The sequence below is a fragment of the Weissella diestrammenae genome, from assembly GCF_014397255.1.
In the GTDB taxonomy this organism is placed as follows: domain Bacteria; phylum Bacillota; class Bacilli; order Lactobacillales; family Lactobacillaceae; genus Weissella; species Weissella diestrammenae.
Genome location: NZ_CP060724.1, coordinates 922,744 through 980,414, shown reverse-complemented (window position 1 = coordinate 980,414; position 57,671 = coordinate 922,744). Strand labels below are relative to the sequence as shown.

The 57,671-nt window shown below is 38.2% G+C and carries 57 protein-coding genes and 1 pseudogene (2 of these 58 only partly in view); 2 read left to right on the top strand and 56 right to left on the bottom strand.

Annotated features, from left to right (window positions below):
- The 3 genes from H9L19_RS04820 to H9L19_RS04810 form a co-directional block, all read right to left on the bottom strand.
- A protein-coding gene (locus H9L19_RS04820; protein ID WP_187528581.1) for a hypothetical protein crosses the window boundary here: on the bottom strand, positions 1 to 576 show its 5' portion. It extends 141 nt beyond the left edge of the window; only the first 576 of its 717 coding nucleotides appear in the window; its start codon is at positions 574 to 576; its stop codon lies beyond the left edge, outside the window.
- Between the two features lie 118 nt (positions 577 to 694).
- On the bottom strand, positions 695 to 1,855 hold the full coding sequence (locus tag H9L19_RS04815; protein ID WP_187528580.1) for an IS30 family transposase: 1,161 nt from the start codon (positions 1,853 to 1,855) through the stop codon (positions 695 to 697).
- A gap of 65 nt (positions 1,856 to 1,920) precedes the next feature.
- Complete coding sequence (locus H9L19_RS04810; protein ID WP_187528579.1) at positions 1,921 to 3,672, bottom strand: replication initiation factor domain-containing protein; 1,752 nt, start codon at positions 3,670 to 3,672, stop codon at positions 1,921 to 1,923.
- A 731-nt stretch (positions 3,673 to 4,403) separates the two neighbouring features.
- On the opposite strand from H9L19_RS04810, the gene H9L19_RS04805 reads away from it, so the two are divergent.
- The gene (locus tag H9L19_RS04805; protein ID WP_187528578.1) at positions 4,404 to 4,559 is read left to right on the top strand and encodes a hypothetical protein; all 156 of its coding nucleotides are present in this window, start codon (positions 4,404 to 4,406) and stop codon (positions 4,557 to 4,559) included.
- Between the two features lie 174 nt (positions 4,560 to 4,733).
- Here the strand turns inward: H9L19_RS04805 and H9L19_RS04800 are convergent, their stop codons facing one another.
- The 26 genes from H9L19_RS04800 to H9L19_RS04675 form a co-directional block, all read right to left on the bottom strand.
- Complete coding sequence (locus H9L19_RS04800) at positions 4,734 to 4,952, bottom strand: hypothetical protein (protein WP_187528577.1); 219 nt, start codon at positions 4,950 to 4,952, stop codon at positions 4,734 to 4,736.
- Between the two features lie 19 nt (positions 4,953 to 4,971).
- Complete coding sequence (locus tag H9L19_RS04795) at positions 4,972 to 5,112, bottom strand: hypothetical protein (RefSeq protein ID WP_187528576.1); 141 nt, start codon at positions 5,110 to 5,112, stop codon at positions 4,972 to 4,974.
- Positions 5,097 to 6,857 (bottom strand): thioester domain-containing protein, encoded by a 1,761-nt coding sequence (locus H9L19_RS04790; RefSeq protein ID WP_187528575.1) that lies wholly within the window; start codon positions 6,855 to 6,857, stop codon positions 5,097 to 5,099. The genes H9L19_RS04795 and H9L19_RS04790 overlap by 16 nt, the downstream gene beginning before the upstream one ends.
- A 729-nt stretch (positions 6,858 to 7,586) precedes the next feature.
- Positions 7,587 to 7,877, bottom strand: coding sequence for a hypothetical protein (locus H9L19_RS04785; RefSeq protein WP_243198124.1), 291 nt, complete (start codon positions 7,875 to 7,877; stop codon positions 7,587 to 7,589).
- A gap of 153 nt (positions 7,878 to 8,030) precedes the next feature.
- Positions 8,031 to 8,423, bottom strand: coding sequence for a hypothetical protein (locus H9L19_RS04780; RefSeq protein ID WP_187528574.1), 393 nt, complete (start codon positions 8,421 to 8,423; stop codon positions 8,031 to 8,033).
- A 20-nt stretch (positions 8,424 to 8,443) separates the two neighbouring features.
- Complete coding sequence (locus H9L19_RS04775; RefSeq protein ID WP_187528573.1) at positions 8,444 to 8,677, bottom strand: hypothetical protein; 234 nt, start codon at positions 8,675 to 8,677, stop codon at positions 8,444 to 8,446.
- Between the two features lie 15 nt (positions 8,678 to 8,692).
- Positions 8,693 to 9,202: an antirestriction protein ArdA gene (locus tag H9L19_RS04770; RefSeq protein ID WP_187528572.1), complete on the bottom strand. Its 510-nt coding sequence runs from the start codon at positions 9,200 to 9,202 to the stop codon at positions 8,693 to 8,695.
- 11 nt (positions 9,203 to 9,213) lie between these two features.
- The gene (locus H9L19_RS04765) at positions 9,214 to 9,558 is read right to left on the bottom strand and encodes an antirestriction protein ArdA (protein ID WP_187528571.1); all 345 of its coding nucleotides are present in this window, start codon (positions 9,556 to 9,558) and stop codon (positions 9,214 to 9,216) included.
- Positions 9,559 to 9,564: 6 nt separating this feature from the next.
- Positions 9,565 to 9,816, bottom strand: coding sequence for a hypothetical protein (locus tag H9L19_RS04760; protein WP_187528570.1), 252 nt, complete (start codon positions 9,814 to 9,816; stop codon positions 9,565 to 9,567).
- Positions 9,817 to 9,820: 4 nt separating this feature from the next.
- The gene (locus tag H9L19_RS04755; RefSeq protein WP_187528569.1) at positions 9,821 to 11,194 is read right to left on the bottom strand and encodes a cell division protein FtsK; all 1,374 of its coding nucleotides are present in this window, start codon (positions 11,192 to 11,194) and stop codon (positions 9,821 to 9,823) included.
- 11 nt (positions 11,195 to 11,205) lie between these two features.
- Positions 11,206 to 12,621 carry an AbiH family protein gene (locus H9L19_RS04750; RefSeq protein WP_187528568.1) on the bottom strand — a complete coding sequence of 472 codons (1,416 nt, stop codon included), beginning with the start codon at positions 12,619 to 12,621 and terminating at the stop codon, positions 11,206 to 11,208.
- 59 nt (positions 12,622 to 12,680) lie between these two features.
- Entirely contained in the window at positions 12,681 to 15,179 is a 2,499-nt protein-coding gene (locus tag H9L19_RS04745) for an ATP-binding protein (protein WP_187528567.1), read from the bottom strand.
- Between the two features lies 1 nt (position 15,180).
- On the bottom strand, positions 15,181 to 15,636 hold the full coding sequence (locus H9L19_RS04740; RefSeq protein WP_187528566.1) for a thiol-disulfide isomerase: 456 nt from the start codon (positions 15,634 to 15,636) through the stop codon (positions 15,181 to 15,183).
- A 9-nt stretch (positions 15,637 to 15,645) separates the two neighbouring features.
- Positions 15,646 to 16,239: a hypothetical protein gene (locus H9L19_RS04735; RefSeq protein ID WP_187528565.1), complete on the bottom strand. Its 594-nt coding sequence runs from the start codon at positions 16,237 to 16,239 to the stop codon at positions 15,646 to 15,648.
- On the bottom strand, positions 16,236 to 16,784 hold the full coding sequence (locus H9L19_RS04730; RefSeq protein WP_187528564.1) for a hypothetical protein: 549 nt from the start codon (positions 16,782 to 16,784) through the stop codon (positions 16,236 to 16,238). The genes H9L19_RS04735 and H9L19_RS04730 overlap by 4 nt, the downstream gene beginning before the upstream one ends.
- 17 nt (positions 16,785 to 16,801) lie before the next feature.
- Positions 16,802 to 17,950: a phage tail tip lysozyme gene (locus H9L19_RS04725; protein ID WP_187528563.1), complete on the bottom strand. Its 1,149-nt coding sequence runs from the start codon at positions 17,948 to 17,950 to the stop codon at positions 16,802 to 16,804.
- Positions 17,951 to 17,962: 12 nt separating this feature from the next.
- Entirely contained in the window at positions 17,963 to 19,729 is a 1,767-nt protein-coding gene (locus H9L19_RS04720; protein ID WP_187528562.1) for a CD3337/EF1877 family mobilome membrane protein, read from the bottom strand.
- A 56-nt stretch (positions 19,730 to 19,785) separates the two neighbouring features.
- Positions 19,786 to 20,301, bottom strand: coding sequence for a hypothetical protein (locus H9L19_RS04715; protein WP_187528561.1), 516 nt, complete (start codon positions 20,299 to 20,301; stop codon positions 19,786 to 19,788).
- Between the two features lie 147 nt (positions 20,302 to 20,448).
- On the bottom strand, positions 20,449 to 20,808 hold the full coding sequence (locus tag H9L19_RS04710) for a HepT-like ribonuclease domain-containing protein (protein WP_187528560.1): 360 nt from the start codon (positions 20,806 to 20,808) through the stop codon (positions 20,449 to 20,451).
- Entirely contained in the window at positions 20,795 to 21,157 is a 363-nt protein-coding gene (locus tag H9L19_RS04705) for a nucleotidyltransferase family protein (RefSeq protein WP_187528559.1), read from the bottom strand. Before H9L19_RS04705 ends, H9L19_RS04710 begins: the two co-directional genes overlap by 14 nt.
- A 302-nt stretch (positions 21,158 to 21,459) precedes the next feature.
- Entirely contained in the window at positions 21,460 to 21,828 is a 369-nt protein-coding gene (locus H9L19_RS04700; protein WP_187528558.1) for an MFS transporter permease, read from the bottom strand.
- Between the two features lie 5 nt (positions 21,829 to 21,833).
- Positions 21,834 to 22,061 carry a TcpD family membrane protein gene (locus H9L19_RS04695; RefSeq protein WP_187528557.1) on the bottom strand — a complete coding sequence of 76 codons (228 nt, stop codon included), beginning with the start codon at positions 22,059 to 22,061 and terminating at the stop codon, positions 21,834 to 21,836.
- Positions 22,062 to 22,074: 13 nt separating this feature from the next.
- Positions 22,075 to 23,013, bottom strand: coding sequence for a conjugal transfer protein (locus H9L19_RS04690; protein WP_187528556.1), 939 nt, complete (start codon positions 23,011 to 23,013; stop codon positions 22,075 to 22,077).
- 21 nt (positions 23,014 to 23,034) lie between these two features.
- Complete coding sequence (locus tag H9L19_RS04685) at positions 23,035 to 23,724, bottom strand: hypothetical protein (protein WP_187528555.1); 690 nt, start codon at positions 23,722 to 23,724, stop codon at positions 23,035 to 23,037.
- Positions 23,725 to 23,780: 56 nt separating this feature from the next.
- On the bottom strand, positions 23,781 to 24,581 hold the full coding sequence (locus H9L19_RS04680; RefSeq protein WP_187528554.1) for a hypothetical protein: 801 nt from the start codon (positions 24,579 to 24,581) through the stop codon (positions 23,781 to 23,783).
- A gap of 489 nt (positions 24,582 to 25,070) precedes the next feature.
- Positions 25,071 to 25,445 (bottom strand): DUF488 domain-containing protein, encoded by a 375-nt coding sequence (locus tag H9L19_RS04675; RefSeq protein WP_187528553.1) that lies wholly within the window; start codon positions 25,443 to 25,445, stop codon positions 25,071 to 25,073.
- A 94-nt stretch (positions 25,446 to 25,539) separates the two neighbouring features.
- On the opposite strand from H9L19_RS04675, the gene H9L19_RS04670 reads away from it, so the two are divergent.
- Positions 25,540 to 25,902, top strand: coding sequence for a DUF1304 domain-containing protein (locus H9L19_RS04670; RefSeq protein WP_187528552.1), 363 nt, complete (start codon positions 25,540 to 25,542; stop codon positions 25,900 to 25,902).
- Positions 25,903 to 25,971: 69 nt separating this feature from the next.
- Here the strand turns inward: H9L19_RS04670 and H9L19_RS04665 are convergent, their stop codons facing one another.
- From H9L19_RS04665 to H9L19_RS04535, 27 genes and pseudogenes are all read right to left on the bottom strand, one after another.
- Positions 25,972 to 27,759: an ABC transporter substrate-binding protein gene (locus H9L19_RS04665; protein ID WP_187528551.1), complete on the bottom strand. Its 1,788-nt coding sequence runs from the start codon at positions 27,757 to 27,759 to the stop codon at positions 25,972 to 25,974.
- A 93-nt stretch (positions 27,760 to 27,852) separates the two neighbouring features.
- A complete protein-coding gene (locus tag H9L19_RS04660) occupies positions 27,853 to 28,815 on the bottom strand; it encodes an ABC transporter permease (RefSeq protein WP_243198123.1) in 963 nt (320 codons plus the stop codon).
- A 9-nt stretch (positions 28,816 to 28,824) separates the two neighbouring features.
- Complete coding sequence (locus H9L19_RS04655) at positions 28,825 to 29,784, bottom strand: ABC transporter permease (protein ID WP_187528550.1); 960 nt, start codon at positions 29,782 to 29,784, stop codon at positions 28,825 to 28,827.
- Positions 29,785 to 29,787: 3 nt separating this feature from the next.
- Positions 29,788 to 30,740: pseudogene (locus H9L19_RS04650) on the bottom strand (ATP-binding cassette domain-containing protein).
- An 11-nt stretch (positions 30,741 to 30,751) separates the two neighbouring features.
- The gene (locus H9L19_RS04645; protein ID WP_187528549.1) at positions 30,752 to 31,756 is read right to left on the bottom strand and encodes an ABC transporter ATP-binding protein; all 1,005 of its coding nucleotides are present in this window, start codon (positions 31,754 to 31,756) and stop codon (positions 30,752 to 30,754) included.
- 301 nt (positions 31,757 to 32,057) lie between these two features.
- Positions 32,058 to 32,648 (bottom strand): ATP-dependent Clp protease proteolytic subunit, encoded by a 591-nt coding sequence (locus tag H9L19_RS04640; RefSeq protein WP_187528548.1) that lies wholly within the window; start codon positions 32,646 to 32,648, stop codon positions 32,058 to 32,060.
- Positions 32,649 to 32,728: 80 nt separating this feature from the next.
- Positions 32,729 to 33,682 carry a DNA-binding protein WhiA gene (gene whiA, locus H9L19_RS04635; RefSeq protein WP_187528547.1) on the bottom strand — a complete coding sequence of 318 codons (954 nt, stop codon included), beginning with the start codon at positions 33,680 to 33,682 and terminating at the stop codon, positions 32,729 to 32,731.
- A gap of 21 nt (positions 33,683 to 33,703) precedes the next feature.
- Complete coding sequence (locus H9L19_RS04630; protein WP_187528546.1) at positions 33,704 to 34,717, bottom strand: gluconeogenesis factor YvcK family protein; 1,014 nt, start codon at positions 34,715 to 34,717, stop codon at positions 33,704 to 33,706.
- Complete coding sequence (rapZ, locus tag H9L19_RS04625) at positions 34,714 to 35,610, bottom strand: RNase adapter RapZ (protein ID WP_187528545.1); 897 nt, start codon at positions 35,608 to 35,610, stop codon at positions 34,714 to 34,716. Before rapZ ends, H9L19_RS04630 begins: the two co-directional genes overlap by 4 nt.
- Positions 35,611 to 35,738: 128 nt before the next feature.
- The gene (locus tag H9L19_RS04620) at positions 35,739 to 36,212 is read right to left on the bottom strand and encodes a universal stress protein (RefSeq protein WP_187528544.1); all 474 of its coding nucleotides are present in this window, start codon (positions 36,210 to 36,212) and stop codon (positions 35,739 to 35,741) included.
- An 18-nt stretch (positions 36,213 to 36,230) separates the two neighbouring features.
- Positions 36,231 to 37,628 (bottom strand): Nramp family divalent metal transporter, encoded by a 1,398-nt coding sequence (locus tag H9L19_RS04615; protein WP_187528543.1) that lies wholly within the window; start codon positions 37,626 to 37,628, stop codon positions 36,231 to 36,233.
- Positions 37,629 to 38,114: 486 nt separating this feature from the next.
- A complete protein-coding gene (pnuC, locus tag H9L19_RS04610; protein WP_187528542.1) occupies positions 38,115 to 38,822 on the bottom strand; it encodes a nicotinamide riboside transporter PnuC in 708 nt (235 codons plus the stop codon).
- A 92-nt stretch (positions 38,823 to 38,914) separates the two neighbouring features.
- Complete coding sequence (locus H9L19_RS04605) at positions 38,915 to 40,606, bottom strand: glycoside hydrolase family 43 protein (protein WP_187528541.1); 1,692 nt, start codon at positions 40,604 to 40,606, stop codon at positions 38,915 to 38,917.
- Between the two features lie 274 nt (positions 40,607 to 40,880).
- Positions 40,881 to 42,029 carry a D-alanine--D-alanine ligase family protein gene (locus H9L19_RS04600; protein ID WP_187528540.1) on the bottom strand — a complete coding sequence of 383 codons (1,149 nt, stop codon included), beginning with the start codon at positions 42,027 to 42,029 and terminating at the stop codon, positions 40,881 to 40,883.
- Positions 42,030 to 42,126: 97 nt separating this feature from the next.
- A complete protein-coding gene (locus H9L19_RS04595) occupies positions 42,127 to 43,110 on the bottom strand; it encodes a DUF2785 domain-containing protein (protein ID WP_187528539.1) in 984 nt (327 codons plus the stop codon).
- Positions 43,111 to 43,259: 149 nt separating this feature from the next.
- Positions 43,260 to 45,092: an APC family permease gene (locus tag H9L19_RS04590; RefSeq protein ID WP_187528538.1), complete on the bottom strand. Its 1,833-nt coding sequence runs from the start codon at positions 45,090 to 45,092 to the stop codon at positions 43,260 to 43,262.
- A gap of 210 nt (positions 45,093 to 45,302) precedes the next feature.
- Positions 45,303 to 45,425 (bottom strand): putative metal homeostasis protein, encoded by a 123-nt coding sequence (locus tag H9L19_RS04585; protein WP_187528537.1) that lies wholly within the window; start codon positions 45,423 to 45,425, stop codon positions 45,303 to 45,305.
- 158 nt (positions 45,426 to 45,583) lie between these two features.
- Positions 45,584 to 48,442 (bottom strand): excinuclease ABC subunit UvrA, encoded by a 2,859-nt coding sequence (uvrA, locus tag H9L19_RS04580; RefSeq protein ID WP_187529918.1) that lies wholly within the window; start codon positions 48,440 to 48,442, stop codon positions 45,584 to 45,586.
- A 124-nt stretch (positions 48,443 to 48,566) separates the two neighbouring features.
- The gene (locus H9L19_RS04575; RefSeq protein WP_243198122.1) at positions 48,567 to 48,908 is read right to left on the bottom strand and encodes a hypothetical protein; all 342 of its coding nucleotides are present in this window, start codon (positions 48,906 to 48,908) and stop codon (positions 48,567 to 48,569) included.
- A 25-nt stretch (positions 48,909 to 48,933) separates the two neighbouring features.
- Entirely contained in the window at positions 48,934 to 49,338 is a 405-nt protein-coding gene (locus tag H9L19_RS04570) for a hypothetical protein (RefSeq protein ID WP_243198121.1), read from the bottom strand.
- A gap of 63 nt (positions 49,339 to 49,401) precedes the next feature.
- Positions 49,402 to 49,905: an ECF transporter S component gene (locus H9L19_RS04565; protein ID WP_187528536.1), complete on the bottom strand. Its 504-nt coding sequence runs from the start codon at positions 49,903 to 49,905 to the stop codon at positions 49,402 to 49,404.
- Positions 49,906 to 49,946: 41 nt separating this feature from the next.
- Positions 49,947 to 50,924, bottom strand: a complete 978-nt coding sequence (locus H9L19_RS04560; protein ID WP_187528535.1) for a Ppx/GppA family phosphatase — start codon at positions 50,922 to 50,924, stop codon at positions 49,947 to 49,949.
- A 52-nt stretch (positions 50,925 to 50,976) separates the two neighbouring features.
- A complete protein-coding gene (locus H9L19_RS04555; protein WP_187528534.1) occupies positions 50,977 to 51,585 on the bottom strand; it encodes a hypothetical protein in 609 nt (202 codons plus the stop codon).
- A gap of 136 nt (positions 51,586 to 51,721) precedes the next feature.
- Positions 51,722 to 53,833 (bottom strand): RNA degradosome polyphosphate kinase, encoded by a 2,112-nt coding sequence (locus H9L19_RS04550; RefSeq protein WP_187528533.1) that lies wholly within the window; start codon positions 53,831 to 53,833, stop codon positions 51,722 to 51,724.
- The gene (locus tag H9L19_RS04545) at positions 53,833 to 55,323 is read right to left on the bottom strand and encodes a Ppx/GppA phosphatase family protein (RefSeq protein WP_187528532.1); all 1,491 of its coding nucleotides are present in this window, start codon (positions 55,321 to 55,323) and stop codon (positions 53,833 to 53,835) included. Before H9L19_RS04545 ends, H9L19_RS04550 begins: the two co-directional genes overlap by 1 nt.
- A 207-nt stretch (positions 55,324 to 55,530) precedes the next feature.
- Positions 55,531 to 56,700 (bottom strand): glycoside hydrolase family 5 protein, encoded by a 1,170-nt coding sequence (locus H9L19_RS04540; RefSeq protein ID WP_243198120.1) that lies wholly within the window; start codon positions 56,698 to 56,700, stop codon positions 55,531 to 55,533.
- Between the two features lie 10 nt (positions 56,701 to 56,710).
- Positions 56,711 to 57,671 carry the 3' portion of an MFS transporter gene (locus tag H9L19_RS04535; RefSeq protein ID WP_187528530.1) on the bottom strand. The gene runs 281 nt beyond the window's last position, so 961 of the gene's 1,242 nt are visible here — the last part of the coding sequence; its start codon lies beyond the right edge, outside the window — the gene reads right to left on this strand; its stop codon occupies positions 56,711 to 56,713.

Sequence of the window (57,671 nt, the reverse complement as noted above, 5' to 3'; positions counted from 1 at the left end):
ATTAGGCGTTGATGTATGGTTGCCCTCCCAATAGAAGCCACCGTTACCGTCCCAAATGGCAATATGACCATAGTTCACACCGTCATCATTTCCTGTTAAATTCCAGAATACTGGCACCATTTTACCTGCTGGAAAATTAGCATCGTTGTGCATAGCGCCTATTGCTGATGCTTTATCAACCGCTGACCTTGCTGAATAACTAAGTGAACCACCACGACCAGCCACACCGAATGCTGAATCAACATAGCCTAAACAAAGCCCAGGTGCACCATAAACATAAACGTTCGGTGTCACTAATTGTGTACCACTTGCGACTGTTTGTTGTGTAGCTGGTGCAGCTGCTGCAGAAGCTTGTGTTTTTGGTTGTACAGTTGCCGAACTTGCGACTACAGATGATTGAACTTCACTAGAGATTGAACTTTCTGATGAACTAGAACTTGAAGAGCTTTCTTTTTTAGCGAATTTCTTGGTCACTTTATGTGTCTTGTGTGTTTGCTTAGCAACGTGAGTTGCATGACTATGTTGAGCAACGGCAACGCTAGTACCAGTAGCAACGCCTAATAAAGCAATGACCATGAGAGACCCAATGACCATTCTTTTATTTTTAATCCTATTAAAATTCATAATACATACCTTTGTCCTTTAATACGTACATATTATCAGAAATAATTGTTTAGTGAAATACTTAACATATTTATTCTGATGACTTTTTCTGTTTTCTTTTCGCATATGCACGTCGATTACGTGCGAGTTTAGTGTATTCTATTTCAAATACATCTGCAGGTACTTTACCGTTTAATGCTTGTAGCATCGGCTTCATATTAATCTTATCTGATAACGCATCTAATTTTGGCTGGTTAATATTTCTAAACGTATTACCTTTAGGCAGGTACTTACGCAATTCACGATTTTTTCGTTCATTACTCCCCCGCTCATGCGGTGAACTGGGCGTTGCATAATAGATTTTGACACCTAACTCACGTTGCACATGTTCCAGGAAAGTCCAGGACACAAATTCAATACCATTATCTGCAGTGATCGATCGACACATGCTACCGTATCTTTTGTAGAACAAGTCAAAGCCTTTGATGACACTATCTGCACGTTTATTTTCAATTTTAATAAGTGTATAAAATCGTGATTTTCTCTCAACAAACGTCATAATTGCCGTATTATCGAACTGAACTTCATCTTTTGTCTTAGCTGGCAATACCAAATCGATTTCCCAGTGACCAAATTGTGTGCGTTTCTCAATCGTTTTTGGTCTATCGAATATCGAATGCTTTACCAAATCACCTGATTCAACCAATTTCTGCCTTAATCGGGCCAACTCTTGCTGTTTTTCTCTTAACGTTTTATCACGTTCCTTATCTACCTTACTACCATTTCTCCGTGTACCTACATTAATATGTATCTGCCCACGTCGTGCCCATTGTCTAATGGTAGATGCGGATACTTCAACATCTGGTACGTTTCCAGCGATTTGCTCAGGCGTCCATTTTTCAACGTTTATCCAATGCTCGATTAACTCCTGCAATTCTGGTGTCAATTTTGTATTCTGTCCATATCTGAATGATCGTTTCTTACTAATATATTCAGCTCTAAATGCAGAATACTTAATACGTGCATGTATTGGTAGGTTTAATAGTTCTTTTCGACTAAATTGACCAAAATCTACAGTATTTCCTTTCTGTAGCTCTCGAGAGATAATACCCTGGTCACGGTTCATACGTCGTGCTATCTCTGATTGAGAAAACTGATCAACATTCCACATGTGTTCAATCAACAAACGTTCACTTTGATTAAGTTTAGGTCGTCTTGTTTTAATAATTTTACGTTCATCATCACTTTTCATATATGCATTTCTCCTTTATAATGTTAGTTAATCTGAACGTAAAATTATTGCTAAATTAACTCTGCTTACATATTCAGCAGCTCTTTCATACCTGGAATTTGAATAGTACGAATATCTACTGCAGACTCTGACATTTGTTTAGTATTTGTTGCTTGCACCAACTCTTGTTGTTCAAGTGATAGTTCAGCTTCATTAATGGACTCCAGCAACGAGTTCCAACCGCCCGTCTGTTGAACAATTTTCAGAGACGGACATACATAATTTCTAAGCCAATTCTCAATACGCTCAATGCTTTGTGCACGTGGTTGCGTAATAAATTTCATCTTCTGACCAAGGGCTGTAAACAGTGCCCATGATGCATTGGGTTTTAATGTATCAATATACTCTTCTCGAACACGAAAGCCTTTCATTTGACTCTCATCTACATTTTCATTCAAAAACACCACATAAGTATACAAAATATCGAATGCAGAACCAACTAAATTGTCACTTCCAAGCCATTCTTCAATTATTTGTGTCGCCTTATCCCCATGTAATTCAAGTTCAACACGTGTTGATATATTAGTAAAATTTCCTTTGGCTGCCTGTTCTTTTTGTTTATCATATATGCGCACGACAAATGGTGACTTGCCAAAATCAATAGTCCAACCACCGTCACTTGATCCATGAATATTGTAGACTTTCTTTTTTGACCAGAATTTCTTTTCTTGTACCGCATCGACAAGTTCGTCCATATCATTAATAGCCAAATCGACACGTGTAGCATGTCCTTTATAAGCATACATACGATTAAAGAACCCACGCCAATCGATGCCTTGCTCAATCATAGCTTTTTCAAACAGACGACAACCCATACCAGTTAGGAACAACGTTGCACCTGGCTTCTGGAAGTTATCATTATCTAAATCAGGTGCGAAGTCTTGTACATATATGCTTTTCTCACCACCGTAGGCGTATTCACGTGTATAGAAGTTTTGTGACGTGGCACGATTGATGAACAAGTCACGCTTCAAATTCAACACGTTTTTTATCACATCTTCTCCATTCATATCAGGGAAATTAAATGCTACCCAGTCAAACTGCAGAGTAATTAAGTCCTTAAACTTTGGATATGCGGCAATCAACTTATCAATATTTTTCTGCTTGATCACTTTATTTTCTTGCTCAATCGCACGAATATTACCCACAGACATATCAATTGCTGCAGCAACATCTTTCTGTGTCAATTTATACTTTTCCCGCAATAACTTTAAGCTATCTCCTGTAAATTCAGCATATGCAATATCGTCCATATCATCACTCCTTTTCATTATTTGGTATAAACCAACATCTTTCATCTTTGATAGCGCTTCAAATTGTGCAATAAAATCACTCACAGGATAATGAGCATCACTATCAAGGAATTCACCAGTATAACCAATCAATTCATTACCTTTAATTGAGACAATATCAATCTTTGAACCTATATTTGGTAGTGCTTCGATTTTTGATATATCAATTTCAATCTCATACGTCTCGACCATTTCATCATTTTGCATCAAACCAACTCTGATCGTTGGTTGCAAACTAAATCTCAAACTATGCTGCACTGTTCCCAAGAATACTGCATCAGCTAATTTAAACTCACCATTAACATCAATCACTTTCTGACCCCCAATCAACCAGCGATATACGAGCAAAGCAATAATACCAACCACCTCCATAATAATGAAAGCAAAATAATCATCTGAAATATAAATAAATACTAGATTATAAATTGCAATTATTATAAGAAAAAATGATATTAGTAAAAAACTATCAATATAGACAGTCAACATAATTACACACTCCTTTTTTCATTTTTTTATCCTTCAAAATACTGAATATTATCATTGATCACCCTCAATCAAGGTCACGAACCTTGCAAAGTCTTTTGCTCATTGAGAACAAATACATAATAAATATGCAATTTAAATAAATTCTGATATAATATTTCTATCAAAGGGGAAAATATCAGTTTTTCAAATAAATATTTCATCATTTTTTATGTCAATTTTAATAATGTTCATTAATGTTTCGTTCCCCCTTTGATACAGAAAGACACTAGTCGCTCCCATAGTTTACTAGTGTCTTTTTCTTTGCAATTACTGGCGACTCTCAACCAAGGTCACGAACCTTGCAAAGTCTTTTGCTTATTGAGAATAAACCCCTAATAAATATACAATTTCAATAAATTCTGATATGATATTCCTATCAAGGGGGAGAATATCGATTCTTTTGAATAAATATTTCAGTAATCATTTGTTTTAACTAATATAATAATGTCCATTAATGTTTCACACCTCCCTTGATGCAGAAAGGCACTAGTCGCTCCCAAAGTTTACTAGTGCCTTTTTTTTGCCATTATTGACAATTCTCAACCAAGGTCACGAACCTTGCGAAGTCTAGAACTTATTGAGAACAAACCAAACCAAATAAGTTTGATATAATGAAACAGTCGAGAGGTAGGCGCCCCCTACACAATTTCACAACAATTAGTTATAGAGAATTGTGAAAAGGAGGTGATAATATGCTTGAAAAGTTAACCGATACTATTGAAATATTTTTCCGTATTATCTTTGCGTTAGTCAAAGTCATATTCAATTTAGTTGTAACATTTCCAAAAACAACATTGTTTATTGTTGCAATGATTATGTTGCAAAACTTCATTAGCCATATGATCTAAATTGTTACTCTCTCGATAAAAGGCACCAGCTATCAGTCTGATGCCTTTTTCTTTGCCATTACTGGCAATTCTCAATCAAGGTCACGAACCTTGCGAAGTCTTTAACTTATTGAGAACTAATTATTATCAATCAGTGGGAAAGATAAATATTGTTTACCCTATGCTTTATAATTTTTAAAATTTAATATCATTAAACATTGCCAAATCATCATATAACTTACGCAAATCAGTATTAAATCTATTAATTATGTCAGTACATTGATCCAACGCCTGTTGATTCTCAACGCCAGACAACAAAATAGGCAACGTTTGAATAGCAGAATCAACTGAACCTAATTGTGTTTCTATAAATTTAATACGTTTCTTGTAATCTAAATAATTGATATACGCCATAATGTTAACCTTTTCTTCTTTATGCCCGACGCCTCTTATAAAGATAAACTGTCATACCGGCTAATCCAGCAATACCAGCTAATCCAGCAATACCAGCTAATCCAGCTGTTACGAATGATACTGGGTGTTTTGCAGCAGTCTCCGCTAATTCAGCCCCCATGAAAACTTACTTTGAGCATCTGCTTTACGTACAGCAGTAGCGTCGACCTGAATATTCAAGTCTTTCTTGTCTGAATAATCTGCATCAACATTCTTAGTCTTATTCACTTCAACTGGCACATTGCCTGATACTTCATCAGTCTTATCAACCGCATTCATATTCATGACAAACACTCCCGTATCCTGATTAGCGGGATTTGGTGACTTTCCCACACTGACAACACCAACTTCAGCATCGGTGTGGTATGGGAAACTAATTGTCGAATCAACAGTATCCTTTGCAGATGCCTTAATCTCTTCAGTACCAGACAAGTCAGTCTTTGCTGACGCCTTAAAATCAGCCAAAGTTAATGCCGTATTACCCACAATCGTGTAACTTAACTTTTCCGTATCTGATGACGCATTGCCTGGAATATGAATCTCAAATTCTGCATCATTTTTGATAATGAACGTCCCGTTATTTTGTTCATTAATCTTCTGGTCTCCTTGCATCACATATGATCCCGTTGGTAACTGATGATCCAATTTAATAGCTATCGTATTGACCTTGTCGCCTAATTCATTCAAACCAGCTCCAGCAGTTGATGAGATTACCTTTCCAGTTGCACTAGTGTTCATCTCACCAGCATAATTTTTCTTTGTATCCAACTTCGTTGTCTTATTTGGAATCAACGTACTTGCATCATCATTTCCCAAATTAAGTGACGGCATAGTCGCAATCGGCTTAAATGTAAACGCACGTGAATTGTCGCTTTTGTCCATGAACATGTATTGAGAACTGTTTAGTGTTGCAATCGGCTTATGATTAGCACCCAAAAGCATGTTCACCTTATCAGCCAACACGTCCTGACCTAGTTTAGTGTAAGTTGATTGCACAGTGTTCAGCGCTTTATCTGATACATCTTGCATGTATTTTGTCATACTCTTTGTTTCTGTTTGGGTTTGATTATCCAAATCTGAATCGACTGTCTTATTTAATTCATCTGTTTTAGCTGATGCAGCTGCCGTTAAATCAGCAGTTAATTGACTTTCTGCCTTTGCTTTTTCTTCATCATGAGTATCACGAGTTAAATATGAAATTCCACCCTTTGACATAATATCTAGTGCTCGATTATATAAATCGTTTGCACGTTGAATTACACCCGCTCCATCAGACAATGAGTTCAAACTTGCCATAGAACCATTGTCAGTTTTGATTTGCCCATCTTGTTCAGCAGCCCAAATCGCATATTGCGTCGACATATAATCACGAATAGCCGAGTTATTGCCACTCGATAATGACGTATTTGGATATCCTAATGCCATGACTACCGTCATTGTCTCATTAGCATAATCTGATAAATTAGAGTCCCACGACGTTCCAGGTGTTCCTGCAGGGTTTCCTTTGTGATTCTGCAAACAATATACAAATTGTCCATTACCAAACATCACAGCACTTTTACTTACGTTACCGTAACTGATTACTGTATTTGGTGTTGTTACACCATTAGAAATATTTGCCTGATCATCGCCAGTGGCAGCGTACACACCAATAGAACTACCATTTGGATAGTAAATTTGTCCTAATCCATTGTGATCATTGTTTAAGGCACGACTTGCCAACAAGGCAGATACTGTAGTCGGTGCCACAGAATTAGCACTTGCAACAATCGGCATAACAAAACCACCCGATAATGATACCGCCATTGTAGCAACCGTCATATACCGCTTTAGCTTACGCATTTGTTTATTTGAAATTGTAGTCATTTTAAGAACTCCCTTTTTTGATATTATTCACAACATTTGCAATAAAAAAACCGACTTAATCTAAAAAGCCGGATAAAACCATAATTTGCAGGTGTTTTAACCTGATAAATATTGAAAAATCAAACACCCCCTTTAATTCAAGACATATAAGATGCCAATTTTAGTCGAAATTCTTTCAAAAATTAGCATTTTTGCTTTTTGAGTACCAATTTTTGCAAGAGCCATACAAATGCCGATATATCAGCAATTCAGCACCCGTTTTGGCTTGTGCGCCGATAGCGCTTCTTGCAATCTAACCCCCTGTTAGTGTACGGGGGTTATACATCATTTAGTTGCCCCATTATCACGCAAGGTGTCAGTTACGGGCTCACGCTTTGCGTTCACTTTCCGTAACCAAGACACCCATGGCTCTCAACGCTCCGCTAGAGCCACGGATATTGCCACTGCCGTTCCCTTTGGTCACTGACACGTTCAATGGTGCAACATATAAAACCCACCATAATTCAAGTGGTTGGTTAGCCAAATACATCGATGCGAACTAAGCATGTGAAAAAGACACTACCGCCCTACACGATGTTCCGGTTGGTGGACACTGAACGTAAAAATCGCTTAACCAAACCCAGGTTAAGCAATTTTTACGTTCAGTGTATGAGAAAAGACCAGACAATAGCCTAGCCTTGATTGATGAAAGATTATCATTGATTATTTAATTATTTTGATCAGACTAAATTACTTAGCTGCTTTAGACAATTGCGCCATTAACTCTTGCAATTCTCCAGTACGATTTTCAGCATGTGTATGCACACTATTATAAGTACCCAATAAGAAACCAACGTTCTTAACAATACTTGCGACATACGTTGTCAAAAGTGGGTTCATAGCTTCCAATTCCCCACTAGCATTAAGCTTTTTTAATTCAATCGACAATTGTTGCGTAGCTGGTAACTCACCCAACTTTTTTAATGTATCTAATTCTACTAATGAATTTTCAATTAACGATATAACTTGCTTATCAACCATGATATAGACCTCTTATTTTCTTTTTTATATAAGATAATCTTTCACCAATCAAGACTAGGCTAGATGCCTAATCGACTAAATTAATGTTCAGAAATATTCTTGCTCAAAAGTAAACAAAGTATAATAAAGCAAGAAAGGAGAACATCTCACATGTCATATAACATATACTGCTATTGCTATAATTGTGGTGGCGCAATGTACGTCACGCAAAATAATTGGGTAACTTGTAGCAATCGATATTGCAAACGACGATTTAAACTTCCATATCGCAATAGATAAAATAAAAAGACAATTAATCATCCAACGATTCATTGTCCTTTTTTTCGGATCCAACAAAAATTCCAATTTATAGTAATCTTGAAAAATCTCAAAATCAATATTTTCTGCTGCATTTATACCAGCAACTCCCTGAATTTTTTCTGTAACGTATACAAACTCAAGTGATGCGGCCTTTAAGAGCTCCATTACATTTTTTAGTTTGGTTTTACCTTCAGCTGACAAACGAATATTCTCTTCATCAGTTCTAACGCCTAAAAACATTTTCAATTAACCTTTCTTAATTAAGACTAATCAGTTTCCTTCAAAGAACTTAATAAATTTTGCATTTTATAATAATCTTGAAGCATGTCAAAACTGACGATATCTACTGTTTCAATACCGGCCGGGCCTTCTAACTCATCTCTAACATTCTTTAATTCATTAGAAGCATCTTTCAATAGTTCCATACTATGTTTAAGTTTAGAAATGCCTTCTCGCGATAAACGAACCTCTAAATTTTCTTCATTAATTCCTAAAAACATTATTTTCCCACCTTTCTAATTATTCCCAATATAAACACCTTTACCTAGATCAGAATAATCACCAGACATCAACAAATCACGACCATAAGCGTCATAATCAAAATAACTTTCTATCTTGTCAGCAGGCAATTCACCAACACCGCCAATACTTTCTAATACTTCATAAGCCAAATCTGACTGGTTATCCGCTTGAATTATTTCCAAACCAGATACTTCATCATTATTAAACTTTTGAATATCTGAAAAATGGCTAGAAAAAAGAAGTTTGATCACATCATCAGCTACTTCAGTCCGAGATAATTCATCAGCTACTTGATTTAAAAGATTAATCGACGTATGTGCATCGATTTTAAACGGTGCTTCATAATCTGTAATCATGTACTCTTCATTGTGACTTGTACCACCAATCGCCCCGATGCGCTCTAATTCAGCTTCAATTGTTCTCACTGGCGTTGGTAGTGTAAACCACTTACCATTAGCAGGCTGCAACATTGCACCAACAAAAATTTTTACTTCTACTGTCATATCTTTTCTCCTTAATTTAACGTACGAAAGTACTGTTTATAATCAAAAACACTTAAATCAACACCTGCAGCTTTCAAGTCACCAGATACCATGGCATCAAAAAACACGTCAGAACTTTTTATTGCTCTCAACGTGTCAATTAATATATTCAATTCTCTAATCGATGCATAAGCATCAACTGCAAACGGTGCTTCATAGTCACTGATAATTATTGGTTCGTTCCAGGACAGCCCAAATAACTTACCAGTATTCTGCAATCTCGTACGTATCGTATTTTCATTCAACGGTAAATCAAACCAAAGACCATTGGCCGGGAAAATAGCAGGTGCTACAAATACACGCACTTCTAGTTCCATAATTTATCACTTCTTTCCTGACAAAATTTTATTCAATACATCGTCACTAACAACGTCTCGCTCTTCTTCAGATAACAACTTAAAGTCTACAAATTCAAAATCATCGACAATAGTAAAACTATACTCAAAATATTGACGATTAAAATAAAAACTAACAACGCCTTTTGTTCCCGAATAACGCACATTCCATCGTTTGGGCACTTTATTATCACACACACTTCTTAAGAAACTATTCAATGATACTGAATTTTCTAACATAACCCTATTTCTTATCCTTTCTTTGACTGTTCATCATTTCTATCCACTCATGCAAATTAAAGCCTTTCGGCATCTCTGGTGCAAAAAATGATCGTACCTGGTCATTACCTGACTGCAGAAAGCCCCAACCTTTCAAATCTTGAGACAATGCCCGCAAATCTTTTTGATTATCAGGAAACAACATCTTACTAATTTCTGGTGTTGGTACACCCATAACCATTTTAAAGTTTAACTGGTTACGTATTGCCATAGGCAAACTATCAGCAGAAGGACGTTGCATGCCCACGATAATATAGAAACCAAGTTCACGACCAAGCATCGCAATCTCTAATAAGTTAGACATTGCTGTCTGATAACCGTCATACTCCGGACTACCAAACTTCAATGCATCGTTACGTTCACGCCATGCACCAAATTCATCAAAAAACATAAAATGTGGTGCAAAATTAAAGTCCATATAAGCACCTAATTTTCCACTCTTTTTGATGTTTTCCATTTTCTCCGCACGTTGCATCATCTCTTCATAAAAAACATGCACTTGCTCATTAATTTCTGTATTATCACTAAATACTTTACCCTCAAGTGCTTTCGTATACTTCAAACTGGCTAAGTCTGACTTTTTCGGGTCAAACACAGTCACAAACTTCGTAACCACTAGCAACTGCCCTAAAATTGAGAATAACGTATAAGACTTACCAGTACCAACATTTCCAGCAATCAACATATTGTAGAATTTATCGTATTTCCAATCGATACCACGCATCACATTTAACGTCCCTTTTTTCGGTGCCAGGTCAGCTAACTGCAGTCTAAATTTTATTGGATCGAATGCAAACGTACTCACGATTTTCCCTTTTGATGATGCCGTATTTTGTAAATCGGCTAATAACGACGTCTCAATCAACTTGTCATACTGCCCACTAGCAAAAAAGTCCATTGATTTCTCAGCATCGATTGGTTCTTCTACCACCAATTGACCAGTTGCGTGTAGCAATTTGAATTTAATCTTTGGATAATACGTAATGTATTCTCCCTTGTCATCACTATTAGTCTCATATGCACCTTTCGATGACACTAACTTCGATAAAATCTGCTGTACTTCAACCGTTGCAATATAATGAGACAACCAATTATCGTGCGTTTTAGGATATTCAGTATATAACCTTTGCAGAAAGTGAGATGCAAACGATAAAACAACCGCAAACTCAATCAACATCACAATTGACACCATAACAATACTTAGATTAATGCGCATACTTAACAACAAAAACAACATAAACGTATTAATCAGCAACAAACTAAACGAAATAAAAAGCAAGGATCGAATAAACAATGTCCTTGCAAAATACTGATCACCATATTTAATTTTTCTATACATTAGATACCTTTCTACTTAATTTCTCTAATTAACAAACGATTATCTAAAATTAATCGTTCAATAATACGTTTACTGAATCTTTCATCTTGTTTTGCAGAAACATAACTCTGCAACAGATGTGTTATTCTATGATTTTCTTCAATTTCTCGCACTTCTTTTGTTTTATCACCATAAGTTGAATAATAAAAAATAAGCTTAACATCCGAATTCCAAATATCAATCTTATCGAAAATTTGATAGAAATATCCAAAATCGGTATCACCCAAAGAATGACCATAAAACTTAACCACAGAAATATCATCGGTCAAAATGTTAGAATGTAGCGATTTTTCAATCGATGCCGAATTCATTATTCTAAATGATTTTGTAAAGGCAACCTCTAAACTATCTGATTGAATTTCATCATTACCAATTCCAAAGATAACTCTACCAATTTTAGATTTATTTTCATCTTTTGAAACACTACCGTGAATATTTCTAACAGCATCAATTTGATCCAAATTAAACTTAGTCTTAATCGATTCATCTAGAGTGTAATTAAAATTCAAGATATTTGTACGTATAGTCACCTGATCATCAATACAAAAATCAGTAATTAGTTGCAGTAATAACCCTTCTGATTTTTCTAAGTAATCACTTTCTTCAGAAATTTTAGCTATATACCTTGAAAACATCTTTTCAAACACCAATAACTCAGAAATAAGAAACTCATTTATCTTGTCAACTTCACCTGAAGACACTGAAAAGTCATCTCTTTGTTCAAGAATGGCTATTAACCCAATTAGAAAGTCTGGATAATCTCCAATACTAGGTGAACGATTAATTATTAAACTGATTGCAAAAGCTAGTCCTTTATTAGCCCTAAGTAAATTAGGGTCTCCCTTTTTTAACTTATCAATTTGAACCTCAGAAAGATTTCTAATGAGCAAATCACCCATTTTGTTCTCAAAATCAAACCATGACAAATTTTCATTTTGAAGAATCATAAACAATATCCATATATTTTTTAATGGTGTTATTGTTTCTGAATTCCAAATAATATCATTTACCAATTTGAAAAAAGATTCTATTGTCTCTGTCAAAATATCAGCATCAGATTGAAGCTTTGCTTCAGCCGAATCTTCAGATTTAATAAAATGATCAAGAGCAAGACGATAGTTATACTGAACATCTTGCCCATTTTTCATATACGAATTCACTTTTCGTTCTTGCTCAGCTCTTGCAGTTTGTGCTGAATTAAATTGTTGTTGCGAATGCTCCCTTGTGCGATATAATCTGACGATTTCAGTAAATTGCTTAGATACATGAGATAAGTCATTTTCATCTATTAACAAACTATTTATAAAGTCCCTATATGTCGACTTTAAGTCAGCACGTAAGTCAAACCCATTTCCCAAAACTATCAATTCATGTTTTTCAGCTGTCATGTTAATGCATCACTCCTAATATTTATAATATACATTTTAAACATAAATATGCTTAATTTCTATGAATATTTACTTTCCAAATCAGAACTTGAATTTGCATTAACAGTCTTAAACGCTTCAGTCCACTCATCGAATAACGAATGCACTACCATTTTTCCAACACGGCCGTATAAATCACGATACAGACACTGACCTTTACGTAGATTAGCTAACATGTCAATATTTTCTTTATTAACAGGCTGTCCAAATTGTTTGAGAATGTTTGGCCTATCATCACGATCATCAAACGCAAATATTTGTCCATACTGACCGGTACTCTCTTTTCCATGACCGTCACTAACCAATTGAGAAGATGTGATTAACTCATTGTTTTCCGAACGTCCCAATCGTTTAATTGAGTCCAACACTTTCTTACCTGCAGAACTTGTTTCAAACACCCAAGCTTCGTCCATGAACTCGGCTGAAAAACGATCAGTATTACGTCGTCCAAATCGTTCCATGAAACGTCCTAATGCCAACATAATTGATATTGAATATTTATTTGAGTCAGTGTACGTATCCGCATGATCAGTAACCTTTGGTAAATCAAGGCCAGAAACTTCAAGAATGGTACGTTGATGTTCTAATGACAGATGATCACCTTGCCCGTCGCCAAATGCCAATCTCAACATTGAGTCTGGAATAATTGATTGATAGTAGTTACCCAATTCTTCTGCTTCTCCACCACGTGCCCGCAACAAGTCAACAATACCTAATGTACCCACTTTTTCGCCACGTAATCGTTGCTTACATAATTCACGTATCGAATCAGTCAAAGCCGTCTCTAATGAGATACTATGAGATACCGAGCGAATTTGAACCAGCATTTCACGAATAAGTGTCGAAACGTCGGCGATTTCATCTGCAGTACTATTTGCACTCAATGTATTCAATGGATCAATGACCCCATTATTTTTCAAGTCCGTATAATCTAACGTGATAAAGTGGAATGCACTAATTAACGTTTTAAAATATTGATTATCAACTGTCTCTAAAGCCCGTGAGAACCAACGTCTCATTTCCTGTTTTGGGTCAAATGCCAAAATATCCATATCAAACATACCAGCGTGCAGTAATAACGTTTTGAACAAGAATGATTTACCTGATCCAGTCACACCAGATATATTGATATGGGGACTATCGGTTTGCGTACCTTTAATACCTTTGTTTGCAATGATTAAATTAAATAGAACTAGCACACGTGAAGATGCTGCTGCAGTCTCAACGCTATCGTAATAATCATTTGTTAAAACACGGCCAAGGTAGAACCCTGTATTAGTACCAAGTTGTGTTGTCGTACCAAACAGTAACTCCGCAAACGTTATTGCCGATGTATAATTTTGCCAATACTTGAACCCACCCAATGGTGCACCAACTAGTATTTGATATAACAACATCTCTTGATGAAAGCTTGGTTGATAGACAGACAAGTCCTTATTCATACCCTGCAGTGCCGTTGATACTTTACTAATTTTATATTTAAGTTTATTAACATCACTATCTCTGATTACCAAAATCATCGTCCACGCCATAAATGCATTATCAGTATCTAACAACTCAACTAAATCAGTTGCCATACTAAAATTCATTTCACTTTTGGCTGATGCAGTATCACGTGTTGCTTCAGCATCTTCATATTCACCCTTATACTTTTCTTTTGCCCAATCTGCACTCTCTTTGATACCAAGTAGTCCGTCACGTGGCGGAAAACGTATTTTAAAATGCGTTTCAATCGGAAAATTGAATGATTGAATTTTAGGCATAATATCAAAATTTTCTAAATTAGTTGGCAAATTAATCACCAAATGACTAACGTAATCAGTTTCTGTACCATTATCACGTTTCACAATGCCTTGTTTTGATAAATCAAACACTGTATTTCTCATCTCAGAAAATAACCGTTTATCTGCGTGATGATACGGTGTACCTAATAGCTTAATCAACGTTTCTTCACTAACTTTTGATACATTCATTGCTCTCAAAATTGAATAAACTTCATCATTCATGATTTGGTATCGATCAAAGAACTTATCATCGAACTTGACTGAAAATTTAAACATTTCTGCAGCCGATTTCAACAACAAATTACTTGCGAACTTAATTCTATCTCGAACACCAGTACCAACAGCATGTGCCTTTAACTTAACGCCAATATAAAATTCATCAATGACAGCCGGGTCGAACTCTGACTGCAAAATATTAGTCTCTTCTTGACCCATATAATAGTCTGGTACTTCAGGAATATCCTTTGCCCAATCATCACGTGTCCCACTAATACGACCTTTTAGATCCATATCACTTGGTACAAGTTGTAAATCAAGCTCACCAAAACTTTGTAGTCTTTCCATAATATTGATCAAGATTGATTTATAGTCATCTTTATCACTATCGTTTGCCACATTAATTTGAAACGGTCTAATTCTGTAATATGCCCATACATCACCAACGGTTGTTAGTGCTAAATTTCCAAAATATTGAACAACTGGATTTTCATATTTAATATTTACACCAAATGCCACACTACTTCACCCCCTTATCAACAAATTGCGCAACTGCATCATTATCAGTTGTCACAAATTTCTTGTCACCTTGTACGAATGTAGGTGTATATTCAATACCTTGTTCTTGAATGAAATGCTTGTTGCCTTGTATAGCCACATTAATCGTTTGCACCTGTTCGCTTTCTTCATTTAGATGCCACATATTATGCCAAAAAACTGTCGGGAACACTTTCTCACAGTCTGAACATTTTGAACTATAGAACATAACTTTTTGTCCTTTAGTATTTAAATCGACTGTCGCATTATTACCTAGGTGCATCACTGTGTATGGCACAAACCATGTTAGACCAGCCAATAGCCCTATAACCACCAAACCCGATATGATCCAGTAACCAATACCAGATGAAAATATATTGCCCTTGTTTCTATTATTTTTAGTGCCTTTTTGATCTCTTTTTGCCAATCTTACTTTCATAATATTTATCTACTCCATACCCTTTTTAATCTGAACACTTGTTAATTTATTAATCGACGTATCATAATCGGCAAACATAATAACCGTACTCGATTTTGTGCCTAAATCTTGACTACCAGCCTTGACGACGACATTACCAAATACATGTATCACATGATCATCTGTTGATATTGATGTCGTGTAAAACGTCCCTGCATCATATTTACTGACTAATTTAAGATTATTTATTTTTGAGTTACCATTTCTATCTAGTCCCGATGAAAACAATGATGATTTCTGTTCATCTGTTAATTGCATCATATTACTCAAATCATTTAACCTGGCATCATATACTGCTTGATTATTATAAGAAAAAAACACTTTAGCAAATGCTTGAAGTGTTGATTTAGCACGAATAATATTTGTATCTTGAACGAGCATTTTTTGTGACTGACTAGTTAAACTAACATCTTGTTTAGCTCTTTGTTTATCCATAGTTTGTTTAACTTGTTTAGTATCATGTCTTAGTCCAAAATTTAGATGCCTAAATTCAACCACCGCCACACTCAAACCGATAGCAATTATCAATAACCCTATACTCATTTTTGATTTCATGAAATTCATTGATTAACTCCTTTCAAATCAAAGGCTGCATCAGCAGTTGAATAATGTTTGAATTTTGAGATCAACTTTGAACCTGTATCATATGTGACTTCATAAGCATTTAATTGTTCGGAATTTTGAGAGATAACATAAAACTCTAACGGTGAATTATACTCATTAATAACTGATACATAGACATCTTGATGCGTTCTAACTGCAGTATCAACAGTCGGTGTCAATTCATTTTTTAGTTGTTGAATAACACTAGGTTGTACTTGTCCCTTAAGACTTGAGTCAAACTGTCTTGGATCAGAATTAACAATTAGATCCATTGTCTCTTTTACACGATCATTTGCAGTTTGAAATGATTTCAATTTTGTATCTTTCAAATCTTCTGCCTTAAATTGAGTAGCCGGTGTTGACAACCGATTTTTAGCTTGTTTCTTAGCCGTTTGGTGCGTCCTGACATTATCAATCATTAAATTACTATGTTGATGAATATAGAACGTTAAACAACCGGCTAACACAATATCGAAGATGATTAACCCTTTTACCCACCCATTCATATTTTTCTACTCCTTTCCTACTTTTTTCCTTGAATAAATGTCATACCAGAACCCAAAGTTATCTCACGAAAACTAATCGTACCAGTACCAGGTTTTACAGCATTACATTCACTAATCAGAAATTTTGAACCGTCGTCACTAACCGCTTCAACAACCGCCACGTGACCATATGTTGGATCAGCACCAGCGACACCACGACCAAAACTGACAGCCCAACCTTTTTGCGGCTTATTGCTTGTTTGATACCCTTTTGTCTTAGCACTAGCACCCCAATCACCACCATTACCCATAGCATTATCAACTGGCGTCCCTAAGGCTTGCATACGGTTATACGCATACCAGGTACACTGATTAATCGGATAGGTATTTGTTGATGATGTGGCCGTGAAGTTAGTGTCAGTAACTTTATTCTTGTAATTAGCAGGTATTTCTAAGACTGATGCCCCAGATGAACCCATACCAGATACTGTGTTAGTTGAACAACCAACGTCATTTTCAGTTTCAGATTGTTCATTCTTACTCTCAGCATTATTATCACTAGCAACATCTACAGCAACGTTATCACTAGCACCACTTGCAATTAATGTGTACCACTTCTTCGCAAGCGATATACGCTTATCAGTAGTACCAACACCACCACGTTCCCACTTTGCACGTAAAAACTCGGTAGCTTCTGATACGTCGCCCATTTGCAGACCTTGTTTCAATAAGTCCGAATTGGCACCGTCATGATTTAACGCAAAATCTAATTGTAAACTTGCATCAGTCCACGACTTGTTTTGTGATTTAGCATAATTAATTAAGTCTACACGTCTCGACTTGTCCCACTGATTAAAACCAAACGCATAACCACTTAAGGACAGGTTTAGCGCCTTTGCTTCATCATAGGTAGCATCACTTTCAATTCGAGTTGAGCTGATGCCACTTTCAGCTTCTGTATTTCCTAAGTAAGCTGATATACCTGCATCAGTAGCACTATCGACTTTTTTTAAACTCGATGCAAGAGATAACGCTGTTTGTTTTTGATCAGCAGAATTTACAACAGATACGCTTGTGTCAGTGTCACACGACGAGTTGGACGAGATACCCATTAGTGCAACAATAACAACAAGCAATAACGATATGAATGTGATTAACGATATTTTTAAATTACGGAATATTTTCATCACTATCCCTTTCTAATTTAAATCATGTTTTAGACGTTCAGAACGTGCTTCACGTCTTTTTCTATCACGATCAATCACTTCATCAACATTGACCTGTGATGCAGAAGTATTTGTTGTCTTTGCGCCAATGGTAGCGTCTGATTTGCTTGACGACTTATCCAACGTTGTATTTCTAGCCGTTGCACGTGTCTCATCTGCTTTTTTGACATCATTTTCATCTACATTAGTATTTCTACCGCTTGAACTTGGTTTGCCAGTCGCTTGTTGGCTACTTTTTTTATCATTATTCTTATTATCACCTGCATTATTACCTGACCGTGGTTGAGACACAGTTTGATATTTATTAATGAGTTGCTTTCCCCTATTTGTTGCAGCATTCAATGGCTTGGATAAACTTACTTTATCCAGGCCTGCCTGCATTGCTCTAGAACCAGTGATAGCAGAGAAGAACCCGCCTTTCTTTTTCCATATGATTACCATTACGCCTACGTAAACAGCACCATTGGCTAATGCAGAACCCATATCATTCACAGGTACTAAACTGTCAGCAAATTCTTGCACCCAATTAACAATCAGAATACCAAAAATCAAAAATACTTTTCCAAACAACACTACAAATGTCATCAATATCAAATCAAACAGCGACTTTGAATACCTTGGTATCAGCGACAATAGCAGTACAAATGGTGTGACATAGTACAAAATAACTGACGCAATTTCTAAGAACAAATTCAATAGGCCAATCATAACAACCGGTATCCCATACGCAATTGACATAAATGGTGCAACAAATGACGTAGCAAATTGTTTCCAAGCTTTCTTACCGTCTTTGCTTACGTATGGATTATCAGAATAATCACTCACATTATTTGAATTAACGTAACCACCATAGAAATCTTCTGGATCACCCATTTTTTTCTTATCAATCTTGTTCGGATCAGCCGTGCCAAAATTACCTAAATAGAATGGTCGTTCAATCGCACGTTTGAAAAATTGATATCTAATTGCTTGTTGAAACGTTGTTGAGTCAGACATTTTGTCTGTTCCAGTATCTTTTGATGCAATAAATACTTCTTTTTGGATCGTTGACGTCATTGTGTTTATTTTAGTTAGAACAGATCCACCGCCAGCTATCCAGGTACTCCCGATAACAAAAATAAGAATAATACTTAAAATACCCCGAACACCATTCTTACCAACGAATTGACTTACAAATGCCCAAACTAAGGCAAAGGCGAACACAGAATAAACAATCGGCTTAAAGCTTTGATTTTGCCAAATATTAACTGTAAATTTTGTCGCATGTGTCATAACTTTGTTGGTAGACTTGTCAACAGATGTCAAATCAAAAACAACAGCAATAATTTTATCAAACAACGCATACACAATATCTTTATTGATACCCATAAATAGATCAGACAAAAAATGTGCACCCATGGTTGAAAAATCGTTCCAGTTAGATATTTCAGTATAGATTTTGTAATTATCTATAATGTTTTTATTGATTTCATCAATATCACCTTCATCTATCCAACGACGTATATTTTCTCGATTAACACCATTGTCTTCTTCTTTTAAATTATTAAGGCCTGATGTATTGTTGTCGTGCACTTGATTAGTATTGTCTTTTGAACTCTCACCATTTGATGCAATATCACTACCTGATAAATGTGTATCGTTATTTGGTAATCGTTCATCAGCAGATACAGTGTTTGTCGCAAATAAAAAGGCAGTCATTATTACTACGACTGCCGACATCACATATTTAAATTTACACATTAGAACTCCTTATTCAAACAAAAAAGCATCTGTCAAATGATAGATGCCAATCAAAATTATTCTGTTTCTTCTTCAGTATTATTATGAAAATGCCAAACAAGTGGCAATTTAGTCACGCTTTTGTCAATTGTTTCCTGAAAGCCCTCAACTGGTTTTTCGACATTCAAATCACCATGTTTTACTTCCTTGGTCTCTATATTATAAGCGCTCATTAAACCAGACCCATTTGGTACGTACTTAATTAACTGTTTTTCATCAGCCTTATAATAGATGTAAATGTCATCATGATCATACTTAATCATTGCCTTCAAATTATTTGCGTTATTTGGATTTTCATAAAAAGCCGTCAACGCAGAATTTAGGTCATTCTTTGATACGATACCTTTGTGATACTCAACCGTGTAGTCCTTACCTTCAACTGCTTGACTTGAAGTAGTCGATGCACTGCTGGTTTGCGACGTATCAACACTTCCCTTATTGCCCATATTTACCGCCATAATTGCTATACCTAACACAAGTACGATTACGATAACAACGGCCGCATACACGCCAATCTGATTTTCTTTACTCATATTTTGCCATTTTGATGACTTTTTTTCATTCATTACGTAAAACCTTTTCCTATCATGTATTACGTCCATTTTATCATATTCTCACTTTCATTAGATTTTTATACAAAACAAAAAGTGATCAATTGATTTGATCACTTCTAGCAGCCCTTAATATGATTTACGTATTTCATTCTGTAATACGTTACGCAATTGTTCTTCAGTATCTGGAATATTATTCAAGATAATATTTTTAATTTCCTGTAATCGAATATCTTCATATTCATGCACAATTACATTTCTTAAACCTTTTAATTCACGCCAGGGCACATCAGGGTATTCTTCAATCGTATTGAATGACAATCTACCCACCAACTCACCAACTTGTGTCAATTTCATCAGAATACTACTCAATTCAAGTCCATATTCAGTAATAATCAAGTCCATAGGCTTACTACTAGCAATATCGTTCACTTGATCCAAATATATCAACATACTTTCCAAATAACGAATGTCCTTATTGTTGCTCATATACCAATACCTTATCTTTCATAACATTTGCCTTGAATTTTCTACTAGACTCTGTGTGACTAGGTTGTTCAATAATGCTCATTTCAGTAATATCTATGGTACGATCTAAGGCTTCTGATAGTTCACGTTTTAACTGACGCACAACATTTTGATTGCCAATAAACGGTTCTTGATCACCAATTTTGCCGTCGATTAAAAAGTCATAGTCACTTGAAAAATCAAAACCACCATTCACATACGAGCCGTAAATATAAGCTTTTTGAATATCATATTTTGGAAAAACAGTTGCCAACTTCTGCTTCATTTCATCTAATGGCATCTTGTTTGCTGGTAAATCAATTTCAATCATGACTAACTCCTTTCTTAACCCCTTTTTCTCCATTGTACATTATTGATAACATATCTCAAGTTGTCTATTAATTTTGCCTATGATTAGGAACTGCCCCTAATTTGTCCTACCTTATAGGCCGACCTAGACATAATCAGGAACACAATTTAATGTGCTCCTTTTACTTCTATTCAACTAAGTGTGTTACACTTGCCGTGTCAGGTGAAATAGACTCACTCCTTGGGTTTCGTTAATTGTCATTCCCCGTTACTTTACACGGCATGTATCACACCTGATAGCCACTTTTTTATAAAAGTGGTTTTTTATATAATTTGGTAAGTTTTACTGTTGGAATTTAACCGTTCATCTTGATAAAGCTGCTCTCTCTTAACATGATAGTGCCAGAAATACTTTAAAAAATAAACAATTGTGATTTCAAATGGTAAATTATTCAGTTTCAATCGCTTATCCATTTGATACGCACCAATAATCAGAGCAGTGCACAATAATAATGCATAGCTTGACATCTCTACTGTAAACCAATGAAAAATAGCGATCAATAACAATGAAAAAGCGAATGCACCCACAACAACAACGACTTTTCTAGTATTAAACCAAAACGGTGAATAAAAATCACCATAAATCTGTTTGCGCTTTGCACTCGATGTAAAAACTGTTCGGTAATTATACATATAGATTAACCACCAAGACTAGAAAAGAAATTCATAATAAGTTGAATAACACCATTCATTGATCCCAATGCATTTTCAGGTCCATTAATGAAAAACAGAACAAAAGCAGCAACTAGAAAATATGTCAACATTTCACCCATATGCTTTTTTCCCATTGCCCAAATCATGAAACCTGCTGCTACTAAACAAACTATCCATATTAAACCTGGTTTAAGCCCATCATATAACGCCATAATATCTCCTTTCTTAGGCTTGAATTAACTTGGTCACAAAATATGTTGATGATTGTTTTTGCAATTCTAATCTAATATTTTGAACTTGTTGTAATTCACTGCCCTTAACTTTTACTATGATACTAGTTGTTACAACCGCCTTTTTGGCACTACCAGTCACAATCATGCTACCAACGTCAACTAATTCAACTGCACCGTCTAAACCGACTGGATCATTCATCATCATTGACATCTCTTTAGTAGTAGATGAAACATACTTGCTTAAGAATTGCTTTGTAAATGTTTGAATTTTCGCAGACGCCTTTGTATCAGATATAGAACGACCTGTTTTAGCCAATCGTGCATCGGCAATTTGTGCTTTGCTATCAATAGGATTAGCCACATAGGGCATACCTACAACTGTAACCTGTGCATTGTTTTGCGCATATGGCACATTGACAGTGAATGACACATCTTGATTATTAGAAGTCACCGTTAAATCAAATTGAGCCGTTTTAACATCATCTACCATAAACAAGCCTTTTAACTTGGCAGTTTTTAGTCTTTGATTAGTAGCCTGTGCGTCACTAGGCATTGTCATGTTTTTAGCAAAATATTTTGCAATTTCATCACTTCTTTGCTGTTGATTATTTGTATCAACCGTGTAGAAAGCAGTTAAAAAATCACCTAAATATTGACCGACTAATGGGTTATAACTCGTAGTACCAGCGCTTGCTAGTTTTAACTTGTTACTCAACGTTGTCACTTTATGATCTAAATTGTGATTTTTTTGAGCAGTTGCGTTTGCAACGAATAGCACATATCCAAAGTACAGAAATAGCATTACCAATACTGCAATTACTAGCTTACGAGCACGCCCTAAATCAAATACATGTGCTTTTGGTATTTTCTTAGGCTTATCCTTAGCTTTTCTTTCATACTCAAAGTCTAGCTTTAATTTAGGGAGTCTCATTTCTTAACAACACCCCCTTTCTTATTTTGCCTTACGTTGCTTTACTAATAGACCAGTGCCACCGAATACCGTTGTCAACAAAGCGGCCATAACACCAAATACACCCGCATCTGATTTAGATGTTTTAACACCTGTAGTTGGCAATGCAGAAGCAATTGCATCATCAAGTTTTGCTTGTGCCTGACGAACAGCGAATGATGATGTGTTATTACCATTTGCAGTTAATACTTTTTGGTAGTTATCTTGTGCTTCACTTACATCAGGATCGGTTGACACATTAGATGAACCACCATTATCCGAATTTCCACTACCAGCATTTGAACCATTATCACCGTTTCCAATATCTCCCGGATCAGTGGTTGAACCACCATTGCCGTTGTCGCCTGGGTCTGTTGGATCAGTCGGATCTGTTGGGTCAGTTGGGTCAGTAGGATCAGTCGGATCTGTTGGATCTGTTGGATCGATTGGATCAACTACCATACCGTCGTCAATGTCCTTAGTAGTTGGCACATCTTTTGTATGTGCACCTGGCGAAAGTACAACTTGCTTATCCTTTGAAGTATCAGGTTGAGTGCTTTTTACAGTTTGCTCTGTATCAGTTGTTTTAACATCTGCACTGGCATCTGATGCTTGGCCAATACCAACAGCCACGCCCGCTAGTGCAGCTGCACCAATCAATGTTTTCTTAGTGTTTTTCATCAATACTTGCATTTTTCTCTCCTATAAATAAAAAAAGAACTAATCTATATTAGTTCTATGCATCATGTTTACTTATTATTTTGCTTGTCGTCAGCCTTTGGCGCATTTGGCTTTTCTTCAACCTTTGGCGCTTCATTAACTGGCTTAGCATCACCTGCTGGAATTTCAAATGAGTCAGCATATACAGTCCAGTCAGTCGTATCATTTCCAACAAAGGCAAACTTGAGACCATTAGGAATTAATTGCATTTCTAACTTCAATGTGTTCTTCATTTGCAGGAACACACTTTCAGCGCTCAAAATACGAATGTAATCATCTTCTGTCACACCACCAGCAAATGCCTTATCTTTTGGTACAAAATTGAATTGAATGTTTGATACGATTGGCTCATCTGTATCAGCATCACGTGTCACTTCGCCACGTTGATTAGTCTTGTAATTCGTTTCAACACTAAACAGTACTAAGTTCTTCTTATCAAACGCACTTGCAGAACGAACCTTACCTACGACACGTTTGTCCTTTCCTGTAACGTAGAGTGCATCATATTCTGCATCAGGATACATGTCATTCTCTGGTGAATTCATTGGGAACAAGAAACCACCAAAGGTTGCAACACGAGAACCGCTACGAGAATTGCTACGTGCATCACCTGCTGCAATATACGCATTAATCAATTTCATTTCAGTCATCATCGGTTGGTTAAAATCGAACCCGCCTTGTGGCGTAATTTTGACCGTATCAAGTGAACCATTAATATTCATTTGTGCAACACGAACGTCACCAGCTTTACCAACTTTTTCAGGACCGACATAAGACATCTTCCCCATTGACTTACCTAGTAATGGTAAATTTTCAAATTTGTTAATCATGATTTTTTCTCCTAATTTATAGTTGTTTTTCCAATAAAATAAACATCTACATAATATAGATGCTTAATAGTAATTTATTTAGCTTTGCTCTTTAGCAGAACTTCTAATTGTTTAGCTCTCTGAAATTCACTAAACTTGCACAAAAAATTCTACTATCAACGGCCACCCTGTCAGCGTCACAATCTCGCTAGAATTGTAAAGCATATGATCCCCGATATTTGTAATCACAGTTGCAGACATTTCTCTCTGACTAACACTGCGCTGATTTAAATGATTAAATCAATTCGTATTCTATTTTCAAAGTTCTAGTTTATAGAGCTTTGAAATTAGACACGAACCTTGTTTATGATAAAAAAATAAACATAGGAACAATGTTACGAAAACGTTACTCATTTTCATTCATCACTCTATGTTTATTAGTTTATTGTTTGTCCATCAAATTAACCCACTTGTATTTTTCTTATCAACTCAACCCTCCCATCAACAATTTTATCGCTTCTGATTTTCATCATTGAATTGATTTAACCATGTCATCAGGACAACCACATGATTTTCGACTGGATTCTTAGCAGCATAGACCAAGGTAACATTGTCATGTGTGCGCAAAATAGTTAGTAATGCTTCAACTGACGTACAGGTCGGTTCATGCTTCAATTCTCTTTTATACAACGTGGTAAACCGTTCAAATTTTTCAGGTTCATGATTAAACCAACGACGTAAATCCGAACTGGGGGCGACATCTTTCAGCCAACAATCAATTTGTGCCTTTGCTTTCGACTGCCCACGAGGCCACAAACGGTCAACCAACACCCGATAGCCATCACTTTGATGTGCTGCTTCATAAACACGTTTCATTTGCAACATAACTCCCCCTTTAAACACGAAAAGCACTAAAAGTGTTGAAATCCATTGTGTTATACTAATATTAACATCTTATAGAATATATAAAGGATTAACAATGACAACATTATCTTATATTACAAGCTTTTTAGTCGCGATTGAATTTTTTTACATCATGTATTTAGAAACGTTTGCAACCACCTCAAAGAACACCGGTCGCGTCTTTAGTATGAAACCTGAAGCGTTGGCCAATCAAAATGTGCAAATGCTGTTCAAAAATCAAGGCATTTATAATGGTTTGCTGGCGGTTGGAATTTTATATGGTTTATTTTTCACACAAACACCCCAGATGATTATTTTACCAATTATGATTTATATCGTTTTGGTTGGTCTGTATGGTAGTTACTCAAGTTCAGATAAGTTGATTGTTTTGAAACAAGCTGGTTTAGCCATAATTACCATTCTCCTGATTTTACTTTAACCAATTCAATGACTTCGAATAAGCAAAAAAACAGTTACCACAATTATGTGGTAACTGTTTTTTACGCTTTTATTTTGTAGCCAGAGTATCTGACGAAACACCCAATTTATTCCAAAGTTCATTATCACCATTAGCATCACTCCAACCAACAACCCGTTTGTTAACTGGCGTGTACTTATAAGCGTAGCTATCCGGAATCACATAAGCTTCTTGATTCATCAATTCTTGATATTGATTAAACGCTTTTTTGCGATAAGCAGTATCCAATGCCTTTTGTGAATCAATTGCATTCAAGGCAGCGGTTAATTCATCTGACGTAAAGTGACCATAATTGAAGGCCGCTTCTTTTGAGAACAAGTCTTGTTGCGATGGTTCTGATGATAGTCCCCAAGCCGCGTCAGTGATATCCCACTCTTTGTCATTGGATTGAACAAGCTTAGCCCAAGTATTAAAGTCTTGAAGACGGTCATGATACAAAGTCACCTTTACCCCAACCTTTTTCCATTGTTGGATATTGTTTTGAGCAATCGCCTCTGACGTTGATTGACCAGACCGTGATAGGTAAACAAGACTTAATTCCTTACCGTCCTTAGTCCGATATCCCGTTTTCTTATCAACTTGCCAACCAGCTTCATCAAGTAACGCCTTAGCTTTCTTAATATCATTAGGGAAGCCCTTAGCTGTCTTATCGTGCCATGTTGAGAATAAGGCTGGAATCAGCGTCGTTGCCCGTGATTTAACCCCATTTAACACTGTATTATCAATTTCATCAATATTCAGTGCATAAGCGAGTGCTTGACGGACCTTTTTATCCTGCAATGGTGTGTCTCGATCTTGGACATTGACTGAATTTGCTTCATCATAGTGACCCAAATTAAAATACTTCAATGAGATATACAAATCTTGATTACCTGTTAATGCATAGCCAGAAACATTCTTTAATGTTGGATATAAGTCAGCCGTAGCTTGATCAATCACATCAAATTTGTGTGCCTTGGCAGCGGCAACAGCTTTCGTTGGTGCTAAAATTTCAGTTGAAATCGACTTGAGTTGTGGTGCTTTACCATAATAATGTGGATTTGGTGCAAACAAAACTGATTGCCCAGCTACAACCTTTTTAACGGTCCAAGGACCAAATGACAATGGCTTAGTCGTATTAGCCGCTGAAGCTGCCAAATCTTTTGGCTTAATATTTTTGATTTGATGGTACGGCGTGGCCGTCTCTAAGAAATAACCATTCCCTGAATTGGTCATCCCAGGTGTGAGCGCTTTAAATGCAATTTTCAAAGTCTTACCATTTTCACCATCTGGATAGGTAATACCAGAAATTGTATCAGTCTTACCAGCATGGTACTCCGATAGGCCTTTGATATTGGCCAAACTTGAACTCCAACGATCAGAACCATATGCGTTATTTGCAATAAGCTCGTAAGTCAATTCGACATCCTTTGCGGTCACAGGTTGACCATCAGACCAAGTCAATTTATCTTGCAGTTTAATGGTAGCCGTTTTATTCGTCCGATCGAACTTAATATTTGCTGGTCCACCATCAATAATTTTAAAGTTCTTATCAGTATAGAAAAGGGCTGAATTACCCGTTGGCTTAAAAATTTCTTGCGTTAAATTATCGTCTTGCAAAGGCGCTAAGAATGATCCTTGAAATGGTGTTGCACTCACTTCGGCAACTTTCAAATCGCCACCTTTAATGGCACCTTTTGGATTATTATAAGCAACACTAAATTTACCAATTTTGGCGTTATCCTTCTTAGCGCCTTGATTACCAAATACGAAGAACGAACCAACTGCTACTATCGCAACTAGAACAATTCCAATCAACCATTTGACTGCTTTACTCATAATGATTACCCCTTACTTCTTCTAGAATGTTTTAAATTTATCAGATTAAAATTAGAAAATCAACCAATATATCTCATTTATTTTTAATATAATTCAGCCCAATGCCTGTCGTTGGTCAGCAACACGCCGAAGCGCTTGCCCAATAATCATAATCAAAATTGTATAAACGATAATAATAACGGCTGCTGGCACCCAAACCCACGGTTTATCCGTCATCGTTTCAGGATCAGTTGCATAATTCAACAATGTCCCTAGTGATGGCGTGCCAGCTGGCAATCCAAACCCTAAAAATGATAGTGACGTTTCCAACCCTACGTTGCCGGCAAACATCAGCGTCGATTCGGCAATAATCAGCGACGACAAATTAGGAAAAATTTCTCGGAAAATAATCTTGATATCACTTGTCCCAGAAGTTTTTGATGCACTCACATAGTCACGATTGGCTTCAACCAACGTGCGTGCTCGAACAAGCCGTACCGTATTAAACCATCCTAACGCAGAGATAATAATAATCAGCGGCCACATGTTATAGTGCGGAATCAAAGTCACCAACACAATGATAATCATCATCACCGGCAAAATAGTCATGAAGTCAATCACTCGCATAAAAATACCATCAAATTTACCACCAAAGTAGCCAGTGATTAATCCGCCAGCAGTGCCTAAAACTAAAATTGCCACCGTGACCAAAAAACCGATTGTCAAAGAATTACGAGCAGCAACAATTACCATTTTCAAGATATCGTGCCCGCCATTATCCGTTCCTAAAAAGTGACCGTCAACAAATGGTGCTTTGTATTGTTCTAAGATATGCACATCAATAAAATCAGCTGGTTTAATAAAAATCGCGGCCACAAAAATAACTAACGTTAAAACGACAAGCAGAATCGCAGCAAATTGAGCACCTTGATCATGAATTAATTCACGTTTTAAAGCTTGATACAATGATGGTTGGAGCGCATCATCGGCATCAATTAATTTAATCTCTTCGATCACTTCATCGGAATGCGTTTGACTAACGATGGGCGTATCATTCAATTGATCTGAATTCATCATAACCTCCCTCTATTGAATCCGAATACGCGGATCAACAATTGACATAATAATATCTGACAATAGGCCACCAACCACGGCCAATGCACCATTGAATAAGACCAACGTCGTTACGATTGGATAATCACGCGTCAATACTGAATCGATAAATAATTTACCAACCCCTGGGAATGAAAAAATTGTTTCTGCGATAATCATTCCGCCAAAAATAGCCGTAATTGAGTAACCCATAGTTGACGCAATTGGTAAAAATGCATTACGCAAAATATGTTTGGTCATAATCTTTTTTTCAGGTACGCCCTTAGCACGAGCCAACTTCACATACTCTTGCTTGGCTTCGTCTAAAATACCAGTTCTCAGGTAAGTAAAAGTGGCGGTTGTGCCAATAATAGCCACCGTTAAAGCCGGCAAAATCATGTGGTACAAGCGACTAATCAGAATTTCAAAGAAGCCATTTGCAGTTGCATCAACGGTACCAGAAGTCGGAAAGATTCCCAGTACATACCCAAAAATGAAAATGCCAAATAAATAAAACAGGTATGATGGCATCGTATAAACAAATGAATTCCACAAAACCAAGCCGCGGTCCAAACGCGAATTTTCCTTACGAGCTGCAATTAAGGCCATCCCAATCGCTATTAAATACGTGAGAAACATTGCAATTAATGATAAGTAAACTGTGTTGCCCAAACGATCACCAATAATGGTTCTCACCGGTGCCTTCAATTGAAACGATTGTCCAAAATCGCCATGAAATACATTACCCATCCAATGAATATATTGCTGATACCATGGCTGATCTAAACCAGCTGCATGACGAAGGGCATTTAACTGATGAATATCTGTATGCGGGCCGATACGACCACTAAATGGATCACCTGGCATTAACTTAGCTAACATAAACGTCAAAATCGAAACAATTAACAATTGGGGAATCATAATCAAAACACGACGTAAAATTGTTTTCCACATGTGCTAATCCTCCCGTTTCACTGACTGAGTTTTTAACGCCACCGCGTGTGTTTTTGACACTGCCTGTAAATCAAATGCGCGACCATTCTTATCATAATAATCTGACCATTGCTCATTAAAGGCTGTTTCGATTGCTTGTCGTTTCACTCGATTTTCCTCTCGATGGGCAATATCAATTTCTGGAATTGCCGCTAATAATCGTTGTGTATAGATATGCTGTGGTCGATTAAAAATATCATCGCGCGTGCCAATTTCAACAAAACGACCAGCATGAATAATTGCAATTTTTTCTGTCATATGCCGAACAACACCTAAATCATGCGATATAAACAAAAAAGCAATCCCATATTCTTTTTGAATTTTTTTCATGAAATTTAATACCTGTGCTTGCACAGATAAATCCAGAGCTGATACTGGTTCATCAGCGACTATTAATTTAGGATTAGTGGCGACAGCACGTGCAATGACAATGCGTTGCCGTTGCCCCCCGAAAATTGAAATGGGTACTGATACATCGTTTGTGCTGGCAATCCCACAATAGCAAGCAGTTCTTCAACACGTTTTGTTAATGATTCACCTTTTAGAGTTGTAAAATTGCGCAGTGGTTCAGCAATAATATCGTAAATTGTTTTCCTAGGATTCAACGACGACATTGAGTCTTGAAAAATCATTTGAACATCTTTGTTGTAATTCAATGATCGACGGATACGTGGATTCGTCACTGAAACGCCTTCATACTGGATTTCACCAGCTGTAATTGTTTCTAATCCTACGATAGCCTTGCCAATCGTTGACTTACCCGAACCCGACTCACCAATCAAACCGTATGTTTTCCCTGCTTCAATCTCAAAAGTGACATCGTCGACTGCCCGAACATAGTCCAGCACACGATTGAAAAAACCACCTCGAATAGGATAATGAATTTTTAAATTTGATATTTTAATCAACGTACTCATAGCTTCGCCCTCTATTTTTCTTCTGCAAACCTAAACGTTTGCCACGCAGTCCCTCGGACAAAATGTTCAGGGCTCACCTCGTTCAATGACACATTAGTTGCCTGGCGCAAATCATCATCGATCCATGGTATCCGGTCAAGGAACATATCTCGACGATGATCCATTTTCTTCAATGATGGTACCGAACCAGCAATCACATACAAATCATCATTTTGTTGATCAAGTGTTGGAATTGATCGTAAGAGCGAACGCGTATAAGGATGCTTGGGCGCCTCAAATAGCTTTGCCACTGGGGCCTGTTCGACGATTTGGCCGGCATACATCACACCAACCGTATCCGCCACTTCAGCAACAACGCCCAAATCATGTGTTATCAACAAAATACCCGCTGAATTTTCTTTTTGAATTGTCTTTAATAAATCCAAAATTTGGGCTTGAATGGTAACGTCCAATGCAGTAGTTGGCTCATCGGCAATAATCAAGCGTGGTTTGTTCGCAACGGCTATCGCTATCACTACGCGTTGGCGCATACCACCAGATAATTGATGGGGGAATTCATTTGCGACCCATTTGGGATGGTTGATTCCGACACTATTTAATAGATCAAGGACACGGTCATCATATGCTGTTTCAGGATAGACATCGTGCATCATCAAAGCCTCTTTGATTTGATCACCGATTTTTTGTAATGGATTCAATGCCGATAATGGATCTTGAAAAATCATGCTCATGACATTGCCTCGTAAAGCTGGCCATTCCTCATTAGTTAATTTCAATAAATCCTGCGTTTCAAATTGGATATCGCCCGTCACTTTGGTATAAGCTGGGTCATGCAATCCAATCATCGCTGTTGCTAAGGTTGATTTACCCGACCCTGACTCGCCAACTAACGCATAGACTTCACCCGGCTTAACGGTTAAGTCAACATTTGAAACAGCCGTGATGTACTCACCACGAATTTTAAATGCAACACTGACGTTTTTTGCACGTAGTAATGATGTTTGATGCTCTGCCATAGTTCGTTTCCCTCTATCGATCGAATATACTAATGTCATGAATTCACATGTCCTAAAATTTGGTTCAATTCATAATAAAATTCATTTTAATTGTTTTCTCATAATAAGTCCACTAAAATTAGAAACAATCTCATTTATTTGCTCGAAACTGTTTATTGACAGTTTATGTAAAATGAGGATATTATCTATTCAAAAAATAGATGTAATCATTTAAGACAAAATATCATTTAAGTGTTTATATATTTTATTGCAACAAAAAGAGCCTTACATATCGCAAGACTCTATTCAATATCATATTTAATTATTTATCGCTGCTCTTAATCATTACTTTATCAATTAATCCATAAGCTAATGATTCCTCAGCGTCTAGCCAGTAATCACGCTCAATATCAGCATTGACTTTTTCAAGTGGTTGACCTGAATTATCAGCTAATACTTTAGCCAAGCGCTCACGGGTCTTAAAAATTTGTTCATAGGCAATTTTCATTTCAGTTTCTTGCCCTTGTGTACCACCCATTGGCTGGTGAATCAAAAATTCTGAATTTGGCAACATGAAACGCTTACCTTTTGCACCTGAAGACGCCAGAATTGAGGCCATTGATGCTGCTAACCCGACAACAATGGTTTGGACATCGGCATGAACAAAGTTCATTGTATCATAAATCGACATACCTGCGATTACTTCCCCACCGGGTGAATCAATGTACATATAAATATCCTTATCAGGATCTTGTGCATCAAGGAAAAGTAATTGCGCCTTAACTGTTGCTGCCATCGCTGAATCGATTGGTCCTGTCAACATAATAATTCGGTCAATTAAAAGCCGTGAATAAATATCATATGAACGTTCGCCACGGGCAGATTGTTCAATCACGTATGGAATTGGATTCATTGTAAAATTACCTCCTAAAGGTTGTAAAGTATATTTTATATTTTTAGTCAGCATTGGTCAATACATTCTGTCAGCGGATTTTACATGTTTTTTGGCAGCTGCCCGCCTTCTCGTAAAGTATCAGCTAAACTAGATATTTTACGCAGTCGATGGTTAACGCCCGATTTTGTAATTTCACCCGAATGAACATATTGTCCTAATTCTGACAACGGATCGTCGCGATGCGCCAATCGAACTTCTGCAATTTCTCGTAACTTGATTGGTAGACGATGCAACCCAATCTCAGCATCCAAAAATTCTATATCATCAATTTGTTTTTGGCTGGCACTGACTGTCTTCTCGATATTGGCATTTTCAGCATTAACTAATCGATTAACTGAATTACGCATATCGCGCATCACGCGGATATCTTCAAATTTTAACATTGCAACTGTCGCACCAATTAGATTTAACAAATCGACTATCTTTTCAGCTTCTTTCAGATACACGATATATCCGGAACGTCGTTCAAGCACCTTGGGTTTTAGGCCAAACTGATTGATTAAAGCGGCCAATTGCTCAGCCTGTTCAATATACAAAGAATAAATCTCTAGATGATACCGCGACGTTTCAGGATTATTAACTGAGCCGGCAGCCAAAAATGCACCACGCAAGTACGAGCGAATCATACCTTCGTCGGCCAGCCATGTTTCAGAGACAGTCGACGTAATCGTTCCAGACTCGAAAATATGCAAATCATTCAACAACTCATTCACATCTTGTTTGATACGCACGACATACAAATTATTTTTTTTCAGTTTCATTTGTCGTCGCACCGAAATTTCAGCTTGTACGTCATAAAATTGTTGTAATAAAGATAATATACGCCTTGCAGTCGCCGCGTTTTCAGTTTGAACATTAAGTGTCCACTGCATATTATTTAATCCGAGGGCACCATTCATTCGCAATAGTGCCGATAGTTCAGCTTTTGCATTCGAAGGCTTGGTGATTTCTAACATCGTTAACTCTTTTTTGACGTCACTTGCAAACGACATTGGTCATCTCTCCTTTAGCAATTAGTCTTTCAGATTTTTAATCGTATTGTCACTAGCAATCATTTGTAATAGTTCAGCAACTTTGGTTGCATTATGAAAAGCGCCGTCGTCTCGTAGTTCAACTAAATCAGCCAAAACTGGCGTTGCACCTTGTTTTTTAACTTCTTCGGGGTCTGATTTCACCTGATGGGAAATTTCATTCCATCGCTGCCAATCAATATACCCTTCAGGCACCACACCAGAATTCATGATCATCGCATCGACAACTTCACGTCCAATTTGCTGATTAATCACTCGCAAATGATCTCCATCTGAAAAATCGTCCGTTTCACCTTTTTGCGTCATAATATTTGAAATATAGACGATTTTGGCAGTCGTTGCCCGAAGCGCAGCAGCAATGTTAGGCACACTAATATTTGGCAAGATACTTGTATAGAGTGAACCAGGACCGAGTACTACCATATCAGCCGCTAAAATTGAATTGACCACTTCAGCCGTAGCTTCTGGTGCTTCACCCGCTGCATTTTCAACCCAAATATTTGTAATCTTCTTGTGTGCTTGCGTAATTTCAGCTTCCCCGCTGAGACACGTCCCGTCAGTGAAGCGCGCATGCAGCGTCAACGGTTCATTGACGACTGGATAAATGTGACCTTTAACCTGCATAATTTTTGATAGATACTGCACCGCCTCAAAAATATCTTTATACTGCTCCGCCATCGCTGCAATCATCAAATTGCCAATGGTATGATTTGCTAAAAAACTAGCTTCATCAGTAAACCGATACTGAAACAAATCTAAGAAGTCCTGTGGGGCATCCGAAAGGGTAGCCATCACATTTCGAATATCACCAGGTGGTACCATTTTCAAATAATCACGTAAAGTGCCCGACGAACCACCATCATCTGCCACTGTAATAATAGCAGTTAAATCCGTATCGTATTTTCGTAACCCACCAAGAATAACCGATTGACCAGTCCCGCCACCGATAACAACGATTTTATCAGAAATCGGTTGTGCTTTAATTGCTTCACTCATACGCGAACTCCATTATCCTTACGTCGATTCATATCACGGTGATATTCAGAAACCGGTCCAAACGTAGATAAATCTTGTGTCAAACGATGAGCAAAAGCAACTGAGCGATGTTGACCACCAGTACATCCAAACGCAATCGTTAAAGTCGAACGCCCTTCATCTCGATAGCGTGGTAAGGCCCACTGTAAAATATCCAATTCTTTTTGATAGAATAGCTCTGCACCTTCTGACTGCCAGATATAATCCGCAACCGGCGCGTCAATACCAGTTAAATCGCGTAACGTTGGATCATAGTAAGGATTACTCAAAAATCGCACATCAATCACCAAATCAGCGTCCATTGGTGCACCATATTTAAAGCCAAAACTTAGAATCTGCACCTGAAACAAATTAGAATGTGCGATAGAATCACCATAATGTTTGACAATATATTGCCGCAATTCACGCGGCCCAAAAGTTGATGTTTGTATCACTTCTGTCGCAAGGGTTTTAATTTCTGCCAACAAACGACGTTCATTATCAATATCAATTAAAGTCCCTGCACCCTGTGTTAGTGGATGATGGCGACGGGTTTCCTTATAGCGTGCAACTAGTTCTTCATCCGTGGCATCCAAAAAAATCACACGAAGATTGTATTGTTGCTGGCGATTTTCATCCATCATTGCTTTAACAACTTGCACAAGATCAGAAAAGAACTCTTCAGCTCGTAAGTCAATCACAACTGCAGCTTTCGCAACGTTTTTTGTTGTCAGTAACATTTGCCAATATTCAGGCAACATTTTAGCTGGTAGATTATCAGTTGTAAAATAGGCCAAATCTTCAAATGACCGCATAGCAACTGTTTTACCGGCACCAGACATCCCAGTAATAATCACTAATTCTGGTTTATTCATTTTGCACCACCTTTATAACTAATCTTTATAAATTATACCACGTGCCACTCTAGCCTTAATCGGAATAATCGTCAGATAATTTGCCATAATAAAAAGGCTGACTTGATGCCAGCCTTTGGTTAATCTGATTAATGCTTATAAAGTTGTCGAGCAACCATAGATGACACACGAGCATGTCTAGCAACATAGGCTGCTTGTGACCCCAAAGAATCCCAGAAGCCTTCTTTAGAATGGGCACCCACCACAATCAAATCTGCGCCGACCTTTGGCGCAATTTCATGTACTAGGACATCCCCCGCCTTTGCACCGTCTTCGAAAATTGTTTCAACATCAGCAACACCTTGTGATAAAGCATATTCTTTATAGCGTGCGAGGTTTTTTTCAAAAATTTCACGTTTAGCTTTAACGGCCGTCAACGAAAGGGCCTCAATCGTTGATAAATCACCCATTTCTAGAATTGTTGCAATGACTAACTTTGACCCATCTTCACCAGCTTGGTGAATGGCATTAGCTAAAGCAAAGTATCCTTGTTCTGATTCATCGACCCCTACTAAAATCGTTTTAAACTGATTTGGTTCAACATTAAAGTTTAATTCACCCATTGCATCTCTCCTTATCGATTAAAGCGCAACAAATAATTGTTGCATGATTCCAATTACTAATTGAATATTTAAGCCTGTCAAGATAACAAAGATTATCCAAGCGAGAATGGTCATCCATTTAGGATTGACAAAGTCTTCACCCATAATCTTTTTAGATGATGTAAATAAAATCAAGGGGGCCATGGCAAATGGTAATGCAACTGACAAGAACACTTGTGAATAGACAAGTAATTGATCCAGTTTAGACTCATTACCACCATAGATAATAGTAAAAGCAATTACCGGTGCCAACGCTAAACCACGCGTCACAACTCGCCGTAGCCACATTGGAATCTTCATATGCAAGAAACCTTGCATAATGATTTCACCAGTCAGAGTACCTGTAATCGTCGAATTTTGACCCGATGCTAACAAAGCCACCGCGAAAAGTGTTGATAACACAGGTGAAGCCACCGCTCCAGCAATTGTGCTATCAGAGAGCGCCTTATACATTGACCCAAACGTTCCAACTTGGTCAGCGTGACCGAAGAATAGCGATGCGCCCAAAATTAACAACAAAGAATTAATAATAAATGCTAATGTGAGTTGAATATTTGAATCCCAGGTCATGAAGCGCACAGCTTCTTTTAATTCGCGTTTGTCTTCACGATTAATTTTACGTGTTTGTGAAATTGATGAATGTAAATACAGATTGTGTGGCATGACCGTTGCACCAATAATACCCAAGGTTAAGGTCAACCGTGAATCTCCACCACCAATTGGTGATGCCCCATTGACACTCTGCAATGATGGCAGATAGCCACCAAACATCGCCACAATATCTGGCTTTGACAAAATCACCAAATAGGCAAAGATAACCAAAATTGTAATGATTAATGTCATCACGATGGCTTCGATTTTACGGAAACCAAACTTCATCAACAAGAGTAACAGTACAACGTCAAACGCAGTTGTTAAAACGGAAGCAATCATTGACCAACCAAATAACAAATGAAGCGCAATCGCCCCACCAATGACTTCCGCAATATCAGTCGCCATCAATGCCAATTCAGTAATCAGCCACAACATCACACCACCAGCTTTATTGGTCCGATCACGTGTGGCTTGTGCCAGATCTTCTTGCTTAACCATACCAAGCTTTCCGGCCATATATTGCAACATCATTGCAATTAATGATGAAATTAAAACGATTGATAACAATAAGTAGTGATATTGTGCACCACCACCAACTGAAGTCACCCAATTTCCTGGGTCCATGTAACCAACTGCAACCAGCGCCCCTGGACCTGAAAAGGCGGCTAACTTACGCCAAAATGAACCTGACATCGGTGTTTCAACTGAGCCGTTTACCTCGCCCAAACTCAAATCACCTTCAGCACTCTCAATCAAGTGGTGCTTTTCATTAGAATCGACCATTCTAATTCTCCTTTTTCGGTGTAATTCCCCGCCTACTCAACGGCGATTACAAAATATTTTAGCGCCAGCATAAATAAGCGAGTTCTTCCGGTTCCGTCTCTAACCTGTCCAGAATGATAACATTGTTGTCTCACCCGGTCTTTATTGAAAACTAGGTTAAATATAATTCAAAAAGGATTTCATTCAACTTGGCTGTTGAAAGCTTTTGAATAATACCTAACTCGCTTACGCTACTATTGCTAGTTGTATTATCTATCTATTTGATAGTTGGCGTCAAGCTTTTTAGATTAATTATTTTTTGTAAGCGTTATCAAATGATTTAGCTTTGATTATCCTTACTGATTCCTACCAATCGACAAACTGTCTTACCCTAACCAGTCATTTTTACTAATGCCCACACTTAACATGATAAAAGAAATCAAACAAAAAGTCGCTTCGTTAAAATACAAAGCGACCTTTATTTTTTCATGATTAAAGTCATTATTACTAGACGTCACGTGATTGTCGCTGATTCCAAATTCGAATCGCATAAACACTATTGAATAACAAGGCAAATTGTAGGGCAACCTGAGACAAGCCACTGCCTAACGAGCCGATTAAGTGAGGATTAACTATCTGCTGCCACGTCAAAATGATCCAATAGAGCAAATTGGCAATGTTCACTACAATCCACAGTGACCAATTCTCGCGATATTTCAAGATATAAAGGACTTGTGCAATCATCGCAACAACGAAATTAATACTATCAAAATAGGGTAATTGACCGTGGACACTAGCCAAAACCCACCAACCAATGAGCCAAGCACCAAATGCACCAATCGCGATTAGCCAACGTTTTTGGCGCGTAAATGTACGCACTGACTCATCTTGCCCCCACATCAACCAACCAATTGGTTGCGAAATGACATAAACAATATCCATTGCAAATGAACCATACGCATGATTCACCCAAGCCACATAAGCCATCGCGACGCATTGAATCAGGCCAAAAATAAAGGTGATTTTCCGACCTTTCATGCCATAGACCAATGCAATCACACCGAACAAGCCTGACACCATGCCGATTACCGTATCAGGCGCAACGACATATGCAATCACTTGAATCAAAAGCAAAATTGTGACATACATAACTTCAAATGTTAACCAACCGCTAAACAATTCGTCTCTTAAACGTTTTTGCATCGTCTCTTTCATTCTTAATCGCTCCCACACTACAGTCTTGCTACCTGTCAGTTGGCAATAAAAAGAAGCTAAGATTCATTCCTAACTTCTTTTAATCACCATTATTAATTAAAATCACGCGTTTCACTCGCCTCAAATGTATATGAACCATCTGCTAATTCACGATCACCTAATTCTTTGTAATCAAAGAAATCGAAAGTAGCGGTTGAATCATAACCTGAGTAATCAACGGCTGACAAGCCTACATAAGCGCCTGTGAAGAAGCCACCGTATTCACGAACAACATAATCATCTGACAGAACAGCTGCATCTAAGATGACACCTGTGTCGTGCCAATTTTGACCATCAAATGAATAATGATACGTGTAGCTTTGCTTACGGTTCTCAGACTTAAACCAAACATATTCAGTACCATCTGGAATGACAATCGCTTGATCCTTCAAATATGACGTATAAGCACCATTCCGAAGTCCGCCCTTATTCTCACCAACTTCAATCACATTTTGCCCATCATCATTTTTAGTAATGAAAATCCATGACCAGTGAGAGTGGTTATAATAATTCGTCAATCCAGCCATAGCTTGATATGAGTACGGATTAAACTTAACCTTTGTTTCGGCATCAAAATAAAATGCCTGCCAGCGACGCGCAATCAACGACAAATCAAATGGATTAGCCAATGAGCCTTGTCCTCGTAAAACAAGCTTGCCCTCTCCAGTTTGTCCCATTTTTTCAGTAAATGGCACCCGTAAGGTATTCCAATTAATGTCCAATTGTGGTGCATCAAACTCATCATGTTGTGAGTGATCGGCTGGTGCAATCGTTTCAATTGCATCTTTAGGTGCATCAACATAAGTTTGTCCACCATGGCCACCAACGACACGTGGCCAACCGGCTGCATCCCATTCTACTTTTTGAATTGAAGTCTCCCGACCAAGAGTTGACCAGCCACGTGGATCCGTTGCCGATTCCGTTGCATGATTCCATGGTCGTGCAGTTAATGATGCATAATACCATTCACCACCAAGTGTTGAAACCAAAGCGCCATGCCCTTGTTTTTGTAGATAAGAATTTGGTGTGTCAAAGTTAGTGATAAACGGTCCTTCTGGCTCGCGGTCAAACGATAATGCATTTAAGCTCTTTGAGCGTGCTACGACTTCTTGATGGGTGAAAATTGTTCCCCCTTCAGCGGCGAACAAATAATAGTAGCCATCAATTTTATACAAATGAGGTCCCTCAACCAACTTAACCTCAGTGCCTTCCCAGATAGTGCGTGCTGTTTCGGGCTTTAACTTCATCGTTGTCGTATCAAATTCAGTCAAAGTAATCCCGTCAAATGGGTGATGGTATTCACGATGATCCCAAGTTTGTTGGACCAAATACTTACGTCCATCATCATCGTGGAACAATGATGCATCAAATCCGACGCCATTCACCAAAATTGGATCAGACCAAGGACCTTCGATTGCGTCAGCTGTTGTTAGATAATTTTTCATATCTTTAAATGCGCCGTCTGTAATCTTCACATCGGTGAAGATTAGCCAAAACTTACCGTCAGCATATGACAAGTCAGGAGCCCAAATACCACCAGATGAAGGGTTACCCTTCATATCAAGTAAAGTCGTCGTATCTAACACATTTTTGACTAAATTCCAATGGACCAAATCTTTAGAGGCGTGAATACGCACACCAGGGAACCATTCGAATGTAGACGTTGCAATATAGTACGTATCCGCAACACGAATAATTGACGGATCAGAGTTAAAACCAGGCAAAACAGGATTTTGAATCTTCATTGTATTGCTCCTTATCATCTCATATAAAGTATGTTCAAATATCAACTAAAACCATTTGCAATCGGTTTCATTGATACTTAGCATTATATACTGGTTAGTTGCACCGTGCAACCAACTCGTGAGTTTCCAGTTTATACTACAAAAATTAAAATCATACTATATATATGAATTTATAATGTAAACAATATATTCCATTTTAACTTTAAACGACATTTATAATCATACGATGACAATTAAAAAAAGTTGTGATATCTCACAACTTTTTTGTTCGCTTTTATTCAGTAATTTGTGCGTTATACTTTTTCTCTCCGACGTGCTCTTCTCCCAATGAGACAAAATCATAAGAAATTTTGGCATTTCGTTCAAATTCAGCTAACCCATAAGCAATGATTTCATCAATCAAAGCTGAATAGCTCAAGCCCGAAACTTGCCACATCTGTGGATATAACGAAATATTCGTAAAGCCTGGTAACGTATTAGGTTCCCCTAGATATGGTGTGCCATCTTCATCGACCATGAAGTCCATCCGTGTCAAGCCAACCAGACCAAGCGCACGATAGGCATCAATTGCCATTTGTTCAATTTCTTTAGTTAATGCCTCGGGCAAAGTTGCTGGTAATTCAAAAACCATACCTGAAGCATCAACAAATTTATTATTGTAATCATACCAAACATCAGTGGTTGGTAATTCAATACCGCCAATTTTTGAAACACGGGGCGTCTCATTCCCTAAAACAGAAATGAAAACTTCGCGCGGACGATTAAGTGCAGCCTCAACTAAAACTTTATAATCATATTGGAAAGCATCGGTTAAACCGGCTTGGTATTCGGCCTCATTTGTAACCCGCGAGATGCCAACCGATGACCCTTGCTTAGCAGCTTTAACGAACAAGACCTCTGTACCAAGTTTTGATACCAATTGGTCATATGAATAATCTTGCTTATTTTGATCTGTGATCAGCACATAATCGGTATTTCGAATACCCGCTTGATTTAAAATTCGTTTCGTCAAATCCTTATCAAATGATAATGCTGATGCTGCTGTTCCTGGCCCGATATATGGCTTTTGCAACAAGCGGAAGAGCGATTGTAATGTGCCATCTTCGCCAAGATTGCCATGCACGACTGGATAGAATAAATCAATTTTTGAAATTTCACCCAAATTTACAATTGGTGCCAATGGCGCATCCAAATCCAACTTAGCCATTGCTGCTTCAACAATAGCATCTTCATCTTCACCTTCAAAGACTCGCCAAGAATCCTCAGGCGTTAAAATATAGCCTGCTTTTGAGATCAAAAAGATTGTAACATCATACTTACTTTTATCCATTGCATCATAAATATTATGTGCAGAACGTTTTGATACGTCATGTTCGGATGAATTACCACCGAACAGCATTGCAATGTGTAACTTGTCAGTCATTTATGGTCCCTCTTATTTATCTCTTGATACATCGTTTAGTATCTCTCATTGTACCAAATCCATGCTCATGAATTACTGTTTCATTTGCTTTTTTAGACTAAATTAAAAATTGGCGGGCATCATCAAGATACTCATGGATCGCCTGAGGTAATTTTGGCTGCATGAGGAGCGATGCTTGTAAATGGGTTTGATTGTAATAGCGATGCCACCCAGCTTCTGACTCTTGTTGCAACTGACGTGTCATCTCTTGTCGCCATTGTTTTAACTGTTTTAAAAAATACGTCGCGTAAATATCGTTGGTATTAACCCAGGCCGTCAAATAGGCTGAAATACGCCCAATTTCTCCCATCATTAATGGCGTATCTAATCGTTTCATTCGTTCAATTAATATCGTTTCCAAAAATATCTTATCCGCACGTGATAAATTAGGATCCATTGTTAATTCATCGAGTAAATTACCAATATGTGTAAAGGCATGCGCCCAACCTTTTTGATCTACAAAGCCACGGGTATCACGTTCTAAAGCAATATATGTCGCAATCTGATCAACTGCTGTCGACCGTAAATCATCCCCAAACAAATCCAATGCTTGGCGGCGATTAGCATAAAATAATAGCGCTAAAGTAAACACCGCAAAGGACCGCAAAAATACACCATCCGATTCAGACGTGTCGATATGTGATAAAATCACGCGATTTTGAAGTAAATACCGCGTCATCAGCACAATCTGATCATCAGAAAACATGCCCTGTTGCAATCCCTGCATGACTGTTAAAAAGACACCGTGATCGCGAATTTCTAAATCACTTTGTCGTAAACCATTTAATAAGTTAATCACTTCTTGATCTGATAAGACAATTGTTTCATTCGCATTTAATTTTTCTTGAATCGCACTCACCTTGAGCATTAAAGCGGCTACTTCGCCCTCTGACAGTTGATGCACTGACGTTGGCGCATCAAAATCTAATTCATCCAACAACCGACCAATTTCACTCCCTAATGAATCCAATAACTCTCCCTGATGGACACGTTCTCGGAGCAATTGCAGTTCATGGCGGACATCTTCAATCGTATAATCCATCGTCTACCCTCCTATTTGTTTTCTTACTTATTATAGCCGATACACAGCCTATCAATCAAAAATCTCGTTAATAAAAAACTATCTTCAATTTAAACAGTCACTCGTCCAATAACGACGTCACTGTCAAATTAATCGATAGTTTTGTTAATTTACTCAGATAAATGGAAATAATAGGTCGCGACGGTTACGTCTCGTGTTGCTAATGCTGAACGCAAACGCAGACTATTTTGATTATGCAAAGCATTCTGCCATGATGCGTGCGGAATAAATTGTGGAATCAATACCGTTAATGACCGGTTGCGTTCCTTGGCACCCTTAGCAATTTCATCAACAAAACGTAAGGCCGGTACCGTGATTGACCGATATGATGTATGAACATCGACATAACGAACATCGGGGAACTCGCGCTTAAATTCAACGCCTAAACGATATTCACGCTCAGGATTAGAATCAAAGGACACATGCAAAGCCAAAACCTTATCTCCAATTGATTTCGCATAATCAACCGCTTCGGCTGTCACACGCGTCAAATTTGAAACTAAAATAATAACCTCAGAACCCTCGTAATGATGTCTTTTAATTGGTTCATTTGAAATCACCTTCAACTGTTTAGCAACAATCCGATAATGCTTGTTCACTTTTAAGAAAATGCGCAGTAGCACTGGCATAATAATCAAATATGGCCAAACACCTGTAAAATGCAACATAAACAAGGTCACAACTAGCACTGCTGAAATTGCAGCACCAACGAAGTTAATGATGGCCTTTCCAATCCAAAATCCTTCTCGTTCGCGCCACCAGTGAATAATCATTCCCGATTGCGATAAAGTGAACGGCACGAACACACCCACCGCATATAATGGAATCAACGCTTCCGTTGAACCGTGGAAAATAAAGATTAAGATAATTGACCCAATCGCCAAGGATACAATACCATTTGAGTATCCAAGTCGATCACCCTTATCCAAATAGATATGTGGCATAAATTTATCTTTAGCTAAATTAAAGGCCAATTGTGGGAAGGCAGAAAAGCCTGTATTCGCTGCCACAGCTAAAATCATTGCGGTTGCAATTTGCAAAAGATAGAACAATACACCATGACCAAAAACAGCCGTCCCAATTTGGGCTAAGACGGTTGTGTGCCCACCTGGCCGAATACCATACCAATATGATAGCATCGTCACACCAGCAAAGAAGAAGGCAAGAATAATCGACATCAAGACCAATGTTCCTGCAGCATTGCGTGGCTTAGGTTCTTTGAAATTAGGCACCGCATTTGAAATAGCTTCCACACCAGTTAGAGAAGAGGATCCGCTTGAAAATGCGCGCATAAACAAAAGTAACGTCAGGCCTTTAAAACTGGTTCCAACTGCCGCTGTCGCATGATAAGCTACTTGACCAGTTACAATGTTATACAATCCATATAAAATCATAAAGGTCATCATCGCGATAAACGCATACACTGGAATAGTTAAGAATCCAGCTGACTCACGCACCCCACGTAAATTAATCCCCATTAAAATCAAGACAATGATAACTGCAATCGGAATTGCATACTGATGAAGGCTTGGCACTGCTGATATAATCGCAGCTGTCCCTGAAGTCACAGATACGGCGACCGTCAACATATAGTCAACCAACAGTGATCCGCCTGCAACAAGCCCAGGTAGCTTCCCCCAGTTTTTTGATGTCACCATATACGCCCCACCACCTGATGGATACGCATGAATAATTTGTCGATATGATAACGTAATAGCGCCTAATAGAACCAAAACAAGTAAGGCAATTGGCAATTGTAGCCATAAAGCCAACGAGCCAGCAGCCAACAAAGCTGTTGTAATCTGTTCAGTTCCATAAGCCACTGATGATAGTGCGTCGGAAGATAATAACGCTAACGCCTTACCCTTCCCTAAATGTTGTGAACCTTCATCTAATGTTTTTAAAGGTTTACCAATCAACACACGCTTCAAATAGCGCCACATAATCCTTTTCTCCCTTATAACGTATGTCTAATCAATAGATACCATTTCATACCGTATCGTTCGAATCTCTACAAAGTGCTATTCTAATCTTTTTACACTGCTTTGTCTATCCAAAATATTTTGGGCTAATTGTTGCCAATTTATTGTAAGTCAGTGCAGTTTAATCATTAAAAAAGTACGGCTCTAAAAATTAGAATCGTACTTTTTCATTTACTTCTTGCTAGCACTGGCGCGCCGGGCATCATGCAATGCTTTTAATGCGCGTTTGCGAGTCTTAATGTTTGGACTCTTCATTTTCCGTCGTGCTGATGCTACATCCATACGTTCTGCCATAATATAAGATCTCCAATTTGTTTAAATTTGTGCAAATAGGGACGGAAAGCCTAGGCTTTCTAGCAATCTTCTTACTTACAAAGGTTTAGTATACACGCATTATGAATCTTTTCAACTCACAAGCACCCTTTGATTGATTCATTCAGGTCTGGCTTTGATTATTTATCAACCTTTTGTACTTTCGCACGTGCTTTATCACGCTTGATAATGGGACCTAAATATTGTCCAGTATACGATTTCTTAACCTTGGCAATTGTTTCTGGTGTACCAGTTGCTAAGATAGTACCACCACCTTGACCCCCTTCGGGACCAAGATCAATCAACCAATCAGCCGTTTTAATCACGTCTAAATTATGTTCAATCACTAATACTGTGTTGCCACCATCAACCAATCGTTGTAAGACTTCCAATAAGCGGGCAATGTCATCAACATGCAATCCCGTTGTCGGTTCATCCAAAATATAGAAGGTTTTTCCTGTTGAACGCCTTTGTAATTCAGAGGCCAATTTCATACGTTGCGCTTCACCACCCGATAATGTGGTTGCTGATTGTCCTAATTGGACATAACCAAGTCCAACATCAACAATAGTTTGCAATTTCCGACGTATTTTAGGAATCGCTGCAAAAAATTCTAGCGCTTGCTCAGCTGTTAAATCAAGGACTTGTGCAATATTTAACCCACGATATGTGACTTCCAACGTTTCAGAATTAAAACGTGTCCCACCACAAACTTCACACTTCACATAAACATCGGGCAAAAAATTCATCTCAATTTTTAGAACGCCATCACCTTTACAGGCCTCACAACGTCCTCCCTTGGTATTAAATGAGAAACGACCTTTTTTATAACCACGAATCTTTGCTTCATTCGTTTGGGCAAATAAATCACGAATATCATCAAAAACGCCAGTGTATGTTGCAGGATTAGAACGTGGTGTCCGGCCAATTGGGCTTTGATCAATGTCGACAATTTTGTCAATTTGCTCATAACCTGTCATGTGTTTATAAGCACCTGGCTTTTCAGAATTATGGTTAATTTCTCGCTTGAGGGCTTTTTTCAAAACCCCGTTGACCAATGATGATTTTCCTGAGCCAGAAACACCCGTAACTGCAACAAATTCACCCAACGGAAAATCAACGGATACATTTTTAAGATTATTTTCTGAGACACCCGTTAATGTGATTTTCTCACCATTACCTTCGCGCCGCTTCTTAGGTACCGGAATAAATTTCTTTCCCGTTAAATATTGCCCCGTCAGTGACTGAGGGTTGGCTTCGACTTCAGCTGGCGTTCCGTAAGCCATAATTTGGCCACCATGTTCACCCGCGCCAGGGCCAACGTCAATTAGGTAATCGGCTGCGCGCATCGTGTCTTCATCGTGTTCGACAACGATTAAGGTATTTCCCAAATCACGCATCTTTTTCAATGAATTAATGAGTCGATCGTTATCACGTTGGTGTAAGCCAATTGATGGTTCGTCTAACACATACATAACACCTGATAAATTTGATCCAATTTGCGTTGCCAATCGAATTCGTTGTGCTTCGCCACCCGATAATGTCCGTGCTGAACGCGACAAGGTCAAATAGTCCAAACCAACATTTTTCAAAAAGCTGAGTCGATCGCGAATTTCTTTACTGATTGGACGCGCAATTTCAGTGTCCTGTTCACCAAAAGTTAACCCCTCAAAGAATTCAAGTTCTTCATCAACGGGCATCTCAGATACTTCACCAATATGTTTACCACCAATTTTAACCGACAAAGCGGCAGGGTTAAGTCGATAACCATGGCACGCACTACATGGTAGTGCATTCATATATGTGCGCATGACTTCTCGAGTGAAGTCAGAATTTGACTCTTTATAGCGGCGTTCAATATTATTAATCACCCCCTCAAATTCTGAATCAATGTCTCTCACACCACCAAAATCATTTTCATAATGGAAATGGAAGGTTTGGTCGTCAGCACCATACAAAACTAGTTGTTGTTGAACCGTTGTCAACTTTTCAAATGGCTGATCCATTGGAATATCAAATTGCTCAGCAAATTGCCGTAACATCTCAGGATAATATTTTGATGAAATTGGATTCCAAGCGGCAATGGCACCCTCTGCTAGGGTCAACGTTGGATCGGGGATAACTAAATCCATATCCACCTCTAAAGTCATACCCAAACCACTACATACTGGACAGGCGCCCAAAGGTGCATTAAAAGAAAAGAGTGCCGGAGACAGTTTTCCAACGCCAAACTCTTTTAAGGCGCCAGTATAATGATCTGAAAACGTATATGTCTCTCCATCAACAACAGCCACACTCACTAGCCCATCTGCCATTGTCATGGCTGCTTCAAATGACTCAAAAAGACGCGTCCGCGACGATTCTCGCAAAACAATTCGGTCAACAACAATCGCAATATCATGATATTTATTTTTGTCTAATTGAAAGTCTTCTGAAATATCACGAAGTTCACCATCGACCATGACCCGGATGAAACCTTCTTTTTTAATACGTTCAAAAGCGGTCGCATGTGACCCACGCTTATGCTGAACAATTGGGGATAAAATTTGCAAACGGGTGCCTTCGGCCAAAGTTGCATTTAATTCGTTCAGCATTTGATCAATCGAAGGCTTAATAATCGTTCCATCTGCTGGGGCATCCGGTGTCCCAACACGTGCGTACAATAAACGATAATAATCATTGATTTCAGTCACTGTTCCGACCGTTGACCGCGGATTTTTAGACGTCGTTTTTTGATCAATTGAAATGGCAGGACTAAGACCATCAATCGCATCAACATCTGGCTTATCGGCTTGTCCTAAAAATTGTCGTGCATATGCAGAAAGGCTTTCAACATACCGCCTTTGACCTTCAGCATAGAGTGTATCAAAAGCCAGTGAACTTTTCCCTGAACCTGATAGTCCTGTCATCACGACAAATTTATCACGTGGAATTTTAACATCAACATTCTTCAAATTATGGGCGCGCGCACCATGAATTGTAATCCATTCACTTGCCATCATCGTCCCTCTTTTCATTTTTATTCATACACTAAGTATAACAAATTATGTCAAAAATTAAATAAAACCTAATATTCCGTCTTAAGAATCAAAAAATAAAAACCAACGATTGTTTGACAACACATCATTGGTCTTCATTTTGTTCATTTAAATATTGATTGATTGGGTATGAACCCGGCTCAACTAATGGATGAAAGACTTCAAGCAGCGACCAATAAGAAATGATTAAAAAAATCATTAGAAAATGCCACAAGACCACGCCCCATGCGTTGCCATAAACATTAGTATACGTATTAATCCAACGCCCTTTCATCACAAACACCGTCACTTGTTCGATGCTAATAATAAGTGCCGTTAAAGCGCTGGCAGCAAAGAAAACAGTAATGATCATTAACACAACTGACGCAATATTTTCAAACACCAGACGACGTTTGGTTTTTTTATGCCGAGTTTGCATGTACTTCATTACCTCTTCCTACTATCGCCATTCTTTATAGTAATAGCTCAAATTCCAAATTATTATACTGATCTCGTTCTCGAATCTGACGATACCCAAATTCTTGATCTGTTCGATTTAACAACGCGGTTTGCCAAATAATTTTATCCGCACCACTACCATACATCTCTTCTTTTAATTGATTCAAGAGGGATAGAATTTGACTACCTACCTCAGCCGTCATACTTGTATAAACACGCTCATCGTTACCATATTTTTTTGATACGCGTTTTAAATTCACATTGAGCACCTGACGCGTATAAGCGGGATTACGATTCAAGCGCACACTAAAGTTAATATGATTAAAATGCTCATCACGACTATATTGCAAAAGCATTGCTAAAAATTGTTTTGCATCGACCTTATCTTCTTTATTCGCCATTGCTGTTCCTCGCTTCATTCGTTCATTAATTATCTAATCGATTTTATCATTTCATTTTCTAATTGAGATTATTCACTTCTTCTATTGTATCGAATTACCCTGAAAAAAGGGGAGCTTTTGAAAAATTGGTTTCAAAAGAATGAAAAAACATAGTGTTGATAGCGCATGTACCCCATCAAACGGTAAACCGGCTAACCACAAAGCGATAAATGTTTGGTGCCCAAACAAGCCCAGCATGAAGATTGTATTAATCAACCCATACAAAAAAGGAAGCAGCGTTACAAAAATACTTTGAATAAGAGTTGACTGCGATAAACGGCTTAGCCAAGAAAATAAATAAAGGATCACCACATAGCCTATAATCTGACCTAAAATCCAGATGCCAAACCCATTTAATAAGCCATTTAACAATATCGTAAGTATACTAACAACCACCGCCTCAGTTCGTCCCAAGAACAACACTAAGAGCATCAAAATTGCCGTTAATGGCTTAATATTTGGAAATGGTGCTAATACATATTGCATTGTCACCAATAAAGCTGTCAACATAGCCATTAAGGTAATTTTTTTCGTCGTTAATCGCATTTAATTCCTACTCATCTCTTTATTTCTTAACCCATCTAGGTCTAGTTTTCATCATCATCTTGTGTCATTGCACCTGGCATTGGTGCAATAATTTTTTGCCCAGTCTTTTGCATAATATATTCAAAAACAATTCCTTCTCGCAGCGATGCCTGAGAGAAAACAACATGTGGTGCATCAATCGTTCGAAGACCTGTAATGAGTGGCAACATTCCCCCCACAATAATATCAGCACGTTCTTTAGCAAGACCAGGTATTTTGCCACGCGAACTAACGTTTTTAGAGATAACATCAGCAAAAATAGTATAACAATCTTCAGCACTTAACCGGTACCCATGCACTGGTAAGTCCGTTTCTTGCCGTTGACGGCGAGCAATTTTAGCAAACGTTCGATTTGAACCACCCAACGCGACAATGGGCAGGTTTTTAACATTCTGTAACCAGGCAATATTATCAAATCGTTTTTCAACGCTGATTGTCGCACGAAATAATTCAGTTGCTGATACGGTTTGCCCTTTAAAAAAGGTCTCAGAAAGATTAACCGCCCCAATCGGAACGGATAGCATTTGCATCGCTTTTCGTCCTTGTACCTGAACCAACTCAACTGAACCACCACCAGTATCCATAATCACAAAATCCTCGGTTGGCAGAGTATTAATTACCGCTAGATAATCATAATACGCTTCTTCATCGCCTGAAAGAATCCGTAAAGTTATCCCCGTTTCTTTTTTAAGGAGCTTACTGAAAGCATCCGCATTCTGTGCCTGTCGGACGGCTGCTGTTGCCACCGCAATTAATTGATCCGTTTGATATTTTTTGGCCGCCGCCATAAACGTTTGCATGATTTTAATTGTGCGCGCCATAGCCGGCTTCTGCAAGGTCTTATCGATACCCATGCCTTCAGACAAACGCACCATCGATTGATCACGATAGAGAGCCTCATACGACCCATCATGATGAACGCGACTAATCGTCATTCGAGTTGAATTTGAACCCAAATCTATCACTGTTATTACTGCCATTGACTTAGCCCTCTTTCTAAACCAGACTAATTTCATGATGACATCACTATCATCACGAAAGTAATTTATCTTTTGCACGTGCAGCATCTTCACTCGTAATCGTACCATTTGCCACTGCTGCGTTGATTTGAGCCAATTGTTCGGCCAATGAAATGGCTGTCTCACTCTGTGCCGCTGCTTTATGATTGGTTTGATTCACGAGTTGCAATTGATGGTGAATCGTTTGTGTCACGCGATCGAGATCTCCATGCCACACATGTGTGAGATGGTAATCATTTTCATTAGCCGTACCAGTATTTAATTCAATTTCACCTCTAATCAGGTGATGCGTTGGATTAGAACCAATAATTCGTGACCAATAGACCGTTTCATTATTGGCACCAACTTTGCCAAACAAACCATAATTCAAAATATGCACTGCGACGTCTGTAACGACTAATAATGCTTTAGCCCCATTAAATCGTACCGGTGCCATATCTAATATTTTTTCTTCGTGGTCAAGAACCGTTGGATCTGCTACCTTTCGCAGTTCTAGCTTTTGCCCAAAAAACACTGAACGCCAAAGTGGATATGAAAATCCAAGTTTTTCAGCCAACGCCACGACTTTTTCAGTTGAATAAGTTGATTCACTTTTTTCATATCTTGAGCTACGCGTCTTCATTTCAATGCCCCTCATTCTGCCTGATACTCATATCTGATTTACTAATTAATGTCCGATCACATCGTGATTTCTATTCTATTTTATCGTTTATCATACATGATTGCATCTTTTATCATCAATTTAACAATAATCTATCTTATTTTTGAAAGGGGTTATTCATTGGTTGAAATTGTGTCTGATTATTTAATTGATCAACATAAGCCCGTTTTTGATTTTTTTGTCGTTCAAGTGATTGCTGAATGAGTTGCTCTTGTGCATCAATTGCTGCGACATTCCGACGATTCACTTTCTTCCATGTCCCATCAACTTGTAAGACCCGCGTTTTAACATTATCTGACCACATTAAATCAAAGTCAGCCACAACCTGTGCAGCTAATGCTTCATCTAGAATTGGAAACATGAGTTCAATCCGGCGATCTAAATTCCGTGACATTAAGTCTGCCGATGACAAGAAAACTTGTTGTTGCCCAGCAATCTCAAAAATGTAAATTCGGCTGTGCTCTAATAATCGACCAACGATAGAATGAATCGCTAAATTCTCTGTTTTACCAGCAACACCGGGTTCCACCATCGATATACCCCGAACAATCATCTCAACCGGTACGCCTGATTGGCTCGTGGCTACAATTTCATCGATCATCTTTAAATCAGAAAGCGAATTTGTCTTTAAACGCACTTTAACTGATTGCCCATTTTGATGCGCTTTTTTAACAGCTTGTAATTGATCGACCAATGCATCACGAATGCCATCTGGCGACATATACACATGATTAAAGTAATCTGGATCAGAATAACCCGTTAAAACATTAAAAACTGCCGCGACATCAAGACCAATTTCTGCATTAGTCGTCAGCAAGCCCATATCTGTATAAAAATGGGCGGTCACATCATTATAATTACCAGTACCCATATGCACATAACGTTTAATATCGTCACCTTCGCGACGCACAACTAATGCAATCTTTGCGTGGGTCTTTAACCCCTTCAAGCCATAAATGACGTGGACGCCTTGTCGTTCCAATTCTTGTGCCCAGTGCACATTATTTTCTTCATCAAAACGCGCTTTCACTTCGACTAGCGTTGTCACTTGTTTCCCAGCACGAGCCGCATCACTCAATGCCGCGATAATCGGTGAATTTCCTGAAACCCGATAAAGCGTCATTTTAATTGCTAGAACATCTGGATCCTTGGCTGCTTGATGAATTAAATTCACAACCGGTGTAAAGCTATCATAAGGATGATGCAGTAAAATATCACCAGCATCAATTGCTTCAAAGATACGCTCATCCGCTAATCGTTCATCTAAAAAGCCCTTAAAAGGTGTAAAACGTTCGGCATCATTTTGACCGTATTTAACTAACTCACTTAAGTAACCTAAGTCAACCGGACCAGAAACACTGTAAACACGTTCTTCGTGAACATGCAACGCCTTAATTAATCGCGTTAATATTTTCTTAGTCATGCCCTTTTCATGGACTAGGCGAATGACTGCCCCACGTTCCCGCTCGAATAATTTTTGTTGTACTTCAGCCAGTAGATTTGGTCCCTCATCATCTGCAATATCTAACTCCATGTCGCGTAGAATATGGAAGTGATAGACGGCCTCAACTGAATAACCAACAAATAGCGCTTCAATAAACGCTTTAATTAACTCTTCCAATAAAATATACTGGTTCGTGCTTTCAGGAATCGGAATCACCCGATTTAAAATGAGTGGCACTTGCACAATCGCAAAACGCTCTTGCCCCTTTCGGCGTAATTTAACCGCTAAATTAAGGGTATCCGTCGCTAAAAATGGGAACGGCCGCGTTTGATCATCAGCCATGGGCGTTAAAATCGGCAAGACTGACGTTTGGAAATAATGTAATAATTCTTGTCGTTGCGCTACTGTTAATTCATTGGCTAAGACCAGTTGTAAGCCATCCTTTTTTAGGGCTGGCATAATTAACCGATTTAACACATGGTATTGTTCATTAATTTGTTCACCAGCGAGTTTTGAAACCAACTTCAACTGTTCATGCGGCGTCATTCCAGTCGCATCAACTTTATCTTTGACATGCCGAAGTTGAAATAATGATGCTACACGAACTTGGAACCACTCATCCATATTTGATTGTGTGATGCCTAAAAATTTTGCACGTTCATACAACGGATTCGTCTTATCTCTAGCTTCATCTAACACCCGTCCATTGAATGCCAACCAGCTCACTTCACGGTTAATATAAGGTTCTCCTTGCTGCACTACCATTAGTTATGCCCCTTTCGTTTTAAAATAATGAGCCGACCAAAAACGTCCTCAAATAAATTGGCCTTTGCCTCAAAAGTTGATTGCTCTAAATAAAGCTTATCCAAACTGTAACCAGTGACGACAATTTGATAGGCTTTTGTCGATACCGCTATTTTTTCAATTTTTTGCAAGCGACTATCATCCAAAGCATCAGCTAGTCGTAAAATTGCTGTTAATTTAACCACCACAATCCATTCACTTTCGGTCAATTGCTTGACGGTTTGCAACCCATCTCCTGGTACAGCATGTGAATGATATCTTGAAATCATGGCTACCATTCGATTTTCAACCGGCGTTAAGCCTTCCATTTCGGCCGCCAAAATGACGGTTTCAGAATATTCATAGTGATGATAAGTATTGAGATATGACCCGACATCATGCACTAATGCTGCCACTTGCAATAATATACGCTCACGTTTACCAAGACCATGCACCTTTTTTAAGCGGTCAAACAATTGCTCTGAAAAGTGACGTACCGCCTGTTGATGTTTTGGCTCAACACCAAATCGCTGACTTAATTCTTGCGCTTGTGCTAAAATCTCATCTCCGGGAAGTTGCCCCAATGCGTCCATCACTAATCCTGGTAGCATATGTTGTTCACTGACCCCGACTTGATCGACCTGAGTAATAGCAACCAATTCCTCCAAAAGTAATAATTCTGGCATCACAGCTGGTAACTGGTTAGCTGTGACATTTAATTTTTCTGACCATTTTTGAATTGGCGCGCGCAAAAGATGTGCATTGGTTTTAAAAAATTCATCGCGTGATACAATGGGCGTTTTCAATAATTGCCCTAATGCCAGTGACCCGCTCACGACTAATAAATTAGCTGGTGGAAATGTTGGTAACAGCGTCGTGTAGTCTGCTAATTTACTATGAATAAATTCACGCGTTAGCCCTTGAATATCAATAAATTCATCAACTAATGTGTCTAAATCACTGGCTAGACGCATGGGACCAAGATTAATACTACGGGTCCATTTCAGATCGCCAGTCTCATAATAGCCTAAAGACAAACGGCCAGAGCTCAACGACACCAAAAATAATCGGTTATTCACTGATAAATCTAAGTCAGATTCACCATAGCGCATTGATAACTGTCCATAATATGCTTCTTGACTGGCACTTAACCATTCAATCTTTAAGCCGGTCGCTTGCTTAATCTGTGCCACAACATAGACCGCATTGGATGCACTCGCCAAAGAATAGGCGCCCCATATTCGAATATCTGTCACTGCATAATCTCGTAATAATTGTTGAAAGCCCTGTAGTTGAACAATGACCCGTTCGATTTGATCCTGTGCCACAACGCCAACATCGTATAATTCATCATTCAAAATCGTATCATGGTGTACTTTTTCGATTTTATTACCACTTTTACGATTAACAATCTGTAAATCAACCGATGTGGCACCGATTAAAATAACCCCAAATAACTTTGACTCGACCATCTCACTACCCCTCTCAACATTTAATTATCCCCAGTATACCGCATAATTCGTGTCATTTTTCGACATTTTCATGATTAAAAAATGCACCAATCTCATCTATTTTGATACAAAAAAAGGCCAAATGCTTGTCACATGACAAATCATTTCGTCTTTTTTCTCGAATCCACTTTTGACACTATCTTAATCAGCATTCAAACTTAATGCGCATTAAAGTGTGGTCGCCCATTGCTTATTCATTGCGCGATCTAACGACCATGAATCCCAACCATACCAGGCTGAGTCATTCACCGTGTCAATATTCATCTTATAACTCCAGTAGAAATAGCCAACACTGGCATTTCCCCAAGTTTTTATTTGTAATTCCCATAGTCGATTATAAATTTGACGTAAATCGGCTTCACTAGCACGATCATCACCTTTTTCATCTTTAAACTCAGCCTGCGTTGGGTTCACACCACCTTGTGAGTCTTGACCCAAAGCCATTGAATTAAAGAGTGACCATTCACCAACCACAACTGGAACCACTGCATCTAATTTTGCAATATTGTCGCCGATGACCGCCATTGCTTGTTCATAGTTTTCATACGAACTACCACCGATAGCTAACTCAGCCAACATCAAATAATGATGTGTATCCATCACAACATTTTTAAATTCGTGTGCAGTGAAGAAGTCCGCCCATTTCGTCAAATCAAAACCATCATGGAACATGATGATTTTATCATCCGCCAAAATGGGGCGTAACGCTGCATAGACACGCGTATAGAATTCATATAAGAATTCAAATGAAATCGCTTGATTGTTTGCAGCCATTGCAGGTTCTTTGGCTTGATAACGATTTGAAACCATATCAAACGCACGCTGGGTTGCCGGTTCATTTAGCGCTTCAATCCCATACAATCCTTGTCGTTGACCATAGCGTTCAGCCAAACGGGTCAAAACAGACAATTCAAAATCAACCTCTTCAGGTTGTTGCGCCCAAGTCACAACGCCTGTTAGGCCACCATTATCAAAGCCATTTTGACTACCTGGAGCTGTATGCAAATCTAATAGAATTTGTAAGCCATACTTTTCTGCCCAATTAAAGGCATTATCCAGTGTGTCAATACCACCAAGGAATGGTTGCCGATCCCCGAAAATAAAGTAAGGCACTGGCAAGCGAACAGTGTTAATGCCTAATGATGCAATGCGCAAGAAGTCCGCCTCAGTAATAAAGTTCGCACGATGCATCATCATTCGTGCTTCATAAACATCTTTTGAAAGTGCTTGTGGCAAATAATATTCATCCTCAGCATCAGTTCCCGCGAATAATTGCGGTGCCATCCACTTTTCTAAGACTAACCAACCACCAAGATTTACGCCCTTAACTTGTCCCATAATCATCCCTCTACTTTACTTTTTTAATGAATAGAATCATGATACCGCCGAGAATAGCTGAAACAGCAACAGCAATAAACATATAACGGTATCCAATTGAACTAATAATGATTCCCGCAACAATCGGTCCAATGATTTGTCCAAGTGTTGCTGACAAATTAATGATTCCAAGATCCTTTGCAGCAGTCGCTGGGTTTGGCAGAACTGCAATATTCAATGCTTGGTCAACTGACAAGTACATACCAGTTCCAACACCTGCGATCACCGCATATGCCAACATTGTCCAAGGTTGATTTGAAATAAATGGCATGAAACCACCAATTCCAACCAAGACACTCGCAACCATCACTGGAATTTTCAAAGTCCCTAGTTTATCTGCTAATGGACCAGCTAGTGCACCCATTGCCATTGAAATAACCATCATCAAAAGTGACATCATACTCAAGATTGAGGCGGTCTTACCAGTGCTTAATAACATGTAATCAGTCAAAATATATAGTTGGTACCCAATAAACATTCCGGTTGCGACTTGGAATAACAATTTACCAACCGCTGCTAAGTAAAAGTCACGCGCATTAGTCACTGGGAAAATAAATTGATTAAAAATATCCTTACCCTTCAATGGCAATAAGACATCATCTTTACTTGATTTTTGCTTGATCAATAGCATTGAGATCGTTGCTAATACAACTTGTATCCCTGCCATTGTCCAAATACCACCTGTGATATTACCTAGGAATGGTGCAGCAATCGCAGCTGAACCATAGGCACCAACTGACATTCCAACCCCATAAAAGGCTGATGCCGTCCCACGATGCTTCTTTGAAACTGAGTCAGAAATGATGGCCACCATTGGTGCCACAATTGCATTCAACCCAATCTGGTAAATGACCCAAAAAGTTAACAATAATTGCACAGTTGGTGCCCATGAAATAAAGAAAAACATGATAACTGATGCAATCGTACCACCA

Bases quoted from the DNA above. Each gene is read 5' to 3' on its own strand.
- H9L19_RS04585 (WP_187528537.1), bottom strand. From the start codon at position 45,425: ATGGCAGAACGTATGGATGTAGCATCAGCACGACGGAAAATGAAGAGT.
- H9L19_RS04810 (WP_187528579.1), bottom strand. From the start codon at position 3,672: ATGTTGACTGTCTATATTGATAGTTTTTTACTAATATCATTTTTTCTT.
- H9L19_RS04740 (WP_187528566.1), bottom strand. From the start codon at position 15,636: ATGAAAGTAAGATTGGCAAAAAGAGATCAAAAAGGCACTAAAAATAAT.
- H9L19_RS04765 (WP_187528571.1), bottom strand. From the start codon at position 9,558: ATGGAACTAGAAGTGCGTGTATTTGTAGCACCTGCTATTTTCCCGGCC.
- H9L19_RS04815 (WP_187528580.1), bottom strand. From the start codon at position 1,855: ATGAAAAGTGATGATGAACGTAAAATTATTAAAACAAGACGACCTAAA.
- H9L19_RS04555 (WP_187528534.1), bottom strand. From the start codon at position 51,585: ATGAAGACGCGTAGCTCAAGATATGAAAAAAGTGAATCAACTTATTCA.
- H9L19_RS04595 (WP_187528539.1), bottom strand. From the start codon at position 43,110: ATGGATTATACGATTGAAGATGTCCGCCATGAACTGCAATTGCTCCGA.
- H9L19_RS04785 (WP_243198124.1), bottom strand. From the start codon at position 7,877: ATGGTTGATAAGCAAGTTATATCGTTAATTGAAAATTCATTAGTAGAA.
- H9L19_RS04560 (WP_187528535.1), bottom strand. From the start codon at position 50,924: ATGGCAGTAATAACAGTGATAGATTTGGGTTCAAATTCAACTCGAATG.
- H9L19_RS04755 (WP_187528569.1), bottom strand. From the start codon at position 11,194: ATGTATAGAAAAATTAAATATGGTGATCAGTATTTTGCAAGGACATTG.
- H9L19_RS04670 (WP_187528552.1), top strand. From the start codon at position 25,540: ATGACAACATTATCTTATATTACAAGCTTTTTAGTCGCGATTGAATTT.
- H9L19_RS04715 (WP_187528561.1), bottom strand. From the start codon at position 20,301: ATGAGTAAAGAAAATCAGATTGGCGTGTATGCGGCCGTTGTTATCGTA.
- H9L19_RS04710 (WP_187528560.1), bottom strand. From the start codon at position 20,808: ATGAGCAACAATAAGGACATTCGTTATTTGGAAAGTATGTTGATATAT.
- H9L19_RS04735 (WP_187528565.1), bottom strand. From the start codon at position 16,239: ATGAATTTCATGAAATCAAAAATGAGTATAGGGTTATTGATAATTGCT.
- H9L19_RS04790 (WP_187528575.1), bottom strand. From the start codon at position 6,857: ATGACTACAATTTCAAATAAACAAATGCGTAAGCTAAAGCGGTATATG.
- H9L19_RS04640 (WP_187528548.1), bottom strand. From the start codon at position 32,648: ATGAATCCAATTCCATACGTGATTGAACAATCTGCCCGTGGCGAACGT.
- H9L19_RS04725 (WP_187528563.1), bottom strand. From the start codon at position 17,950: ATGAAAATATTCCGTAATTTAAAAATATCGTTAATCACATTCATATCG.
- H9L19_RS04680 (WP_187528554.1), bottom strand. From the start codon at position 24,581: ATGATTAACAAATTTGAAAATTTACCATTACTAGGTAAGTCAATGGGG.
- H9L19_RS04605 (WP_187528541.1), bottom strand. From the start codon at position 40,606: ATGAAGATTCAAAATCCTGTTTTGCCTGGTTTTAACTCTGATCCGTCA.
- H9L19_RS04615 (WP_187528543.1), bottom strand. From the start codon at position 37,628: ATGGTCGATTCTAATGAAAAGCACCACTTGATTGAGAGTGCTGAAGGT.
- rapZ (WP_187528545.1), bottom strand. From the start codon at position 35,610: ATGAATAAACCAGAATTAGTGATTATTACTGGGATGTCTGGTGCCGGT.
- H9L19_RS04730 (WP_187528564.1), bottom strand. From the start codon at position 16,784: ATGAATGGGTGGGTAAAAGGGTTAATCATCTTCGATATTGTGTTAGCC.
- H9L19_RS04700 (WP_187528558.1), bottom strand. From the start codon at position 21,828: ATGTATAATTACCGAACAGTTTTTACATCGAGTGCAAAGCGCAAACAG.
- H9L19_RS04770 (WP_187528572.1), bottom strand. From the start codon at position 9,202: ATGACAGTAGAAGTAAAAATTTTTGTTGGTGCAATGTTGCAGCCTGCT.
- H9L19_RS04805 (WP_187528578.1), top strand. From the start codon at position 4,404: ATGCTTGAAAAGTTAACCGATACTATTGAAATATTTTTCCGTATTATC.
- H9L19_RS04575 (WP_243198122.1), bottom strand. From the start codon at position 48,908: ATGAAGTACATGCAAACTCGGCATAAAAAAACCAAACGTCGTCTGGTG.
- H9L19_RS04720 (WP_187528562.1), bottom strand. From the start codon at position 19,729: ATGTGTAAATTTAAATATGTGATGTCGGCAGTCGTAGTAATAATGACT.
- H9L19_RS04800 (WP_187528577.1), bottom strand. From the start codon at position 4,952: ATGGCGTATATCAATTATTTAGATTACAAGAAACGTATTAAATTTATA.
- H9L19_RS04565 (WP_187528536.1), bottom strand. From the start codon at position 49,905: ATGCGATTAACGACGAAAAAAATTACCTTAATGGCTATGTTGACAGCT.
- H9L19_RS04675 (WP_187528553.1), bottom strand. From the start codon at position 25,445: ATGTTGCAAATGAAACGTGTTTATGAAGCAGCACATCAAAGTGATGGC.
- H9L19_RS04705 (WP_187528559.1), bottom strand. From the start codon at position 21,157: ATGATTGAAATTGATTTACCAGCAAACAAGATGCCATTAGATGAAATG.
- H9L19_RS04630 (WP_187528546.1), bottom strand. From the start codon at position 34,717: ATGAGTGAAGCAATTAAAGCACAACCGATTTCTGATAAAATCGTTGTT.
- H9L19_RS04550 (WP_187528533.1), bottom strand. From the start codon at position 53,833: ATGGTAGTGCAGCAAGGAGAACCTTATATTAACCGTGAAGTGAGCTGG.
- pnuC (WP_187528542.1), bottom strand. From the start codon at position 38,822: ATGAAAGAGACGATGCAAAAACGTTTAAGAGACGAATTGTTTAGCGGT.
- H9L19_RS04685 (WP_187528555.1), bottom strand. From the start codon at position 23,724: ATGCAAGTATTGATGAAAAACACTAAGAAAACATTGATTGGTGCAGCT.
- H9L19_RS04795 (WP_187528576.1), bottom strand. From the start codon at position 5,112: ATGGGGGCTGAATTAGCGGAGACTGCTGCAAAACACCCAGTATCATTC.
- H9L19_RS04690 (WP_187528556.1), bottom strand. From the start codon at position 23,013: ATGAGACTCCCTAAATTAAAGCTAGACTTTGAGTATGAAAGAAAAGCT.
- H9L19_RS04775 (WP_187528573.1), bottom strand. From the start codon at position 8,677: ATGTTTTTAGGAATTAATGAAGAAAATTTAGAGGTTCGTTTATCGCGA.
- H9L19_RS04545 (WP_187528532.1), bottom strand. From the start codon at position 55,323: ATGGTCGAGTCAAAGTTATTTGGGGTTATTTTAATCGGTGCCACATCG.
- H9L19_RS04660 (WP_243198123.1), bottom strand. From the start codon at position 28,815: ATGATGAATTCAGATCAATTGAATGATACGCCCATCGTTAGTCAAACG.
- H9L19_RS04645 (WP_187528549.1), bottom strand. From the start codon at position 31,756: ATGGCAGAGCATCAAACATCATTACTACGTGCAAAAAACGTCAGTGTT.
- H9L19_RS04760 (WP_187528570.1), bottom strand. From the start codon at position 9,816: ATGTTAGAAAATTCAGTATCATTGAATAGTTTCTTAAGAAGTGTGTGT.
- H9L19_RS04695 (WP_187528557.1), bottom strand. From the start codon at position 22,061: ATGGCGTTATATGATGGGCTTAAACCAGGTTTAATATGGATAGTTTGT.
- H9L19_RS04750 (WP_187528568.1), bottom strand. From the start codon at position 12,621: ATGACAGCTGAAAAACATGAATTGATAGTTTTGGGAAATGGGTTTGAC.
- H9L19_RS04540 (WP_243198120.1), bottom strand. From the start codon at position 56,700: ATGGGACAAGTTAAGGGCGTAAATCTTGGTGGTTGGTTAGTCTTAGAA.
- whiA (WP_187528547.1), bottom strand. From the start codon at position 33,682: ATGTCGTTTGCAAGTGACGTCAAAAAAGAGTTAACGATGTTAGAAATC.
- uvrA (WP_187529918.1), bottom strand. From the start codon at position 48,442: ATGGCAAGTGAATGGATTACAATTCATGGTGCGCGCGCCCATAATTTG.
- H9L19_RS04600 (WP_187528540.1), bottom strand. From the start codon at position 42,029: ATGACTGACAAGTTACACATTGCAATGCTGTTCGGTGGTAATTCATCC.
- H9L19_RS04590 (WP_187528538.1), bottom strand. From the start codon at position 45,092: ATGTGGCGCTATTTGAAGCGTGTGTTGATTGGTAAACCTTTAAAAACA.
- H9L19_RS04665 (WP_187528551.1), bottom strand. From the start codon at position 27,759: ATGAGTAAAGCAGTCAAATGGTTGATTGGAATTGTTCTAGTTGCGATA.
- H9L19_RS04655 (WP_187528550.1), bottom strand. From the start codon at position 29,784: ATGTGGAAAACAATTTTACGTCGTGTTTTGATTATGATTCCCCAATTG.
- H9L19_RS04620 (WP_187528544.1), bottom strand. From the start codon at position 36,212: ATGGGTGAATTAAACTTTAATGTTGAACCAAATCAGTTTAAAACGATT.
- H9L19_RS04570 (WP_243198121.1), bottom strand. From the start codon at position 49,338: ATGAAGCGAGGAACAGCAATGGCGAATAAAGAAGATAAGGTCGATGCA.